48 protein-coding genes and 1 pseudogene (2 of these 49 running past the window's edge) are annotated in these 57,671 nt (G+C 35.0%); 45 read left to right on the forward strand and 4 right to left on the reverse strand.

The features are described 5' to 3' along the window. The 10 genes from AC6FXG_RS05460 to AC6FXG_RS05505 form a co-directional block, all read left to right on the forward strand. Positions 1-698, forward strand: the 3' portion of a protein-coding gene (locus AC6FXG_RS05460; protein ID WP_500571851.1) for an ISL3 family transposase. Its footprint begins 484 nt before the window's first position; only the last 698 of its 1,182 coding nucleotides appear in the window; its start codon lies beyond the left edge, outside the window; the stop codon is at positions 696-698. Positions 699-1,003: 305 nt separating this feature from the next. After that, complete coding sequence (locus AC6FXG_RS05465; RefSeq protein ID WP_500571852.1) at positions 1,004-2,563, forward strand: ABC transporter ATP-binding protein; 1,560 nt, start codon at positions 1,004-1,006, stop codon at positions 2,561-2,563. Between the two features lie 33 nt (positions 2,564-2,596). Continuing rightward, complete coding sequence (locus AC6FXG_RS05470; protein WP_500571853.1) at positions 2,597-4,171, forward strand: ATP-binding cassette domain-containing protein; 1,575 nt, start codon at positions 2,597-2,599, stop codon at positions 4,169-4,171. Between the two features lie 176 nt (positions 4,172-4,347). Beyond that, complete coding sequence (locus tag AC6FXG_RS05475; RefSeq protein WP_500571854.1) at positions 4,348-4,719, forward strand: DUF3139 domain-containing protein; 372 nt, start codon at positions 4,348-4,350, stop codon at positions 4,717-4,719. A 20-nt stretch (positions 4,720-4,739) separates the two neighbouring features. After that, positions 4,740-4,958: a BCCT family transporter gene (locus AC6FXG_RS05480; protein WP_500571939.1), complete on the forward strand. Its 219-nt coding sequence runs from the start codon at positions 4,740-4,742 to the stop codon at positions 4,956-4,958. Positions 4,959-5,236: 278 nt separating this feature from the next. Next, positions 5,237-5,614, forward strand: a complete 378-nt coding sequence (locus tag AC6FXG_RS05485) for a YbaN family protein (RefSeq protein ID WP_500571855.1) — start codon at positions 5,237-5,239, stop codon at positions 5,612-5,614. Beyond that, positions 5,604-7,307, forward strand: a complete 1,704-nt coding sequence (locus AC6FXG_RS05490; RefSeq protein ID WP_500571856.1) for an ABC transporter ATP-binding protein/permease — start codon at positions 5,604-5,606, stop codon at positions 7,305-7,307. Before AC6FXG_RS05485 ends, AC6FXG_RS05490 begins: the two co-directional genes overlap by 11 nt. Beyond that, positions 7,304-8,962, forward strand: a complete 1,659-nt coding sequence (locus tag AC6FXG_RS05495) for an ABC transporter ATP-binding protein (RefSeq protein ID WP_500571857.1) — start codon at positions 7,304-7,306, stop codon at positions 8,960-8,962. Before AC6FXG_RS05490 ends, AC6FXG_RS05495 begins: the two co-directional genes overlap by 4 nt. 216 nt (positions 8,963-9,178) lie before the next feature. Then, on the forward strand, positions 9,179-9,403 hold the full coding sequence (locus tag AC6FXG_RS05500) for a BCCT family transporter (RefSeq protein ID WP_500571858.1): 225 nt from the start codon (positions 9,179-9,181) through the stop codon (positions 9,401-9,403). 324 nt (positions 9,404-9,727) lie between these two features. After that, positions 9,728-10,390: a nitroreductase family protein gene (locus tag AC6FXG_RS05505; RefSeq protein WP_500571940.1), complete on the forward strand. Its 663-nt coding sequence runs from the start codon at positions 9,728-9,730 to the stop codon at positions 10,388-10,390. A 63-nt stretch (positions 10,391-10,453) separates the two neighbouring features. Here AC6FXG_RS05505 and AC6FXG_RS05510 read toward each other — a convergent pair whose 3' ends face one another. Next, positions 10,454-11,368 (reverse strand): alpha/beta fold hydrolase, encoded by a 915-nt coding sequence (locus AC6FXG_RS05510; RefSeq protein ID WP_500571859.1) that lies wholly within the window; start codon positions 11,366-11,368, stop codon positions 10,454-10,456. 665 nt (positions 11,369-12,033) lie between these two features. Here AC6FXG_RS05510 and AC6FXG_RS05515 point away from each other — a divergent pair. From AC6FXG_RS05515 to AC6FXG_RS05555, 9 genes are all read left to right on the forward strand, one after another. Then, complete coding sequence (locus AC6FXG_RS05515) at positions 12,034-13,023, forward strand: chromosome partitioning protein ParB (protein ID WP_500571860.1); 990 nt, start codon at positions 12,034-12,036, stop codon at positions 13,021-13,023. Positions 13,024-13,025: 2 nt separating this feature from the next. Then, positions 13,026-15,686 carry an SNF2-related protein gene (locus AC6FXG_RS05520; protein WP_500571861.1) on the forward strand — a complete coding sequence of 887 codons (2,661 nt, stop codon included), beginning with the start codon at positions 13,026-13,028 and terminating at the stop codon, positions 15,684-15,686. Continuing rightward, the gene (gene dcm / locus AC6FXG_RS05525; RefSeq protein WP_500571862.1) at positions 15,679-16,923 is read left to right on the forward strand and encodes a DNA (cytosine-5-)-methyltransferase; all 1,245 of its coding nucleotides are present in this window, start codon (positions 15,679-15,681) and stop codon (positions 16,921-16,923) included. Before AC6FXG_RS05520 ends, dcm begins: the two co-directional genes overlap by 8 nt. A gap of 169 nt (positions 16,924-17,092) precedes the next feature. Next, positions 17,093-17,749 carry a YdjY domain-containing protein gene (locus AC6FXG_RS05530; protein ID WP_500571863.1) on the forward strand — a complete coding sequence of 219 codons (657 nt, stop codon included), beginning with the start codon at positions 17,093-17,095 and terminating at the stop codon, positions 17,747-17,749. Then, the gene (locus AC6FXG_RS05535; RefSeq protein WP_500571864.1) at positions 17,733-18,116 is read left to right on the forward strand and encodes a hypothetical protein; all 384 of its coding nucleotides are present in this window, start codon (positions 17,733-17,735) and stop codon (positions 18,114-18,116) included. The genes AC6FXG_RS05530 and AC6FXG_RS05535 overlap by 17 nt, the downstream gene beginning before the upstream one ends. A gap of 66 nt (positions 18,117-18,182) precedes the next feature. Beyond that, positions 18,183-18,722 (forward strand): isochorismatase family protein, encoded by a 540-nt coding sequence (locus tag AC6FXG_RS05540; protein WP_500571865.1) that lies wholly within the window; start codon positions 18,183-18,185, stop codon positions 18,720-18,722. Positions 18,723-18,732: 10 nt separating this feature from the next. After that, positions 18,733-20,559 (forward strand): LTA synthase family protein, encoded by a 1,827-nt coding sequence (locus tag AC6FXG_RS05545; protein WP_500571866.1) that lies wholly within the window; start codon positions 18,733-18,735, stop codon positions 20,557-20,559. A 106-nt stretch (positions 20,560-20,665) separates the two neighbouring features. Further along, positions 20,666-21,751 carry a peptide-methionine (R)-S-oxide reductase MsrB gene (gene msrB, locus AC6FXG_RS05550; protein WP_500571867.1) on the forward strand — a complete coding sequence of 362 codons (1,086 nt, stop codon included), beginning with the start codon at positions 20,666-20,668 and terminating at the stop codon, positions 21,749-21,751. Between the two features lie 628 nt (positions 21,752-22,379). After that, complete coding sequence (locus tag AC6FXG_RS05555) at positions 22,380-23,834, forward strand: DUF438 domain-containing protein (protein ID WP_500571868.1); 1,455 nt, start codon at positions 22,380-22,382, stop codon at positions 23,832-23,834. A gap of 116 nt (positions 23,835-23,950) precedes the next feature. Here the strand turns inward: AC6FXG_RS05555 and AC6FXG_RS05560 are convergent, their stop codons facing one another. After that, entirely contained in the window at positions 23,951-24,610 is a 660-nt protein-coding gene (locus AC6FXG_RS05560; RefSeq protein WP_500571869.1) for a Crp/Fnr family transcriptional regulator, read from the reverse strand. A gap of 271 nt (positions 24,611-24,881) precedes the next feature. On the opposite strand from AC6FXG_RS05560, the gene AC6FXG_RS05565 reads away from it, so the two are divergent. Then, positions 24,882-25,241 (forward strand): DUF488 domain-containing protein, encoded by a 360-nt coding sequence (locus tag AC6FXG_RS05565; RefSeq protein ID WP_500571870.1) that lies wholly within the window; start codon positions 24,882-24,884, stop codon positions 25,239-25,241. A 174-nt stretch (positions 25,242-25,415) separates the two neighbouring features. Here AC6FXG_RS05565 and AC6FXG_RS05570 read toward each other — a convergent pair whose 3' ends face one another. Continuing rightward, positions 25,416-26,030, reverse strand: a complete 615-nt coding sequence (locus AC6FXG_RS05570; RefSeq protein ID WP_500571871.1) for a TetR/AcrR family transcriptional regulator — start codon at positions 26,028-26,030, stop codon at positions 25,416-25,418. Positions 26,031-26,208: 178 nt separating this feature from the next. Here AC6FXG_RS05570 and AC6FXG_RS05575 point away from each other — a divergent pair, with 178 nt between their 5' ends. The 25 genes from AC6FXG_RS05575 to AC6FXG_RS05695 all read left to right on the forward strand — a co-directional run bounded on the left by AC6FXG_RS05575 (position 26,209) and on the right by AC6FXG_RS05695 (position 56,742). Then, on the forward strand, positions 26,209-27,600 hold the full coding sequence (locus tag AC6FXG_RS05575) for a radical SAM/SPASM domain-containing protein (RefSeq protein ID WP_500571872.1): 1,392 nt from the start codon (positions 26,209-26,211) through the stop codon (positions 27,598-27,600). Between the two features lie 500 nt (positions 27,601-28,100). Then, positions 28,101-29,063, forward strand: a complete 963-nt coding sequence (locus AC6FXG_RS05580) for an ABC transporter permease (RefSeq protein ID WP_500571873.1) — start codon at positions 28,101-28,103, stop codon at positions 29,061-29,063. Further along, positions 29,060-29,863 (forward strand): ABC transporter permease, encoded by an 804-nt coding sequence (locus AC6FXG_RS05585; protein WP_075574756.1) that lies wholly within the window; start codon positions 29,060-29,062, stop codon positions 29,861-29,863. The genes AC6FXG_RS05580 and AC6FXG_RS05585 overlap by 4 nt, the downstream gene beginning before the upstream one ends. A gap of 1 nt (position 29,864) precedes the next feature. Then, the gene (locus AC6FXG_RS05590) at positions 29,865-30,815 is read left to right on the forward strand and encodes an ABC transporter ATP-binding protein (RefSeq protein WP_500571874.1); all 951 of its coding nucleotides are present in this window, start codon (positions 29,865-29,867) and stop codon (positions 30,813-30,815) included. Beyond that, positions 30,812-31,777, forward strand: coding sequence for an ABC transporter ATP-binding protein (locus AC6FXG_RS05595; RefSeq protein ID WP_500571875.1), 966 nt, complete (start codon positions 30,812-30,814; stop codon positions 31,775-31,777). Before AC6FXG_RS05590 ends, AC6FXG_RS05595 begins: the two co-directional genes overlap by 4 nt. 24 nt (positions 31,778-31,801) lie before the next feature. After that, positions 31,802-33,472, forward strand: a complete 1,671-nt coding sequence (locus tag AC6FXG_RS05600) for an ABC transporter substrate-binding protein (protein ID WP_500571876.1) — start codon at positions 31,802-31,804, stop codon at positions 33,470-33,472. Between the two features lie 133 nt (positions 33,473-33,605). After that, on the forward strand, positions 33,606-37,145 hold the full coding sequence (locus AC6FXG_RS05605) for an Ig-like domain-containing protein (protein ID WP_500571877.1): 3,540 nt from the start codon (positions 33,606-33,608) through the stop codon (positions 37,143-37,145). Further along, positions 37,146-39,653: a leucine-rich repeat domain-containing protein gene (locus AC6FXG_RS05610; protein ID WP_500571878.1), complete on the forward strand. Its 2,508-nt coding sequence runs from the start codon at positions 37,146-37,148 to the stop codon at positions 39,651-39,653. Positions 39,654-39,662: 9 nt separating this feature from the next. Further along, a complete protein-coding gene (locus AC6FXG_RS05615) occupies positions 39,663-43,262 on the forward strand; it encodes a S8 family serine peptidase (protein WP_500571879.1) in 3,600 nt (1,199 codons plus the stop codon). A gap of 350 nt (positions 43,263-43,612) precedes the next feature. Beyond that, positions 43,613-43,762: a 50S ribosomal protein L33 gene (gene rpmG / locus AC6FXG_RS05620; protein WP_075574760.1), complete on the forward strand. Its 150-nt coding sequence runs from the start codon at positions 43,613-43,615 to the stop codon at positions 43,760-43,762. A gap of 14 nt (positions 43,763-43,776) precedes the next feature. Then, entirely contained in the window at positions 43,777-43,983 is a 207-nt protein-coding gene (gene secE, locus AC6FXG_RS05625) for a preprotein translocase subunit SecE (RefSeq protein WP_500571880.1), read from the forward strand. A gap of 1 nt (position 43,984) precedes the next feature. Continuing rightward, positions 43,985-44,536 (forward strand): transcription termination/antitermination protein NusG, encoded by a 552-nt coding sequence (gene nusG, locus AC6FXG_RS05630; RefSeq protein ID WP_500571881.1) that lies wholly within the window; start codon positions 43,985-43,987, stop codon positions 44,534-44,536. A 60-nt stretch (positions 44,537-44,596) separates the two neighbouring features. After that, entirely contained in the window at positions 44,597-45,022 is a 426-nt protein-coding gene (gene rplK / locus AC6FXG_RS05635; protein WP_500571882.1) for a 50S ribosomal protein L11, read from the forward strand. Between the two features lie 15 nt (positions 45,023-45,037). Continuing rightward, positions 45,038-45,736, forward strand: coding sequence for a 50S ribosomal protein L1 (rplA, locus tag AC6FXG_RS05640; protein WP_500571883.1), 699 nt, complete (start codon positions 45,038-45,040; stop codon positions 45,734-45,736). A gap of 357 nt (positions 45,737-46,093) precedes the next feature. Next, entirely contained in the window at positions 46,094-46,564 is a 471-nt protein-coding gene (locus tag AC6FXG_RS05645) for a CtsR family transcriptional regulator (RefSeq protein WP_500571884.1), read from the forward strand. Then, complete coding sequence (locus AC6FXG_RS05650; RefSeq protein ID WP_500571885.1) at positions 46,557-47,000, forward strand: UvrB/UvrC motif-containing protein; 444 nt, start codon at positions 46,557-46,559, stop codon at positions 46,998-47,000. The genes AC6FXG_RS05645 and AC6FXG_RS05650 overlap by 8 nt, the downstream gene beginning before the upstream one ends. Further along, positions 46,997-47,935, forward strand: coding sequence for an ATP--guanido phosphotransferase (locus AC6FXG_RS05655; RefSeq protein WP_500571886.1), 939 nt, complete (start codon positions 46,997-46,999; stop codon positions 47,933-47,935). Before AC6FXG_RS05650 ends, AC6FXG_RS05655 begins: the two co-directional genes overlap by 4 nt. 12 nt (positions 47,936-47,947) lie before the next feature. After that, positions 47,948-50,344 (forward strand): ATP-dependent Clp protease ATP-binding subunit, encoded by a 2,397-nt coding sequence (locus AC6FXG_RS05660; RefSeq protein ID WP_500571887.1) that lies wholly within the window; start codon positions 47,948-47,950, stop codon positions 50,342-50,344. Continuing rightward, positions 50,316-51,674, forward strand: coding sequence for a DNA repair protein RadA (locus tag AC6FXG_RS05665; protein ID WP_500571888.1), 1,359 nt, complete (start codon positions 50,316-50,318; stop codon positions 51,672-51,674). Before AC6FXG_RS05660 ends, AC6FXG_RS05665 begins: the two co-directional genes overlap by 29 nt. Before the next feature lie 280 nt (positions 51,675-51,954). Then, a complete protein-coding gene (locus tag AC6FXG_RS05670; RefSeq protein ID WP_075574769.1) occupies positions 51,955-53,103 on the forward strand; it encodes a CD0519/CD1768 family membrane protein in 1,149 nt (382 codons plus the stop codon). An 8-nt stretch (positions 53,104-53,111) separates the two neighbouring features. Next, a complete protein-coding gene (locus AC6FXG_RS05675; protein WP_075574770.1) occupies positions 53,112-53,519 on the forward strand; it encodes an NUDIX hydrolase in 408 nt (135 codons plus the stop codon). Continuing rightward, a complete protein-coding gene (whiA, locus tag AC6FXG_RS05680) occupies positions 53,512-54,342 on the forward strand; it encodes a DNA-binding protein WhiA (RefSeq protein WP_500571889.1) in 831 nt (276 codons plus the stop codon). Before AC6FXG_RS05675 ends, whiA begins: the two co-directional genes overlap by 8 nt. 9 nt (positions 54,343-54,351) lie before the next feature. Then, positions 54,352-54,744 carry a GrdX family protein gene (locus tag AC6FXG_RS05685; RefSeq protein WP_500571890.1) on the forward strand — a complete coding sequence of 131 codons (393 nt, stop codon included), beginning with the start codon at positions 54,352-54,354 and terminating at the stop codon, positions 54,742-54,744. Continuing rightward, entirely contained in the window at positions 54,744-55,874 is a 1,131-nt protein-coding gene (locus AC6FXG_RS05690; RefSeq protein ID WP_500571891.1) for a class I SAM-dependent RNA methyltransferase, read from the forward strand. The genes AC6FXG_RS05685 and AC6FXG_RS05690 overlap by 1 nt, the downstream gene beginning before the upstream one ends. Positions 55,875-55,899: 25 nt before the next feature. Then, on the forward strand, positions 55,900-56,742 hold the full coding sequence (locus AC6FXG_RS05695; protein WP_500571892.1) for a metallophosphoesterase: 843 nt from the start codon (positions 55,900-55,902) through the stop codon (positions 56,740-56,742). Between the two features lie 145 nt (positions 56,743-56,887). Here the strand turns inward: AC6FXG_RS05695 and AC6FXG_RS05700 are convergent. Continuing rightward, a pseudogene (locus AC6FXG_RS05700) lies at positions 56,888-57,671 on the reverse strand (aminopeptidase); it runs 583 nt beyond the window's last position.

The raw sequence follows: 57,671 nt of genomic DNA on the forward strand, positions 1-57,671 counted from the left end.
ACAAATACCACCTATACATCTTAGACGGAAATAACCATAAACTAATAGACATAGTAAAATCCAGAACCAATAAAAACCTAAACAGCTACTTCCGGTCAATAGATAAAGAAGAAAGAGACCAAGTAAAATACTATGTAACAGACATGTACAAACCATATAAAACCGTCAAAGAAACCTACTTTCCAAAATCCATACACATCATAGATAAATACCACTTCATAAGACAAGTAACATGGGCCATGGAGAACACAAGAAAAAAAGCACAAAAAGACAAGACAAAAAACTTAAGAATCTACATGAAAAGAAGCAAAAGCCTCTTAACAAAACCCGCAAGCAAATTAAAAAACCATGAAGTAAATGAAGTAGCCACAATGCTGGAGTTAAACGAAGAACTTAAACAAGCCTACAAACTAAAAGAACTATTCTATGAATACGTCTTAACACAAACCAATAAAGAAGATGCAAAAAGATGCCTAAAAGAATGGATACGAAGAGCTGGAACATCTGGGCTAAAAGAATACAAAGACTGTATAAGATGTTTTACAAATTGGTTTGAGGAAATAGCAAACTTATTTGATCACCCGTATACCAATGGACCATTAGAAGGTTTTCACACGAAGATAAAAACATTAAAAAGAAACTCATTTGGCCTAAGAAACTTTGAAATATTTAGGAAAAGAATATTTGCCATATCCTAAAAAAATTTCAAAACCTCTAGGGGTTTTGTTTGCTATGCAATAAAACAGAGAAAAACATAAAGATTTAGTTGTTAATATGTATAGGGAAGTAAAATATACTTTAAGTGCATAAAATACAAGAAAGGGAGACTTATTTTTCAATAATTCTCTCCAACATTTGACATAGAGCCAAAAAATCTGCCGTCTTTTTTGTAATGAATGTGCAAGTAGAAAGTTTATACAAGATAATGTTTTTATGATATAATAAAATAAATGTTAGTGATATAAAATATTTAAGTGAGATCACTAATCGATAGGAGCGAATTATGATTAGAGAAAAGTACAAAAAGAATTTTTCTAAAATTTTATTATTATTTATAACAGGGATAATAGTGGGGAGCCTCAGCATTTTCCCCATGGTTTTTATTCAGAAGGTAATCGACTACCTAACAATAGGCAATCAAAGCGAATTTATTAAATACATAATCCTGTATTCGCTGGTCTATATTTTGGTCAATATCTTTAAGATTGCCCTTGTTAATTTTGGTTCAAAATTTGAGCTCAACCTAAATAGAGAAATAAGAGACGAGATTGTTGAAAATATCCTGAGCACAAAGATTGGTCTCTTGGAAAAAGCTGGCCACTCAAATGTTTTTAATGTTATAATTGACGATTTAAAAGCCCTTGATGACAAGCTCATCCCCTTGGTTTTTGACCTAGGCTTTTCAATATCAAGTTTTGTCATCGGGTCAATCATAATAATAAAATACGACTACATTATGCTCTTTGCAATGATTGCCATTTCTGCTATCTCAACTCTTGTTATTCAAAAGATTTTAAATAAATCCGAAAGGGCATCTGAGAGGAGCCAAATTCAAAGGCTAAATGTTATAAATAAGTTTTTTGACATAATTATAGGTGCTAGGGACATTAAGTTATTTAACAAAGAAGATGTTTTTGCTAGCGACTTCCACCAAGAAAATCACGAGCTAAATACCTTGGATAAAAAAATCGTAAATATAAAAAACCTTTCCCAAGCCCTGGTCAGTTTGCTATTTAATTTAATTATGGCAACTTTGATTTTGATTGGCGGCCTCCGTGTTAGTCAGGGTAGTCTGTCGGTTGGTGCATTGATCGCAATTATCTTGTATGCATCGATGATTACCGATCCAATTTTTAATATAATAGAAAATCAAAAGGAAATATCCGCCTTCAAAAATTCGGTCAAGAGGATTGATGAGACCTTCAAAAGAATAGAAAAGGAAGATGTAAATTTAATCGAAGATTTTAAGACTATTGAATTTAAAGATGTTTCTTTAAACTACGGAGACAATCAGATTTTAAAAGATTTTAACTTGGTCATAAATAAGGGTGATAAATTAAAAATAAATGGAAGAACTGGGTCAGGTAAATCTAGTCTGGCAAAACTGATTACCAATATGTACAAGCCGACCTCTGGTAAGATATATGTTGACGGCAAGGAAAATCAGACTATATCACTGTCAGCAGTTTTTCAAGAAAATAAATTGTTTAATATGTCTATCATTGACAACATAACTTTTAAGTCGAAAGTTGACGAGGACAAGCTAAATCAAATAATTAAAATTTGCAGGCTAGAAGAAGTCCTTGAAAAATATTCTGAAAACAAGATTGGTTTTGATTCCAGTACCTTATCGGGTGGTGAACGAACGAGAGTGCTCTTAGCAAGAGCTCTTTACAAGGATTGCCAGCTCTATATCTTCGATGAAATAAGCACAGGCCTCGACGAAAGCCTCTTCTACGAGATTTTTGATGACCTCATGAACTACCTAGAAACAAAGACAGTTATCAGCATCGACCATAAAAATATTAGCGAAAATTACTTCACAAAAAGTGTTTTTATGTAGGTTAAGGAGAATTTTGTTATAACAAGGGAGATTATGGACAGTATTAGAAAGTATCTTTATAAAAACAAGACAAAAACACTAATTGTCTTTTTGCTGCAAATTTTGATGTGGGGTATGCAGGTCATAGTCCAGTTTTTTGCGATAAAAACATTTGATGGTGCTATCAAGCTAGACATGCATCTCTTTTTGAAGTGGATCATTATTTCCTTTATGGGATGGCTGGGATATTTTTTAATTTGCATGCTTGAGTCGTATTGTCGTGCAAGGGCGATAAAGGCAATGAATACTGACCTTAGAGATGATTTTTACCAGGCTATATACCAGGGTGATACAAGAAACTTCGAAGGAGAAAAAAGATCCGAATACATTTCCTATATAACAAAAAACATTGACGAGATTTCAGATTTGGCCTGGCAAAGTGTATTTAACTTAGTTGGTCGAGCCGCACAGATAATTTGGAGCTTGGCGGCACTTTTATATTTGGATTTTTACTTGTTTTTATTTGCAATTTTTTCAAGCCTTTTAATGTGGTTTATGCCGAAAATTTTTGAAAAACGTATAGAAAAAATTGGAGAAGAAAATCTCCAGGCCCAAGCTGAGGCCATGAAGAAATTTAAAGACCTTATGTATGGCGTACACATTTTAAAAATTCTATCGGCAGATAAGTGGTATGTTAAAAAGGGCAGGGAAACAAGTCAGATAAGCGAAGAAGCCAGGTGCAGAAAATCTTATATGACAGAGATTTTGGAGTGCACCATGGGAATTGTGAGCGTTTCCATGCAGATTTTGGCGGAAGTCTTGGTCGTTATCTTGGCCCTTTACGGCAGAATTGGAGTCGCAGTCCTTGCAGGCGCGGCAAACCTTATAGGCGGAGTGACAAATGGCCTATCAAATCTTGCTAATGCAAAGATGCTCATCATGCAGTCCAAACCCTATTTTAATATTTTTGAATCAAGTGAGACTGAAAAAATTTGTAGAGAAACATTTAATGAAAGCCTGGCACTTAAAAATATTTCCTACTCCTATTACGATAGGGAAATTTTAAAAAATTTAAATATGTACTTTAAAAAGAATGGCAAGTATGCGATTGTCGGCAAGTCGGGACGAGGAAAATCGACTATTTTAAAGATTATTATGGGGATAATCAAAGATTATGAAGGAGATGTCCTTTATGATGGAATAATTCGTCAAAGAGCACTCGACACAAATATGTCTTATATTTCTCAGGATGTATATCTTTTTAATGCGACTATAAAAGAAAACATTTGTCTGGGCATAGATTTTTCAGACAAGGCAATTAATGAGGCTATTATAAAAAGCTCTTTGTATAATGATATTAAGAACTTTACTGACGGCATAGACACCCTTGTTGGAGAAAACGGCGCAAATATTTCTGGTGGAGAGAAACAAAGGATTGCCCTTGCAAGAAGCCTGATAAATGGTAAGGAAATAATTTTAATAGACGAGGGGACAAGTTCTCTAGACAGGGAAAACCGAAGGTTAATTGAAGAAAATTTACTCAAAGATAAAAATCTAACCATTATTATGGTCAGCCACAATCTGGATGAGAAAAGTAAAAAGCTATTCGATAAAATTTATGAAATATAAAGATTATAGGCGGCAGAAAATCTGCTGCCTTTTTTGTAATGAATGTGCAAGTAGAAAGCTTATACAGGATAGTAATTTTGTAGTATAATAAAATCAATGTTATAGGTATAAAATATTAGCGAAAATTACTTTATAAAAAGTGTTTTTATGTAGATTAGAATTTTAAAGGAGAAAATATGAATAAAAAGAAGTTTTTATTATTCTTAGGAATTATTGTTGGAGTTATACTTTTGTACCAGTATCCAATCCAAAGATTATTGGCGGAGAAAAAGTTTAACGAGTATATAAGGGCCCAGGGTGTGGATGAAAATAATATTGCCAGCAAAGAAGCTTTTAAGAATTGGAAGGATGGAGGCTACTTAATCAGGGTGACATATAGTGATGACCCAAATTATTTGTATTATTATAAATACAAACCATCAACTCATAATAGGAATGAATCTATTAAGGTTAATAGGATGAGATTAGAAGTAACAGACATTAAAAATTCTATGGTCTTAGATCCGCCCTATGATGGCAAGTGTAAGTATCCGCCCTTAGATGAATAAAGTTCGATAAAAACAAGCGACTGAGTAGACAAGGAAACCTAAACCCAGATGTACAAACCAAAATTATCTGGGGAATAATACAATCAGCACTTGCTTTTGCATTAATGCTGGCAGGCGGATTAAAAGTATTACAAATAGCCTCAATAACTGCTGCTTTCCCATTTGGAATAGTAATGGTATTTGCAATGGTCTCCTTCTCAAAGGCCTTAAAAGAAGATGAAGTAGTTAAAGACGCATAACTCACCTTAAAAATAAAGAAAGATTCATTCTCCCTCTTTTTTCGAATGAAAATGTGAATACTCCCTTAAATCCGAAAGAGAAATAAGGGGGCATTTATTGGCTCTTTGTCAATAGTTGTGGTACTTTATTCACGCAACTTTTAGTATAGAGCCTTCTTTTTTGTGTCTCAAAATGAATTCCCTAATTAATAACTGATATCAAAACTCTTTACAAGGAGGGATTTATATGTTAATATAAGCGTAAAACTGATAATAATTATCAATGAAGAGAGGCGCAAATGAAGTATATATTTATAGTCTTAGGCTTTTTATTTTTAGGCATAGGCATAGTGGGAATTTACATGCCACTTTTGCCGGCAACCCCCTTCTTACTTTTGGCGACAGCTTGCTTTGCAAAGGGCTCGGAAAAATTTCACAAATGGTTTACATCTACAAAGATTTACAAGAATAACATTGAGCCTATTAAAGATAACAAGGGTCTTACAATGAAGAAGAAAATAAAAATTTTGGCGATGATTACATTTTTTATTGCCATTTCATTTTATTTTGTAAAAATATCACACGCACGCATTTGTTTAATCTTAGTCTTAATTTTCCACTATATATACTTCTTTTTTAAAATTAAAACAGTGAAGGAGATAGAAAATGCTGAATAAAAATTTGTTAAAGGAACTAGGCAGAGAAAAACATTCCCTCTTAGTTTTAATTGGCCTGAAGGTTTTGGAATTATTTACAAATATCTGTTTAATATTTTCCGTGGGCAATTTTTTAAATCAAATTGTCAAAGGGGAGTACGGGGTCAGGGCTTTTTTGTTACAACTTATTGCAATTATTTTAATAAAAATTGTGATTATAAAGTTTAACTTTTTTATTTCACACAAAATTTCCAACAGAATTAAAAAATCACTGCGTCAAAGACTTTTTAGAAAGGTCTACGGTTTTAAAATGGAATACGGTGAAAAAATTTCCATATCGGAGATGATTAATCTAAGTGTTGAGGGTATTGAGCAGCTTAACATTTTTTACGGCGAGCTTCTGCCTCAACTTGTTTTCTCTCTCTTGGGACCTGTGCTTTTATTTATAATTATGTCATTTGTAAATATTAAAATCGCAGTAACAGGCCTTGTGTTTTTGCCCTTTATTCCAATTGCCATTATGATGGTGCAACAACTTGCCAAGCGTGTTGTGAAATCATATTGGAAGTCTTATGCCGACTTGGGAGAGGTCTTTATCGACTTCTTATACGGGCTTACTACGTTAAAAATTTTTAATGCCGACGGCAAGTACAACGACAAGTTAAACGACATGGCTGAGGAATTTAGAGTAAAGACTATGAAGCTTCTCATGGTTCAGCTTAACAACATAACTGTTATGGACCTTGTATCATATACGGGAAGTGCCACAATTATTTACATGTGTTTAAAATATTTTGCCGCAGGAGAGATATCCGTATTTACGGGATTTGTCTTTATCCTATTGTCACAGGAGTTTTTCAATCCCTTGAGAAGATTGGGAGCACTGTTTCACGTTGCCATGAACGGCATCTCTGCCGCTACAACTTTGTTTGAAGTGCTTGACATGGAAGATCACAAGGACGGCAGTTGCGTAATAGATGAAGGTGAAGTTGAAATCACTCTTAAAAATTTGGACTTTTCCTATGACAAGGAACCGATTTTAGAAAATATTAATTTGTCTTGTAAAGAAAACAGTATCACCTGTCTGGTAGGCAAGAGTGGCTCGGGAAAATCCACAGTTGCAAAATTAATTTGCGGCATGTTAAGAGACGACGGCTCTATCTATTACAACGGCAAAAACCACATTAAGACGGACAGCATTATCGAAAACATTTGTATGGTGGACAACAACCCCTTTATTTTCAGCAACACTTTAAGATACAATTTGGCATTTGCAAGTCCGGGAGCAAGTGACGAAGAGCTTAACGAAAAGCTTAAAGTCGTAGGCCTTTATGACTACTTTAAAAATCAAAAGGGCCTGGACACAGTAATAGAAAGTGAAGGAAGCAACTTGTCTGGCGGACAGAAGCAGAGAATATCCATTGCAAGGACTCTGCTTAGAAAGCCTAAGGTCTTAATCCTTGACGAGGCAATTTCAAATATAGACATTGAGTCGGAGGAAATTATTTTAAATATTTTGTCGAAGCTTAAAAATGATATGACAATAATTTTAATAACACACAGACTTAGAAATACGGAAATCGCCGACTATATATACTTTTTAAAGGACAAAAAAGTCATAGAAGAAGGAAGCTTTGAAGAGATGAAGGAAAAGAAAAACTTCAGCGAGCTTTACAATTCGCAAATGGACTTGGAAATGTGGGGTGTGGCATGAGAAATTTTAGAGACATAAGAGAATTACTTAAGGACCTTTTAAATCTTGTAAAGCCCCTTAGACTGCAAATGTTTTTTGCCATCTTCTTCGGACTCTCAGGTCATGTATTCGCCACATTAATCCCCGGTCTCGGCGCCTATTATTTCGGCAAAATATATATTGGAGACATAGTAAATTTAAAAAAAGTATTAATAATACTTTTGGCCCTTGCCGTACTGAGGTCCTTATTTAAATACACGGAGCAACTTTTCAACCACTATGTGGCATTTAAGACCTTGGCAATAATAAGGGACCTGGTCTTTAAAAGTTTGAGAAGACTTTGCCCGGCAAAGATGGACACGAAAAACAAAGGACAGCTCATTTCCATAATAACGGCGGATATAGAACTCCTTGAAGTATTTTACGCACACACAATCTCACCTGTGTTAATAGCCTTCTTCCACACACTGATATTTTTTGTAATATTACTTAAAATACATTGGCAATACGCCCTGGTATTACTTGTGTTTCACATAGTAATGGGAGTAGTCGTTCCTATAATTACACAAAAAATCGGGGAGAGCCTTGGTGATAATCAAAGGGAAGATCTCTCCAACCTAAACCTATCCATCTTGGAAAGTTTAAAAGGGATAAAAGAAGTAATTAACTTCTCAATGGAAAAAGAGAGAATGGAAGAGTTAAACAAACTCACCAAGGACTTAAACTCATCCTCCAAAAAACTGTCCCGCAACATGGGAAATAACTTTGCAAGCTCATCTACAATAATATTAATAGCAAATATAGTATTTATAATAATAGGAGCTAAACTATACAACCAAAACCAAGTTAACTTTTTAAACTTAATATTTCCAATAGCAATATTCATCTCCTCCTTCGGCCCCACATCGGCACTGGCATCTCTGGGCAACAACTTAGTCCTTACCTTTGCCTGCGGCAAGAGAGTAATGGGCATACTAAGAGAAGAACCGGCAGTAGAAGAAGTGGAAAATAACAACACAGTAAGCTACGAAAGATTGGAAGTAAAAGACTTGGAATTTTCCTACGACGACACAGAGCTTCTGAAAGACTTTAACATGTCTTGTAAATTAAACGAAGTAGTGGGCCTTGAAGGTAAGAGCGGCTGCGGAAAATCGACGGTCCTAAAGCTCATTATGAGATTTTTTGATCCCCAAAGAGGCAAAATATTATTAAACGGCGAAGACATAAGAGATATAGACAGCAAAAATTTACGTGACAACATATCCTATGCGGCACAGGAAAGTCATTTATTTAAAGGCACAATAAAAGAAAACCTATTGGTGGCAAATGAAAGTGCAAGTGAAACTGACTTGGTAGAAGCGGCACGTAAAGCAAACATCTATGACTTTATCATGACCTTGGACCAAGGTTTTGACACGGAGATAGTGAAGGACAAGGCTTTACTTTCCACAGGTCAGATACAAAGACTTGCCCTGGCACGAATGTTTTTAAGAAAATCCAAACTCTATATATTAGACGAACCTACAGCCAACATCGACGCTTATAACGAAGGAATAATATTAAAGTCCCTTTACGAAGAAAAAGAAGACAAGACAATAATCATTTCCTCCCACAGAAAGAGCACCCTTAGAATTTGCGACAATGTAATAAATATGCAAAGGAGTATTAATTCATAATGACTGGAATGAATCTAATAAAAATATAAATTGAGTATCTGTTATTTTTAGAAAGCAATCCGAAAAAAGAACTATAACCGATACCGCAAATATTTTGAATGCTCAAAGGTAAATGCCAAAAAATAATGGACAAAATGGTGGTGTTGGGATATCTATCTCACAATATACTAAGTTAGTGAAAACAGTGAAAATTATTTTGTAGAAAACTCCATGGCCATGATGAGTAGACAAGGAAACCTAAACCCAGACGTACAAACCAAAATTATCTGGGGCATAATCCAATCAGCACTTGCTTTTGCATTAATGCTGGCAGGCGGACTAAAAGTATTACAAACAGCATCAATAGCTGCCGCCTTCCCATTTGCAATAGTAATGGTATTTGCAATGGTCTCCTTCTCAAAGGCCTTAAAAGAGGATAAAGTAGTAATTAAAGAAGCATAATTCACCTTAAATATAAAAAAATTTATTCTCCCTCTTTTTTCGAATGAAATGTAAATGCCCCCTTAAATCCGAAGATGAAATAAGGGGGCATTTATTATATCTGTAATTGCATAATTTTTCAGCATCTGCAGTTATTAAGTATTTCTTAATAACTGTTTTTTAATCTCTTTTGACTTAACTGGAATTTTGTTTTTGAATTAAAGAATAAATATTTAATGTAAGTTTTTTGAACTATTAGGAATTTCCTAAGACTTGCTTTCTCTTGAACTATTAAGGAATCCTTAAGAGTTGATTACTTATTTTACATTTTCAAAATATATTTTCATCCCTTTGGGGTATAAGGATGGCAGGAGGGAAGTGTATATGAAAAATAATAATTTTGAAGACGTAGTATTTAACAGGCACTCGGTAAAGGAATTTAAAGACACCAAGATTGATAGAGAAGAGATGATGGAAATTTTAAGAGAGGCAACCCTGGCCCCATCATCTGTAAACTTACAACCATGGAGATTTGTAATAGTTGAATCAGACGAAGGCAAGGACAAACTCCGCCCACTGATCAAATTTAATGTAAGGCAAAACGACACATCAGCTGCCATGATTTTGATCTTTGGGGATATGAAATGCTATGAAAAGGCGGATGAAATTTACAGCATGGCCGTTGAAAAAGGTTATATGCCAGAAGATGTTAAGAAACAACTCATGGACCTCTTTGTCCCAGCCTACAAGTCATTTTCAAAACAAAAAATGAACGACGTAGTAAAGATTGACGCCAGTCTAATGGCCATGCAACTAATGCTGGTTGCCCGCGCCCACGGCTACGATACAAATGCCATAGGAGGCTTTGAAGAAGATAAACTCGCTGCGGCCTTTGACTTGGACCCAGAAAGATACGTCCCAGTCATGATCCTCGCCATAGGCGAATCCGACTACGACCACCACGAATCAGTCAGACTCGATGTCGCAGAGATTACAAAATTTGCATAAAAACATAAAAATAAAACTGGATCCGTGTGGTCCAGTTTTTTTATACATAATTTATTAATAATACTATTTCTCCAAAAATTCTAGCGCGTCTGCGTAGACAGTTTCTTTGTCTGTTTCACAGAGGATTTCGTGTTTCATATGGTTGTAGGTCTTGGAGGAGATGTTTTGGTAGCCAAGTTTTTTTAAAAAATTCAGGCTGGACTCAACTCCTTTTTGGCCCTTGGTTATAATGTCATCTTCGCCGACCATGTTATAGATTTCTAGGCCTGGATTTTGGCATTTGTACTTGGATTTTTTGCCGAGCATTTTATTTAATTCAATCAGGGCTCTTGAATAGCCGAGCCTAAATTTAAAAATTCTAAGCGGATCATTTTCTTTGTAGGAAATATTGTCCTCATTGTAGCTAATAAAATCTAAGCTCTTTGCGCCAACAACACCATCGATCAGCATGCTCTCAGACCTTTCGCCCAAGTAAAAGCAAAGAATATTTGCAAAAAACACGCCAAGCCAAGCAAATTTATTTACAGGTACAGTCCCCATGACAATCAGCTTATCTAAAAGATTATCATTGTCTCTTAAAAACAATCTGGTAATCATAGAACCCATAGAGTGGCCCAGCATACAATATTTTAAATAAGGATAGGCCTCCTGCATATAGCGAGCGATCATGATCTCATCATCCACAAGCTCTTGGCCGCGGATCATATAGCCGTTGGGATAAGCAGTCGAAATGGATTTGCCGTGGCCCCGGTGGTCGTCCATGACAACCATGTAGCCGTTTTTATTTAAAAATCTGGCGAAGTCTATGTAATTGCCAGTGTGCTCAGCCACTCCGTGAACAAGTTGCACAATGCCCTTGGGATTATCGCAAGACAAAAGCCTAACAAAAAAATCAAAACCATCAGTGTTGGTCAAATAAAACTCTTCGTAATGGTCATCTTTTTTAATAGAATACCTCTTAAAAAACTTGGACCCCATATCCAAAGACCTGTACTGGCATCCCTTGGCCCAATAATAAAACTGAGGGACAAATAAAATTAAAAAATAATTGCAAGTGCAATATACGTAAAAACCTCCTAAAAAATTAAATAAAACTAAATATATATAAACTTACCCCGAATGTGGAGACAATTATCAGGGACAAAGACGAGAGAAGTGGATAAGGAGGGAATAAAAAGGCACAATAAATCTTAAAAATGAATTACAAAAGAGAGAAATATTATTGTTTTTATGTTATAATCAAAGCAAGATTAAGTTTTGGAGTTGATTGAGTTAAAAATAACATTGTTGTTGTATTTAATAATACATATTGTCAACGAGAAATTTACAAGATTATACAAAACGATAGAAAAATCATAAGGAAGGATAGGTGTAAAGAATATGAGCTTACTCGAAAAGGCAGCTGGCAATCAGTTAAAAGAAACAGGTGAAAAGAAAAATTATCAGTACCGGGTCAACAAAACAATACTTTCACTGTTTATGCGATTCCATTAAGTCTCTTATACTATAATGATCAAAATGGACGTATAAATACGCTGTACAAAAAATACAGTTCTACACATGGACTCCTTAAACCAGAAGTAGGAGACTCGGAGTATAATAAGATTTTCGAGCAATTTATTTATGAATCTAATGTACAAGCAATGAAAGATACAAAGCAATCTATTATTGAAAAAATGCAGCAAGAACCAGGTGTAGTCCTTCCAGATGGTCGCGTTATTGATGGCAATAGAAGATTTACTGCTTTGAGAATGATTGAAAAAGAAACAGGCATATCCCAAACTTTCAATGCAGTTATTTTACCATTGAATGCAAAATTAAAATCAGATGAAAAAATAATAAAGGAGCTAGAGTTAGATCTTCAGTTAGGTCGTGAAGAAAGGGTTAGTTATGACCCAATTGATCGTATTTTTGATGTTTATAATACAATTAAAGTTGAAAAACTAATGACTATTGAAGAATATAAGAAAGCTTCTGGTGCGAAAAGTACCAAAGGGATTAATAGAGATATAAGATTGGCAGAACTCGTTATTAAATTTATAGAGATAGTATCCCCAGGTGGAAATCCGATAGACAAGTTTTATTTAGCTAGAGACTTGAAATTGGATGGTCCTATTGAGGAAATTGAAAGCACAATAACTAATTTAAAATCTAAGAATAAAGAATCTATAAAAGAAGCTGTACTAGTGCATTTAATATCTTCTAAAGTAGTTGATAATCAGAATGATTCAACTCGTGTAATGAGGGATTTAAAAAAGAATATATTACAAAATAACGATAGATTGCAATATTTTTTAGATTCTGCTGATGAAAAGGTTGATGTAGTTATGGATGCATTTGAAGACAATCCAATTACTTCATCTTATGAACTCAGGACTGTAATTGAAGAAAATAATGTAGTGAAAGAAAATGTTGAGAGTCTAATAAAATCAACAAATAGACTCATAAATAAAGGTAGAATTGAGAATGAAAGAACCAAACCTTTAATAGAATTGGAAAATATCAGAGACTCATTGCTAGATATAGATGCAGAAGACTTTTCAGAAATGACCCCAGATGAGAATATTAGTGCTAAAAGTATTATCAGTGAGATTAATGATATTTTATTTAGATTAAAAAAGGATATACAGTAATTATGGCATTCTCAAGCGAGATAAAGAATAAAATTAAACCAGAATATTCTTATCGTATTGTTGAAGAATTTTATCGCCCATTATTAAGAGAGGCAGATTTATATCAACGTGTTTCCGGTTATTTTAATACAGCTGGTCTGGACTTATATTCAGAAAGTTTAGAAGAACTAGCTAAAAATGGCGGCAATCTGGAATATATTATTTCAAAAGAAATAAGCAAGGAAGATTACGATAGGATAAAAGCAGGTTATGATTTACTTGAAAAAATTAAGCCATTAAAACTAGCAGAGAGAAATGAACGACTTACATCTAAAACACAACAGCAACTTGGGAATTTAGCTTTTATGATTGCCATGGGAAAGGCACGTATTAAGATAGCTTTAACCAAAAAGGGAATATTTCATGACAAATTTGGAATAATATCATCGGGAAATGAAAAAGTATTTTTTAATGGATCAGTTAATGAAACTAAAAGTGGTATGAATGTAAATTATGAGAGCATAAGCGTTGATACCTCCTGGGATTCAAGTAAAAATGTTCAATTAAGAATGGAGTCTAATCAAGAAAGATTTGAAAGACTATGGAATGATGAAGAAGAAGGAGTAAAAGTCGTAGAAGTTTCAGAAATAGCATACGAAGAAATCGCTAAATATCAATCACAATCAAACATACCAGAAATAAATCAAATTGATGATAAAGATAATGCATTTAATCAATATGATAATTCAATTATCTTTAAATTTATAGATGGGACTATAATTAGAATTGACAATAGTGAAGAAGAGTTATCTTTAAATGATCGCAAATTAAGACCTGGTAGTGATATTTCTATATTTTTTGATGATGATTATAAGACTATAAAAGCATCTACAACGTATAAGGATATAGAAAGAATTATTGATGTTACAAAACAAAGGGCTTCAAGGAAAGATATACCTGTCATTGTAACCGAGGCAGTTATGGAATATATTAGACAATCTAGGTATTCCATAGAAAAATATAAAATAATGGGAGATGTTTACAAAGGAGATTTAAAAGATTTTCCAATCGATAAAAAAAATTATTACGAAGAGTTTTCTGAAATTATTCAGTCAGAGGTAAGTAGACCTTTTTATGAGCTTCATTTAAGATCATCATATTTTATGTATGAAATGTCACGAGCTGCAAACTTTTCCGTTCCTGGAGCGGGAAAAACTGCTATGGTTCTTGGAGTATTTGCATATTTGAATAGGGTAGAGACAAATGAAAGTGAAAGAATTGATAGGATATTAGTAGTATCTCCTTTGAATGCTTTTGATAGCTGGAAAAGAGAGTTTAGAATGGTTTTTGGTAATAAAAAGCCACTTAAATCAATCGATTCACAAACATCATCAGATTTTGCTTATGATTTGTCTATTAATTGGGGAGTTAGTAATCTTATTTTAGTTAATTATGAATCATTGCCAAAATATCTTAAAAAAATAAATCAGAACATTGATATTAATACAATGTTAGTATTTGATGAGGTACACAGGATTAAAAATCCAGAAGGTGTTAGGGCAAAAAAGGCTCTACAACTATCAATAAAACCTAAATTTAAATATGTTTTATCGGGAACTCCAATTCCTAATAGCTATGTAGATATATATAACTTCCTTCATATACTGTATGCAAATGAGTATAATTCATATTTTGGATGGGATACTGATTTATTATCTAATCCAAACATAAGGCAAATTAAAGATATTAATACTAAGTTATATCCATTTTTTTGGAGGACAAATAAAAAAGATTTGAACGTCCCACTTGTAGATGATGATTATCTTGAAATAGTGCCTCCAAGTTCAGAACAATTGGACTTGGCAGAGTATATATATTCAGTTGAAAAATCGAGCTTGGCACGGCTTGTTAGATTGATTCAAGCATCAACAAATCCATCTCTTTTATCTAAAGAAATTAGCTACAACGATTTAATGTCATGCGATGATGATGGAGAGATATATACGATATCAAAGAATAAATTTGAAGACTTGTTAAATGAAAACGGACAAGAAAGTACAAAAAATTTATATGCTGATATTGATATCGATAACATAGAATCGCCTAAATTTAATAGAGGGATTGAGTTAGTCCAAAAACTTGTTTCTGAAGGGAAAAAAGTTTTAGTTTGGGGAGTTTTTGTTGACACTCTTTACAAAATAACGCAATCTTTGGAATCTAAAGGGATAAAAGTGAATTTAGTATACGGTGGAACTGATAAATCTAAGAGGAGTGCGTTGATTGATGAATTTAGAGATGGAGATGTTCAAGTTTTGGTAACTAATCCACAGACTTTGGGCGAATCGGTTTCCTTGCACCAAACAGTGCATGATGCTGTTTACTTTGAATATAATTTCAATTTAACATTCATGTTGCAATCGAGAGATAGAATTCATCGTTTAGGACTTACCCAAGACCAGCACACTAGATATTATTATTTACAAACGGCATCTGAAGATTTTGATAGTTTTCGTCCTGGCTTTATTGATGAGAAGATATATCATCGATTAAAAGAAAAAGAGAAAATTATGTATGGTGCTATTGATGATAAAACATTATCTATAGAGTACAGTGAAGATGAAATACTTGAGGCAATAAAAATTATTGATGAAGAAAGGGAAAGAATAAATAGAAAACATGAGTGAACAAAAAATAAAAGTTGTTGATTTGTTTGCAGGTGTAGGAGGATTTCATCTTGGGTTGACGAGGGCGAGTGAACAATATGAAGTAGTTTGGGCAAACCAGTTTGAACCTTCTAGAAAGAATCAATTTGCTTACAATATCTATAAAAATAACTTTCCTGAAACACCAATTAGTAATGAAGATATAAATAATGTTGATAAAGACATGATTCCAGACATGGACCTTTTGGTTGCAGGATTCCCTTGTCAAGATTATTCTGTTGCGACTGCCGGAGCTAAAGGAATTGTAGGGAAAAAAGGTGTTCTTTGGTGGCAAATTCGAGAAGTAATACTAAGTAAGAAGCCGAGGTATTTACTTTTTGAAAATGTAGATAGACTCCTAGCTTCACCAGGGGTAAAAACCAAACAACCTGGTCGTGACTTTGGTATAATATTGAGAACATTATCAGATTTAGGCTATGGTGTTTCTTGGAAAATGATTAATGCTGCGGATTATGGCTATCCACAACGCAGAAGGAGAACATATATATTCGGATTTAGAAAAGACAGTGATTTCTATAATCGTGTCTCAAACATAAAAGAAGAAGAACGTGAGATTAGTAATTTCATAACTAACATGGCTCCATTTTCAAATACTATGTTGAATGAATCTATACTTGATGTTTATAAAGTTGACTTAAATTTAATTGAATCTTTAAACGAGTTTTCAACCGATTTTCGTGTAAAAAAAGGATTTAGAAAAACAGGATTTATGATAGATGGCGAGGCCTTTATGGCAGATTACATTCCAAAACATAGATCAGAGTTCACACTTGGAGAATTGATAATACCTAATATAGAAAATGAACAACTTTATTTAACAGATGAAAAAATTCAAAAATTTATGGAACTAAAAAAGGGATTTCAGACAGTAAAAACTTCTCGTACAGGACATAAATATAAATATGGAATGGGTGGAATGGAATTTCCAGACTCTTTGTCTAAACCAGCTAGAACTATAGTTACATCTGAATCTAGTGTATCAAGAATGAGTCATGTGGTAAGGGATCCTGGGAATAATCGCCTAAGAGTTCTTTCACCTGTAGAAGCTGAGAGGATTAACACTTTCCCTGATGGATGGACTGAATTAGAAGGAGTAGTTAATTCGAATAGATTTTTTACAATGGGGAACGCATTAGTGGTAGATTTAATAAAAGAAATTGGAGTGCAAATGCTAGATATAATAAATAATGATATTTAATGTTTCGATTCAGCAAATAAAAATGGGGCCCCGGCCTTATTTTTTGTTATAAAATTAATCTATAGCTTTTCTTTCCTTATGAAACTTTTCTATAATGCCTCTAAAGTATCGTTTTTTATTTGAATTTGTTATCCCAAAATGCTAAAATAAATTTGTTTAAGGAGGTATTATGAATAAGAAATTTATAATCATCGTTGCCCTTATAATGGCTTTTGCCTTTGTAGGTTGCAACAAGAAGACAGAAGTTAAAGACGACGTTGAATTATTTGGTCTTTCAAAGACCAACAATATGGTTGTTGACAAGGAAGCAAAAACTATTAAGATTTTTGCTTTAGCAAATGGTAAGTATTTGACAGAAAGCACCAGACACGGTGTTGTTTCAGATGGCGGCAAATTCGCTGACAAGGCTGTATTTAGATCATTTGTTAAACCAGCTGATTTCCACCAAGCTTTGCTTGATATCGGAGCTGTTGCTGGTAACAATATGAACAAGGACAATGCTGAAACTACTCTTACAGAAGGTTCAGATTTGAAATTGACCTTTACATGGAAGGACCAAGAATCTGGTAAAGATATTAACGATGTTATCAAGGATTCAAATGGAAATCCAATTCAAATTAGATTCTCAGGTAACCTTGACAACGCTAACGAAAAGAAAACAGGTTGCATTACATGCCTAGACTCATGTTTAGTTGGTATTACAAGTAATGCTCCATATCCATACGGCTCAGTTGAAAAGGCTAAGACAGTTGAATTCAACGGCAATATGGATAACTTCCCACTAGATGGTGAACCTGTAGTTATAACTTATGAAATTGTTGAATAATTTATCAAATTTATATTTAAAACTAACGACAGGCCTCTTAGCAGGCCTGTTGCTTTCTGCTATTGGTAGTTTAAGCACTTGGCTGGACATGAGGATCCATGCATATTTAACTGTGGCGATAACCGCACTTGTGGTTTGTGCTGTCCTTGTGTTTTTTAATAATAAAACTGTTAAAATATTTTTTATATCAGAGGCATTAGCTATAATGTTTGCCTTGATTGCAGGCAAGTTTGTTCGTTACATTTATGACATGCGGGAAGTTTTGGGCAGAGATGTTTCGATAAAAACCACAGGCATTGTCTTGGCGATTTTACTAATAGCAGCGAACATAATAGGAATAATTAGATGGAGAAAGGGCGTCGAATGATGCCTTTTTTTATTTGCTCTTGAAGGATGGATAAATTTGTTGTATGATTGTGAAAAGGAGGTTTTTATGTTTCATTTAAATGCAGAGGATTCTTTATTTTTATTTGTAGATTTTCAAGAGCGTTTGATGCCGGCTATGGCAGAAAGTGACCTGGTGGTTGCGAATTCCATCAAGGCTATGGATTTTTGCAAGCTTATGGACATAGATTATTTATTTACTACTCAGTACAAGAGGGGGCTGGGTGATCTCATTGATGGCTTCAAGGCTTATTCAGATGAGGCAATGGATAAGACTGAATTTTCTTGTTATGCAAATGCTGATATTAAAAATGCAATTAATGGGAAAAACAAGAAAAATATTATTATCTTGGGTCAAGAGACTCATGTTTGCGTTTTTCAAACTGCTCGCGATTTGCTTGAGGCAGGCTACAATGTATTTTTGATGGAGGACGCCATTACTTCTAGAGTTTTATTCAATAAGGAAAGCGGGCTTAGGACTTTGAGATATATGGGGGCAAATATGGTTAATCTGGAGCTGGTTATCTTTGATATTCTCCATGATTCCAAAAACCCGGCCTTTAAAGAGGCTCAAGCTTTGATTAAATAGGAGATTTAGAGTGGATGATTTTTTAAAGAAGATTTTTAACAAGCGGAGGGTCTATGATATTTTGCTCATAGCTCTTTTGTCTTTTGTTTTAACTTTGGCGAGTTTTTTATTTATAGACCAGGTTGTGGATTTTTCAATTCCTTTTAAGTTATTGAAATCTCCAATTATTTTGCTGATGAATTTTATTCCTATTTTTATTTTGATGGTTCTTATGTATTTTGTCTTTGCCAGTGTAGGCGGGGCCTTTCTTTCGGTTGGGGCCATAATTTTTATTATGGGTATTGCCAACCAAAATAAACTTTTTTATAGGGATGACAATTTACGGATTACCGATATTGTTTTAGTGAGAGAAGCTTTTGGCATGTTAAATACAGGTCTTAAGGTTAAATTTCACAAGCTCTATGTGGTCTTTCCGATTTTTATAAGTGGCCTGGGGCTTTTGCTTTTAAAAGTAGATAAGTTTAGATTGGACAAAAAATCTAGGTGGATTGGAATTATTGTGACTTTGGCCATAGGATTTTTGTCTTTAAATACTTTTATGACCAAGTGGGATACCTACTGGAATAATTCCATGGGACTTTATCACCCGTATATTGAGGTGGAGAGAGCCAAGGACCGGGGTATGGTCTATACTTTCTTTTATCATTACAGGGATTTTTTCTATGAGAAGCCCGATGGCTATGACGAAAAAGAAGTCGAGAAAAAATTGGCGGCTTACAAGGAGTCATTGCCTGGGAAAGAGGACCAAGTGGATATATTTTTAATCTTGGGAGAATCCTTTGCTGATTTGGAAGAAAAGGGCGCCAAGGTTGACCCGAGTGTTTACGAATCTTTTAGGAAAATTCAAAATCAGTCCATAAGTGGGCTTATACAAAATTACACTTACGGAGGCGGGACCATAGAGGCCGAGAGATATATGTACCAGGGGGCAAATAGTTTTCCACCTTATATTAAAAATATTAACACCTTTGTTTGGTTTTTGAAATCACAGGGCTATGCGACCAAGTCTATGCATCCCTTTACAGGAGCTTTTTATAACAGGTTAAATACTAATGGGTTTTTGGGTTTTGATGAATTTCTTTGTTCGGAAAATTATTTTGACCAATTTTTTATAAACAAGGATGGGGATTATTTTCCAGATAAATTATTATTCCCCTTAGTTTTGGAAGATTATTTAAATAGGGATAAGGAGAAGAGATATTTTAATTCTATTATCACTATGCAAAACCACACTCCTTATAGTTCTGAGGATAAAAAGCTTGGCGAGTTTTTGGACCGGGCAAGTTTTACAGGGACGGACGAGGAATACAATATGGCAAATAATTATCTCTACGGGGTCAAGGACACAGCTGACCAGCTTTTGAATTTTATAGAAAATTTAAATGATGAAGATTCTCCGGTCTTGGTGGTTTTTTATGGAGACCATTTGGCCAGGCTTGGCGAGGACGGGTCCGTTTATGAAAAAATGGGCGTGGATATTGGTTTTGATTCGGCTGAGGGCTGGCTCAGACATTATACAACGCCTTATATCATTTGGGCCAATTCAGCTGCCAGAGAAAAATTGGGCAAGGATTTTGTAGGGAAGAATCCAACTATGAGCAATTATTATTTGTTTGCTTATGCCTTAAATGAACTCGGTTTCAAGACGCCTTTTATTCAATATGTGAATGAAAGAAGGCAAGATTATCCAATCGACGCCTCTTCATATATGAGTGAAAATGGCGAGTTCACTTCAGATCCCAGTCAAAAAGCTTTGGATGACAAGGCCTTAAATAAGATGATCCAATATTATATGCTCAGCAATTTTTCTTATGAGGATTTGATGGGAGTTAAATAAATTTTTTAAATGGGGCTAGGGCCTCATTTTTATTTGCAAATATATTTTTTCTTTTTATTAAGTGATCTTATTTTGAGGGTATAAATCAGTAAAGGAGCTTTATACTATGAAAAATAAATTTATTTTATTAATTTTAGCCCTGGCGATTTTATTTGTTTCTTGCACGGGAAATCCGACAGAAAGACAAGAAAAAATTGCTGGTACAAAAACAGAATCAAAAGGTACAAAAGAGGATATAAATCCTGATGACTTGTCTACAATTTATTTTGCTGGCGGATGTTTCTGGGGCCTTGAGGCTTATATGGAAAAGCTGTACGGTGTTTACGATGCTGTGAGCGGCTATGCAAACGGCAAGACTGTAGATCCAACTTACAAGGAAGTGTCTACTGGAGAAACTGGCCACGCCGAAACCGTAAAGGTTTCCTACGATCCAAACAAAATTTCTTTGGATAAACTTATCCGCTATCTCTTGATGGTAATTGATCCGACGTCTGTTGATAAACAGGGTAATGACATCGGCAGCCAATATAGGACTGGTATTTATTATCTAGATGAAAATGACAGGCAGGTTATTGAGGACAGGCTCAAGAAAGAACAAGACAAATATGACAAAAAGATTGTAGTCGAGGTCGAAAAATTGGATAATTTTTATGAAGCTGAGGACTACCACCAAGATTATCTGGATAAAAATCCTGGCGGCTACTGCCACATAGACTTGTCAAAGGCCGACCAAGTTTTAATTGACGAAGACGATTACAAAAAGCCATCAGATGATCAAATAAAAAATACCTTGACCGATGAAGAGTTCAAGGTCACCCAAGAAAGTGCAACTGAGCCGGCTTTTAATAATGAGTTTTGGGATAATTACCAAAAGGGAATTTATGTCGACATTGTAACGGGCGAGCCACTTTTTTCATCCGTGGATAAGTTTGATTCGGGTTGCGGCTGGCCATCATTTTCAAAGCCAATTTCAGAAGATGTTTTAAAATATAATACTGATACTTCTTTCAATATGACAAGGACAGAAGTAAAAAGCAGGTCGGGTGAGTCACACTTGGGCCACGTTTTCAAAGACGGTCCCAAGGACAAGGGCGGCCTCCGTTATTGCATCAACAGTGCCTCTCTTAGATTTATTCCCTATGAGGATATGGACAAGGAAGGCTATGGATATTTAAAACACTTAGTTGAATAAAAAAAGTTGTGGCTAATTTAATTAAGAAATATAAGGGAGCTAGCTTTTTATTTTTATGTATTTATAGTTTTTATTAGGTTTGATAAAGAAAGTCGTCCAATTTTGGAGCTTTTAAAAGCGTATAATAAGCATAATATATTATAATCAAAGTTTAATTAGCTGTTTAAGCAGGATATAATTAGCTGTATAAGCAGGATATAATTATCTGGAATTTAGAGTATATTTCTAATCCTAGGAAAAATTTCTATCTATGTTGTTATAACAACATAGATTATTGCTGATTGGGTGTATAATTAAATAGAAAACTGAATTTGAAACTGAAATTAAAAATCAGCTTGAAGTAGTTTTGAAATTTTCACCAGAGATTTTATGATGCGTTATGTTTGCAGGCATAATTTGATTTATACAAAATCAAAAATGACTTTTAAAAATATAATACAAAGTAGAGCGTGTTTTTATATAAATTCTTATGATTAATTATTTGTGCAAACATAATTTAAATAATGTATGAAATGCAACAGAGTCTGTTTTTATATCAGACAGCTATTATTTATTATTGATGGGGAGAAAAAATTTAGAAAAATATAGATTAAAAAAATAAAAAAATAAAATTTTTAAGGAGGTAAAGATGAAGTATATTGATTTAAATAAGAGTGTTTATGATCTTGTCGGAGAATATCCAGAGCTGATAGATATTATGAGTGAGCTGGGTTTTACTGAGATTAAAAAGCCTGCCATGTTAAAATCTGTGGGCAGGTTCATGACCATACCTAAGGGGGCCAAGGCCAAGGGGATTGATATGATTGATATTATCCTCGCTTTAAAAAATAATGGCTTTATCTTTGATGGGTTAAGTGCTGATGAAGGTCCTGGAGTTAAGCCTAGTCAACAATTAGGAATACAAGCAGACGAAGCAAATAAAGACGATGAGGCTGCAAGGAGAAAAGAGCTAATAAAATCTTATCTTTTAAGGCTGGAAGATGAGAGTCAATTGGAGGATGTGAGGGCAGACTTTGTGAAAAACTTTGAATCTGTAGATGCAGCTGAGATTATGGCCGCAGAAGAAGAACTTATCAAAGAGGGAATGCCCGTAAATAAGATTAAAAAACTTTGCGATATACACTCTTCGCTCTTCCATGGAATGAGTGCTGAGGAGATTCATGGGGCAGGTGCTAATGGTATTAGCCTAGAAGATAAAAGGGCCAATAAAAAAGAATTTGCGGCCTTTTATAAAACTATTGTTGGCCACCCTATTTCTACTTTTTCAAAAGAAAACGAATGTGCGGCCAAGGTCATTGAAGATTTTCTGGCTGATCCTAGGCCAGAAGTCTTGGCGGACTTATCCGATTTATCTATCCATTATGCCAAGAAGGGCGATTTGATTTATCCGCTTTTAAATGTTAAGTATGGGATGTTTGGTCCATCAAATGTTATGTGGACGGTGGATGATGAAATTAGGGATGGCCTTAGAGAGCTTAGAAAATCCTATGATGAGGCCAAAGCTATAGAGGTGGTAAATAGGGCTAAGGAAATGATTTATAAGGAAGAAAATATTTTATTCCCACTTTGTGCAGCTAATTTTACTGATGAAGATTGGAATGGAATTTATTTTGATTCCAAGGATTATGACATGGCCTTTGGCATTGATGACACTTGGGAGGGAGCTGTTAAGTCTGAACAAGGAGATATTGATTTTGAAGCCGAAGTCAAGATGCCAGGTGGAGTCTTGAAGGTAAAAGAGTTAATCGCTCTTTTAAATACCCTGCCACTTGAAATAACATTTGTCGATGCAAATGATATAAATAAATTCTTTAACGAAGTTCCTAAAGTATTTAAGCGGCCGGCAATGGCTTTGGGTAGGGATGTTTTCTCCTGCCATCCGCCAAAAATTGAGCCAATGGTGCGTGCAATTATTGACGACTTCAAATCGGGTGCTCGTGACAAGGTTGAGGTCTATATGAATAAAAAAGAAGGAGACTTCCTGGTAACTTACCTGGCCCTTAGGGACAGAGAGGGAACTTATTTGGGCACTATGGAGTTAGTGCAAAATATGGATGGAATCAAAAAACACCTGGGCCTTTAGCTATACAGGCTAAAGATCTTGTAAAAGTGAGAAAATAATTTTAAAATAAAAATCCCCTTTATGCACTGGGTCTTAAGTCCATTTTTAGATTTAAGGGTCAGTACAAAGGGGATTTTTTATATTTTTTTTAATTCAAAAGAATTTTTATAAAAGTCCAAGAGGCCGTCTGCTCTCATTTTGCTGAGTTCATTTGATAGGGCAGATCGGTCTAAATTTAAATAGTCTGCCAGTTCTTGTCGATTGAAGGGTATGGAAAAGTGGTTGCTATTATTTATTGTCGCTTGCTCTGATAAGTAGGAGCTGACTCGGTCTCTAATCGACTTTGAACTGGTGTGAATCATCCGACTGGAGAAGAGTAAATTTTTTCTGGCGGCAATTCTTATTAAATTTAAGATAAGCTCATTGTGGTAAGGACAAGAATTTTGGCAAGTTGTTACAAGGGCTGAGAAATCGAAGAAAATAACTTCTGTATTTTTTGCAGCAATTACATCACAAAGGAGTTCTTTGCCAGGGAGGGCTGCATAATTTTCTCCGAAGATTTCTCCGGCTTTGACGTGGCCAAAGATTTGTCCATGTCCCCAGTAGGAAACCACAGAAATATTTACACCGCCTTTTATAACCATTCCAATCTTGTTGGTGGTCTGGCCTGTGTGGAGGATAATTTCATTTTTCTGGTAGGTCTTTTCCTCTGGACTTAGGCAGGGGAGGACTTTTTTTATATCATCTTCACTTAGTCCTTTAAATAAATTTGTCTCAGATAAAAATTTATAATCCATTTTTCTCCTTTCGTTGTTATGACAACATACTTTATAATTTAGTTTTATTATAATACATATAGGCTAAGATTTAAAGGAATTTTGTTTTTGATAAAATATTTTGGCAAATAATCTGGGTATTATAATTTTTAACAAGAAAGTTTTTAAAGTTTAGAATATTTAAGAAATTGTTAATAGGAAAGCATTAAAATTATAAAATTAGCAATTTAACTAATACAATAATAAATCATTTTAAATAAGTTAGGACCTATATAGATTAGGAGATGATAATATGGCTGGAAAATTACTAATGATAAGGGCCTATGACATAGACGATACCTGCCAAGGCAGGAGAATTTTGGTCGACAGGCTCTGGCCCAGGGGAATTAAAAAAGAAAGTTTAGAGCCCTTTGAATGGGCAAAAGAAATAACGCCTTCTACACAAATCAGAAAATTTTTTGCTCACAAGGCAGAAAACTTTGAAAAATTTTCCGAACTTTATATGGAAGAGCTAGAGGGAAATCCTGAAGCGGCAAAATTTAAAATCCATGTAAAAGATCTCTTAAAGGAAGATGATGTGATATTGATTTATGCAGCCAAGGATCCACAAATCAATCATGTCCAGGTTTTGAAAAAATTTTTGCAAGAGTAATTTAATAGGAATCATAAATTACTAATAACTTATTAGTTGCTTTGATAAAAAATGGGGCTCTGGCCTCATTTTTTTATGTAATATATTTTTTAATTAATATGTATTTAAATCAATTAAGAATATTTAAAAAAGCTATCCCCGTGTGCTCGCATCAGAACACTGGGTGATAGCTTTTTATTTTTCTGCCTTAATGGAATTTTTAACCATAAGTTTGATTGTTTCAAATAAATATGGTTTGTATTCTTCGATTGTAACTGGAACTCCATCTAAGATTACATTGTAGCAGGTGGAATTTACCAGTTCAAATATGGTGAAGAGGAGGAGGCGGATGTCTTTGAGGACAACGTTTTCCTTCTTTTCAATTAAATTTATGATTTGGCTAAGGGGGTTTACATTATTTTGATCTAAGTAATGTGAAGATATGAAGCCCCAACTTAGGTATTTTGAAATAAATTTCAAGAGGGCGGGGTCTTCGATAAATATTTCAATTATATAATCGACAATATACAAAATTCTTTCGGAATAATCGAGCTTGAGTTGGCTTGATTCTATATGGGTGTCTAGGCTTTCGACGGCACGGGTTAAAATCCAAGCGGATTTTTCGGCTATCAGAGCTTCCTTGATATCCTGTTTGCTTTTAAAATATAAATAAAAAGTTCCCTTGCCAACTGAAGCTGTGTCGGTTATTTTTTGTATGGTCGTATTTTCAATTCCAATGGTCGTAAACAAGTCATAGCTTGCTTTTAAAAGCTCTTGTCTCTTGTCAATTCTTTCGATTTTGTTTTTCATTTTTTACCTCTATTAATATTTTAACATTAATTTAATAAAAATCAACAGGAAAAAGTTGACCAATGGTCAGAAATGTGATATTATATAAACAAAGATAGATATATATCTCTACAGCCATCTATAAATACATTTACATAAATTATAGATTGACTAGTAAATTATTATAAGGGAGGATTTTATGAACTTAAAAGATGCAGCAGAAAAAAAGGCAGTAGAAACTTTTGTAAATCATGAATTAAAGAAATTAGAAAAGGAACCAGTAGAAACTTTTAAAAATCTAATGGGCTATGCAAAAAAATTAAAAGTATTTGAAGACGAAACTTTTGACAAGGCAATCAGGGTTGCCGACGATCCAAACAACGGTTGGACCAAATACGGAATCGACATTGCACAAAATATCGACAGAAATATTCTCTACAAGACCATTATGAACTTTGGTTATGAGGCTTCACTTTACGGATCAAAGGTCAGAGAAAAACACAGACAAGAACTGGGCACTAATTTGCCTTGGACAATTTTATTTGACCCGACCAGTGCTTGCAATCTTCACTGCATTGGTTGCTGGGCAGCCGAATATGGTAACAAGCTCAACTTGACCTTTGAAGAAATGGATAGCATTGTTACACAAGGTAAGGAACTGGGAATTTATTTTTATCTGGTAACAGGCGGTGAACCTTTGGTAAGAAAGGCAGATATGCTCAAGCTTGCCGAAAAGCACAACGATTGCTGCTTCCACATTTTCACCAACGGTACTTTGATTGACAGGGAATTTTGCAAGGAAGTAAAGAGACTTGGCAACATGAACTTTGCAGTCAGCCTTGAAGGTTACGAAGATGAAAATGACTTCAGACGCGGCGAAGGCGTTTACAAAAAAGTTATCGATGCCATGAAGATTATGAAAGAGGAAGGATTATTGTTTGGAAATGCTGTTTGCTACACCAGCAAAAACATTGATACAGTTACAAGCGATGAATTTTTGAAACTACTTATCGACAATGGATCAAAACTCATTTGGTACTTCCACTATATGCCAGTTGGTAAGGACGCAGTTGTCGAACTTATGCCAAATCCTGAACAAAGAAAATACATGGTCGAAAGAATTGACCAATTGAGGAGCAAGGATGCAGATCCTGCAATTGTGGCTTTTGACTTCCAAAACGATGGCAGACTCATCAACGGATGTATAGCAGGCGGCAAGGATTACATGCATATTAACGCAAACGGCGACGTTGAACCATGTGTATTTATCCACTATTCAAGTGCAAATATCAGAGACGTTTCCATCAAGGACGCTTTGGCCCAACCACTCTTTATGGCCTACAAGGAAAATCAACCATTTAATGAAAACCACTTTAGACCATGCCCAATGCTAGAAAATCCTGATCTCTTACGCAAGATGGTCAAGGAAACCGGGGCCAAGTCAACAGACTTGATTGAATCCGAAGACGTTGAACACCTATGCGGCAAGTGTGATATGTATGCAGAACACTGGAAGGATACAGCTGACGAACTCTGGGCTAAGGAAAAGGCCAAGAAAGAAGGTAAGGAAAAAGTAACAGCAGGTAAGTAAATTTATTTGTATTATTGCCTCCTAGTTAAAAGATAGCAAAATATTGCTGGCAAAAATAAAATACACGAGTCGAAAAATTTCTATTAATATATAACTCCATGAAGACAATAAAAAGAGTTGTGGCAAAGGAGTGTACTGCCCCCTTAAATCCGGACACGGAAATAAGGGAGCAGTACATAAAGGCCACAACTTTTTTGTTGGGTTTTTAAAATATTTTTTCAAATGTGAGAATGAAAACTTTATATTATAAAGGGAGTTTAATTTAAAAATGCTATGTAAGTAAAGGCTAGTGAAGCTTTTCGAAGAGTTTATTAAGAAATAATTTATCTGGTTAAAATCTAGTTACAATACAATGAAATAATAGAAATTTCGCCACATTTTTAATTTTATATGTTATAATTGTTATTGAGTTAATTTATAGGGCCTATAAGAACTCACATGAATTAATGCGTATGTGCACTGTCGTGGGATTAAGGGCCACTTACTTATGAGGAGTTGTAATGGGAAAGTATGTTTTTAAAAAAGTATTATTGGGCTTGATGACAATTTTCTTTTCTTTTGTGATGACTTTTTTCTTGATCAGGTTGGCACCTGGCACACCTATGATGGTCATTGCTAACAAAGAAAATCCAAATCCTGAGCAAATTGAATACTTAAAAGAAAAATATAACTTGGACAAACCAGTTGCTGTTCAATTTACTACTTATGTAAAAAATGCTGCAAAGGGTGATTTTGGTTTTTCATACAAGAGCAACCTACCTGTTTTTGAGGTTATAAAGAGGAGAATTGGGCCTACTCTATTACTTACTTTGATGGCAACTTTTATTTCCATTGGCCTGGGGATTCTTTTTGGAATAATTGCCAGCCGGAACTTAAATGGTTTCGTAGATAAATTGTTTAATCATATTTCTTATTTTTTTGACGCTATACCGAGCTTCTGGCTGGGTTTAATACTTATATATGTTTTTGCGGGCAGACTGAGGTGGTTTCCGACATCAGGACTTTATAATTTACGTGAATCTTACACTGGTTTTAAAAAGTTTTTGGACCTCATGCATCACATGGCTTTGCCGATTTTGACAATCGTTTTGATTCAAACACCTATTTTTTATAGAATTGTGCGCTCATCAATCGCAAATGTTATGAATCAAAATTTTATAAAGACCTTTAGGGCTGTTGGCCTTAGTGAAAGAGAAATTTTTAACAAATATATTCTGAAAAATGCTTTGATCCCACTGGTTACAGTTGTGGGTATGAGTTTTGCCTTTGCAATTAGCGGGGCGGCCCTGGTAGAAATTGTCTTTGGCTGGCCGGGCATGGGTAGGCTTATAATCGAATCAATTAACTCCAGGGAATACATGGTTTTAAATGCAGTATACTTGGTAATTTCTGTTTCAATTGTATTTTTCTCAATATTGACTGATATTGTTTATGGTATTTTAGATCCGAGGATTAGAGTATGAGAGAAGTTTTTGAAAAAACCGAATTTAAAATTGGATTAACACTTTTGATTTTATTAATAATATTCTCAATCGTTGGTCCTCATCTAACTTCTTATGCACCGACAGACCTTACAGACAATTTGCTCACGCCGCCATCCAAGGACCACATCTTTGGCACGGACGACTTGGGCAGGGATGTTTTTGCCAGCGTTTCAAACGGGATTAAGACTTCCCTTATTGTGGGAATTTTGGCAGCTTTTATTTCTAATACCATCGGTGTTTTTATTGGCGCCATGATTGGCTACTATGGTGGAACCTTGGACAAGGTTGTTATGGAAATTATAAACGTTATGCTTATGGTTCCTACATTTTTTCTAATTATAATTATTGCCTCTATCTATGGTTCGTCTTTTACAAATATTATTTTGGTAATCGCACTAACTGGATGGATGGGGACAGCTCGTGTTATGCGTGGGGCTACAATGAGCCTTAAGGAAAGAAATTTTGTAAAGGCAGCCCAAGTTATTGGAGAGAGTGACGCCTATATTATTACAAATCATATTTTGCCTCACGGTATAAATTCAATTATTGCAGACGCGACTCTGTCGATTTCTTCAGCCATATTATATGAGGCCAGTCTTTCATTTTTGGGGCTGGGAGATATCACAAGAGTTTCTCTGGGCAAGATTATCTACAACGGGAAAAACTTTTTGATTTCCGGCTGGTGGATATCGCTTTTTGCAGGTTTGTTTTTAATTCTAATTGTCTACGCCTTCCACATGATTGCGGAAGCTATTAACAAGACCATGATGGAGGTATAAGATGATTGAGATTAAAGATTTAAATATTGTTTACAAAAACAAGGACAAGATCGTTCGCGCAGTCACAGATGCTAATTTGACTTTAAATGAAAATGAATCTGTGGGCATAGTTGGCGAATCAGGATCGGGCAAATCGACTTTGGCTCACGCTATCTTGCAAATTTTACCTGAAGGTACAAGAGTTGACGGAAATATTTTTTATAGGGGAGTGGACTTATTAAAATTATCTCCCAAGGAATTTAAAAAATACCGTTGGCAAAAAATAGCTATGGTCTTCCAAGCTTCTATGGATTTTTTAAGTCCTGTGCATAAAATTGGAGTCCAACTTACATCTATTTTAAATAACTTTGGATCATACAAAAAGTCTGAGGCAAAAAAAGTAATCGTGGATGCTTTAAATATGGTGAACTTGCCAGATTATATTTATGATAAATATCCGCATGAACTTTCGGGCGGTATGATGCAAAGGGTGGCAATTGCCACTGCATTTTTGCTTAAGCCTGAGCTGGTAATTATGGACGAGGCTACAACTGCTTTGGATATTGTAACTGAGCGGCAGATTATGGATGAGATTTTAGAATTGGAAGCTCAGACAAATATAACACGCCTGATGATAACTCATGACGTTTCCCTGGTGGCTAGCTCTGTTAAAAGAGTTGTGGTCATGTACGGGGGCAGGATTGTGGAAGTGGGGGATGTGATGGATGTATTTACAAAACCTTTCCATCCTTACACGGAATTATTATTAAATTCTTATCCAGATATGTACAAGGACAAGGAAAAGCTAATGAGTATACCAGGAACCATTGTAGACTTATCCAAAGAATATATGGGGTGCATCTTTAAAGATAGGTGTCCATACAGGAGCGAAATTTGCGATAAGGAAACTCCAAAGGTAGAGGTATTTGGATCAAGGCAAGTGGCTTGCTTTAACAAGAGGAATTTTGAATGAACATACTTGAAGTAAGAGATTTAAAAAAACATTATAAGACCAAGGATGGGATTTTAAAGGCCCTTGATGGGGTGAGCTTTGACTTGGATGAGTCCGAGGTCATCGGCATTGTCGGTGAGTCAGGCTCGGGCAAGAGCACGCTTGCTAAATGTGTTATTGGATTGGAGGAGCCCACATCTGGTCGGGTAAAATTTTTGGGCAGAGATCAAGAGGAATTTTTAAAGAAGGATAAGTTATCATTTAGGCGGAATGCTCAAATGATTTTCCAAAATCCCTTTGATGTTTTTAATCCCAAGAAAAAATTAAAAGCAACCCTGATGAATACCTTGAAGGTTCACAATATTTTAAAGACCAAGGAAGAGCGTTATGAATTTATAGTTGAGAGTTTAAAGGAGATTGGTTTTCCAAATGCAGAAGAGTATTTAAATCGTTATCCTGTTGAGCTTTCGGGCGGACAACTTCAAAGGATATCAATCCTTAGGTCACTTTTTTTAAATCCCAGACTAATAATTGCCGACGAACCTGTCAGTATGCTGGACGCGTCCATTAGGGCAGATATTTTAAATATGCTAATGGACATAAAGAAAAATGATAGTACAGGATTTTTATATATTAGTCACGACATACCAACTACTCAGTTTATTGCAGATAAAATATTTGTAATGTACTTGGGCAAAATCGTTGAGTATGCACCAACGGATGAAATTATCAACAATCCCAAGCACCCTTACACAAAGGCTCTTATATCTCACGTGGGCACAGTAGATCCACGGATAGAAATAAATAGAATAAAAATAAAGGGAGAAATCCCAAAACCGATTAATCTTGACCAAGGCTGCAGCTTTAAAAAACGCTGCTACAATCGCACAGATGTTTGCAATTGTCAAAGTCCAGAGCTCAAGAAAATCGCTGAAGATCATTATATTAGCTGTTTTAACCCAATAAACAGTTCATATAAATAATTTATTTTCAAATTAGGAGGAAATATGAAAAGACAATCAAAAGCAATAATATTTTTACTTATTGCCCTGCTATCTTTGACATCACTATTTGCTTGCAAAAACGATGCACCAAAGACTGATGAAACAAAACCAGCAGAAACAGAAACAAAGACAGAAGAAAAGACAGAAACAACAGAAGACAAGAAAGAAGAAGAAAAGGTAGAAAATACCGATGGTCCAGTAGAAGGCGGCACATTTATCGTTAGTCTTGGTAAGGAACCAAGCCAATTCAACCCATGTGCAACAGCTGACAACGCTGCTTACCAAATTATTCAAAACACTTTTAACAAACTTTTAAAGATTAATGGTAATGGGGAAATCATAAACGATCTTGCAGAATCTTATGAATATGAAGACGAAGGCAAGACTTTGATCTTCCACCTACACAAAGATGTTAAATGGCACGACGGCGAAGATTTTTCAGCCGAAGACGTAAAGTGGACCTTTGATGAAATCATGGACAAAAAGGGTTTCGCATCAAGCTCACTCTCATCTGTTGAAAGCGTAGAAGTTAAAGATAAAGATACAGTTGTATTCCACCTAAGCCAACCAGATTCAGGTCTACTTGGATACATTGCATGGATGGGAACATACATTATGCCTAAGCACATCTACGAAGGCACAGACTGGTTAACAAATGATGCTAATTACAATCCAATTGGAACTGGTCCATTTAAATTTGTTGAAATGGTTGAAGGCGAATCAATCACTCTAGAAAAGAATCCAGATTTCTTTGGAGAAGGACCTTATGTTGACAAGCTAATCTTTAAGATTATTCCAGACGGAAACACAGCTTACCAAGCTTGGTTAAACGATGAAATCGACCAAACTCTAGCAGGTGTACCAGCAACAGAAATTGAAAAGCTCAAAAAAGACGACAGATTTAGATTTGTTCCAAAATCATGGCCAAACAAATCCTACCTCTGCTTCAACATGGAAAGTGGAATCTTCACAGATAAAAACTTAAGAGAAGCTGTACTTTATGGTATTGACCGTGAAGACATCTTCAAGAGAGTTCTAAAAGAACAAGGCACAATTTCAGAATACTTTATCGCTCCAGAATATGCATGGGCAATTAACAAAGACGTAAAGAGCCCTGAAAGAGACCTTGCAAAAGCACAAGAATTAATTGAAGCTGCAGGTTACACAAAAGACGCAGATGGATATTATTTTGAAACAACAATCGATACCTTCCCTGGTTGGGATGATTTCGTAGTTGTTCTAACAGAACAATTCAAAGAAATGGGCATCAAATTAAACCACAACTCAATGGACGACCCAACTTATGATGAAAAAGTTCTAGAAAGAAAAGACTTTGACTTCACAGTTTTAGGTGGCTATATGGGACCAGACATCTCAGCAATGGGAATTAGATTTGTAACAGGCGGCCCAATGAACTATGGAAACTATTCAAACCCAGAACTCGATAAGGAATTCGAACTTGCAAATATTGCAACAGAATACGAAGACAGGGCAGTTCACTACAGAAGAATCCAAGAAATTCTATACGAAGATCTTCCAGTAGTTTACTTCTCAAACAAGGGCGTTGAATACCCAATCAAAAACTATGTAAAGGGATCACCAGCAGATGAAGCTACACCATACACAACAGAAGCAGAATTCTCAAGAGTATGGATCGATCCATCACTAAAATAATAATTAAATAGATATTGTAAGCCGAGGGAAAATGCTAAACCTCGGCTTAATTTCTATTCTTTATTTTTAAGAATTTAATTTTATTAAGCAAACATTAAATAAAAAGACTATATTATATTTTAGGAGGAAAAAAGTGAAAAAACGATTCCTAAGTATTTTATTATCAATATTACTTGCGTTCTGCTTTGTAACAAATACATATGCGGATAATTTTATTGATACTAACAAACACTGGGCACAGGCTTACATTGACTGGTGCCAAGAAAAAGGATATGTAAATGGCTATACGGATAATAGTTTTAAGCCAAATAATTTTATTATAAGATCAGAGTTTTCTAAAATAATTTCTAATTATTTAGGATTAAATGATGATTATGAAAGTAGGTTTATAGACGTAAATAAAGATGATTGGTTTTATAAACAAGTTACAAATCTTGATTACCTGAGTGCTTATGATATCCAAGGGGATTTATTTGAACCCAATAAAAAAGTTACCAGGGAAGAAGCTTTTTATATTATAGCAAGGGCATTAGGTATAAAGGGAGATGCTAATTTAATAGAATCCTATAATGATTACAAGGACGTAAATTATAAAGTTGAAGTTGCGGGACTAATAAGCTATGGCATAATTAATGGATGTGATGGAAATACTTTAAAACCAGGCGCATTTATTACAAGAGCTGAAATTTGTAAAATTATTTACTGCCTTGAACTTAATAAATATAAATACATCTCCGACAAGCAAGAAGAAAAAAACATTGAAAAAGCAGATAATAAGACAAATGATAAGGAAACTACAAAAGATAATTTAAACAAAGATAAGAGATATAAAAAACCTATTAATTATGGGATTAATCATGATTATGAGAAACCTATAATTACTAGAAAATACAAAATTTCATTTGAATTTATATCTGCAAGTTCAAATAAATCATTGCCTGAAGAAATTCTTATAAGAACGCCAAACGCAGTAAATGTTAATGAAGGTGAGTTTTATAATCCACCCGTTGTTGAGAACAATTATCAAACTAGTGAAGGTAAATGGATATTTAAGGGCTGGGCACCAGAAAAAATTTATGGAGTTTATGCTAATACAAATTTCGTAGGTATATGGGAATTCAAAAAAGCAGAAGCCAGCAAACACAAAATAGAGATAAATTTACCTAAAGGTAGGGAATCTGAAATAAAAGTTGAAGTTATTTCTGGTGATGAAGATGGCGATCTTATGGTTGAGGAAGGAAAAAAGGTTAAGTTAAAGTTTGATTTTCCATCTGAAAAAGAATACGAAGTATATTTTAATGGGAAACCTATCTCTTTAGATCAAGATAATACCTTTAGCTTTACAATGACTAATAATGGAGCTACTTTTGACATTAAGGATACAACTCCACATTCTGAAGGTTATAAATTAATTACCGATAAAGAAAAAATTGAAGAATCTAAAAATTCATACATTAAAATAAATACAGAAATATCAAAAGATAACAAGGCTTTAAAAGGGAAATCAATTAATTATAAATTATATAATTTGTTAACAAATGAAATTTTACACCTGGATTCAGAAGTGTCAAATTCAGCTGGAGAAAATGATTATTACTTTGCCTTGCCAGATTTCACTGAACCTGGACAATATATTTTGGCTATTAAAGCAGAAATGCCAGAGAATAATTACAAAGAAATTTCCGTTACTATAAAAGATGAAAATTTAAAAATCAAATCTCTTGAAAAATTAAATGATATTGAGGTATTTGAAGGTGATGAGCTAGTTCTTCCAAATTACGTCACAGCAACATATATAAATGATTTTAAGAGAAGGGTTAAAATTGAATGGGATATCCCAGACAATATAAATGAAATCGGTGAACATGAATTAATTGGCAAAGTAGAAGATTATGATGAGAAAGTAAAACTAAAAGTTATTGTAAAAGAGAAACCTGTTGTAATTACAAGTATTGAATTAATCGATACAATTAATTTGGAACTGGGAGAAGAATTAAAACTACCAAAAAAAGCTGTCGTAAATTTATCCAATGGTCAAAGAGAAGAAAGAGATATAACTTGGGAAGAAAATAATATTAACACCAATAAAATTGGTGAATATAAAGTATTTGGTAAAGTAGAAGGCTACGACAAAAAAATAGAATTAAAAGTTATTGTTTCAGAAAAACTTGATCTCATAATTAGCATGTATATAGCTGAAGGCCCTGGTAAAGATAGTATAGTTTATGATCAAAAAGAAGTAGAAGAGGTAATTACTACTAAGAAAAAAGGAGATTATACTGCAGATTATCGCATAATTGTAAATGGAATTGACGTGGATTTAATCGAGGAAACCAGTGTTGTGTCCGGTAAAGATTCTATATTTACTATTACTAGGAGACCTGATTATGAAGAAGCTGGATTTACTAATGCAAATGTTAGGATTTTTGGTAATGTAAAAAGTGCAGGTAAGGCGGACGCTATTATTACTGTTAAATTAAAAGACGGTAGGAAAGTAGAAAAAAGGATTCCATTTACTTTTGGAGCCCCAAAATCCAATCCGCTCTTTGCCATCAACCCTGATGATAAAGAGTTTAATATCGGCGAAGAAGTTAAGTTACCAGAGACTGTTCAAATAATGAATGCAGATGGTAAGAAAAACTGGACTAGTGTTAATTGGAATACAAACAATATTGATTTCAATGAAGAAAAAACTTATAGAATCGAAGGAACTGTTGGTGGACTTGATGAAAAAGTTTTTATAAACGTTAATATGAAAAAGGGAAAGGATGTAGTTTTAAAATTTAACTATGAAAGTTTTACCGTATACAAGGATGAAATTATTCCCGAAAATGGAGAAATAGAATTTAATATTGATGGAATTACTCTAGATGATATAAAAGATTATGAAATAAAAACTGATAATCCTAATATTGTAATAATAACTAGCCAAACAAAAAATGGATTAAAAATAAGTGCAAAAGCTAAGGCAGTAGGAGTGGGTCAAGCAAATATTATTGGGTATGTAAGGACAATTGACAACAAAACCAGTGAAATAAAGATTCCTGTAACTGTTAATAAAGCAAAAGAACCAGAGGTAAAATTTGAGGATTACACTTACACTCTTACTTGTGAGGATATGTCAGAAGAAATGTGGATGCCATATTCTGTTTTAAGATTAACCACTGATCCAGCTCTGCCAAAGGCATATTATTTTAAAGTTACTTTGCCAGATAATACTAAATCGTTCAGTCCTGCAAAAATAAATTCAACAGAAACTGCAGATGTAATGAAAACAAAAAAAGATTTGATAGGCAAGGAGCTAACAATATCTATTTATGAAAGTGCAAGCTCAAGCGAAGTTCTATATAGTTTTAAATATGTCTTAAAAGATGAAAAAGAAAATCCTGGGACTTCTGACTACACATACACTGTAGAGGCTGAATATGATGGTTATATGGGATACTATGTGTTTGTAAAATCAAATCGTACGGAGAGCCTGTATTTCAATATATTTAAGGGTGATAGTGCTATTTTATACGATCAGGAACCAATGATAAACTCAGAAGAGGATATGGGCTACGTATTTGGTGACTTGGACTTAAACTATGAATATACCATAGTTCTTTATAGTGATAAAGGAAGAACTGTTGAAGTAGACAGGTTCAAAGCAAAGATTGTAGAGAGGAATTAGATGATGAAGAAATTATTAAGAGTAATATTTGCAATATTAGTTCTTTCATCTTCTGTTTTTGCAAAGGAAGATGTTTATATTAATCTGGAAAGCAAAGAACTGATTACTACGAATCATCTGCACGAAACAAATATTAACTTAAAGAATCTGAGTGAAGATTCAAAGATAAATATTCGTTTTGATGTGGTAGATAAAGATGGGAAGATAGTAAATCAAACATCATATATAAGGGAGATTAGTAAAGAAGAAAGCCTTAGCCTTAAATCTTTAAACAAAATAACTAAAGATGCTTATTATATGAATATATATGTAGAAAAAAATGGCGAGGTTACTTCAAACACACTAAGAGTCCCTATTAAGGATAGGGACATAAATGCTCTTATTTTAAATATTGAACCGATAGAAAAATCTATTACAAATGAAGAAGAGTTTGAATTACCAAAACAAGCAAAAGCTTTTCTGTCAAATGGCGAATTAATTTTTGTAGATGTTGATTGGCAATTAGATGGAATAGATATTACAAAGCCAAGAGCTCATACAATATATGGGCTTGTAAAAGGTACAGATAAAAAAGCCAAGCTCATTTTAAATGTGAAAGAGATTGGAAAAATTACAGGAGTAAAGCCAGTAGTAATTAATAAAATCAATGAAGAGCCAATTGCTTTGCCTAAATATGTAATGGTTGAGTACTCTGATGGCCGTAGTAAAAAAGCTAAAGTAACTTGGGAATCATTTGATGCAAACAAGCTAACGGTTGGAGAAAATTATTTTACTGGAATAGTTGATGGCACAGACCTTAAAGCTAATCTTAAAATAATAGTAGAAAGAATTAATACAAGTGATCAGATAAGTTTTAAGAATAAAGAACTTGAAAACCTGATAAAAAAGAAAGCAGGACTTGAAAAGTTAACTCTAGAAAATTTATCAGCAATAGAAAAGCTTTCTTTTCAGTATCTGGAGTTTAGAAATACTGACTTAAGTGAGCTTAGATATTTAAAAAATTTGAAGGTATTAGATTTAAGCTTTTATTTTTCAAAAATAAATCTAGATGATATTTCTGATTTAAAAAATTTAGAAGAGCTTAATTTATATTCTGCTCAAATCAGTAGCCTAAATGGTATAGAGGGTTTAGTTAATTTAAAAACATTAAATCTTATAACATGTTCACAGATAAAAGATTTAACCCCTGTTTCTCGCTTTGAAAAATTAGAAAATATATATATTTCGGGTACTGCTGTTAAAAACATTGAAGCACTTGATATTCCAACTTTAAGAAATGTTGAACTTGGCAAAATAGATATTGGAGACTACAGTCCACTTCTTGGGATTGAGAATTTAAAAGTTGATGTTGCGATTGAAAAAGAAGTTCTTGTTGATGGCATTCTAAAAAAAGATGTTAAGATAGGAGAAAAGTACTATCTTCCATACAAGGCTGAAATAAATGGTAAGATTACTAGAATCAATTGGGATGAAAAGGTTTTTGAAGGCAATGAAGATAAAACGGTAGAAGGAATTACCGAAGATGGAAAAAGAGTAAAGGCATTTATAAGCTTAAACAAAAATTTTGAAGATAGAGTTATAAGTTTCCCAGACAAAGCTTTGGAAAAAGCAGTCAGAAATGCAATTGATAAATATAAAGGTGATATTTATCTGTCAGATGTAATTAATCTAAAAGAGCTGGAAGCACTTGCGCTAGGGATTACAAATTTAGATGGTATAGAAAACCTTGAAGGCTTAGAGAAATTGTCCTTGTGGGCCAACCATATTGAGTCTCATCAACTTGCAAAACTAAAAGGTCTTAAGAATTTGAAGTATTTAGATATTTCAAATAATTATTTAACGGATATTCCACTTGGTACATTTGTAAAAATGAATAATTTAATTGAGCTAGTCCTTGATGAGAATAAAATTTCATTTATTGACGAAAATGCTTTTGATGGTTTAAACAATCTTGAAAACTTGTTGATAGAAGAAAATAAAATCTCAAATATCAACTTTGTAAAAAATTTGACCTCACTAAAGTTTTTGTTCTTAAGATACAATAATATAAGTGATATAAGTCCTGTGAAGAATTTGGTAAATGTAACTAGCTTGTGGTTAACAAGTAATAACATTTCAGATATTAGTCCAGTGGCAAATATGAAGGATTTAGATTGGTTTAATATAAAAGATAATAAAGTTTCTGATCTCAGTCCTTTGAGCGGAAAAGCAAATTTATATAGAATTGATTTTTCAAATAACAATGTAAAAGATATATCAATGTTTAGCGATAATCTAAAGATGGAATGGTTTGCTGCGGATAACAATAAAATAGAATCTGTTGAGCCATTAAGAAAGCTTACAAATCTGACATCTTTGCAGTTGAAAAACAATGAAATAAGATCATGTGAGCCATTAAAAGATTTGGTTAATCTAAGAATTCTATATCTTTCAGGAAATAAAATTACAGATTTTAGCCCTGTATGGCATTATGCTAAAGATATTAAAGCTAAAGATTTTATTAACTAGGAGGGTACAATGAATAAAAATAAAATTTTATCAGTAGTCCTATCTTTACTATTTCTCTTGACATCATTACCAGGTATAAATGCTAAGGGAGAGCCCATTGATAAGGTCTCTCTTCTTCAAGATATGTTGAATGAAGCACCTAAAGAAGTTTTAGAAATTCATGATGAGAACATGACTAATGGAGAGTCGGCTGACGAAGAAATTGAGATAATGATAACAATCAAAGCTCCTTGTTATTTAGACCTAGCTAATGAAGATTACATGGATGAGAATATAAAAAACAGGGTCTTAGATTCTCAGAAAGGCATTATTAAAAATATAAAATCAATTAATGAGGCTGCGAAAATTAAGAATAGATATTACTATGCTACTAATGGTCTTAGTGTAATTACTAAGAGAAAATATGTGAAAAAAATAGCATTAATTGATGGAGTAAAAGAAGCCAAAGAAGCAGTTATTTATACAAAGCAAATGTCAGGTATTAGCAGCGAGCTAGGGATGGCTGAGATTTATAGAGACCTGGGACTGAAAGGTGAAAAAATAGTTGTTGCTGTTTTAGATAGTGGTATTGATGCTTCACATAAAGATATGAGATTAAGTCCAGGCAGTGAAAAGTTTTCTAAGAATGAAATTGAAAAATTAAAAAAGGAAAATAAAATTTCCTATGGTTTATACTCTAGTGACAAAGTTCCTTTTGCCTACAATTATGCTGACGGAAACAATCAAGTCAAAGAAGCATTCTCTACCTCACCAGGTTATAGTCATGGCATGCATGTTGCAGGCATTATAGGTGCAAATTGTGCAAGTGAGGAAGAAATAAAAAACAAAAAAGGAATAAGGGGTATTGCTCCTGAAGTTCAATTGTATAATATGAAAATATTTTCAAATGATCCTAACAAAGGAGCTAGTGAAGGAGATATTGTTCAAGCAATTGAGGATGCGATAAAATTAAAGGCTGATGTAATAAATATGAGCTTAGGTATGTCTGCTGGTTTTACCAATCCTAGTGACCTTCAACAAGAAGCAATTAAAAAAGCTAGAGAACAAAATGTAATTGTTGTCACAGCTGGTGGAAATGCTGCCTTTAGCACTTATCCTAATGAGGATAATCGGTCTATTGATAACGGAACGGTAGCAACTCCAGGATTATCTCTAGATTCGATTCAAGTTGCAAGTTTTGACAATAAAAAGAAAACAGTTGATGTATTTAACACTACAGTTGAAGGACAAGATAAAAAGATTCAGTTTTTTAAATCAGACTCTGATCCAATTTTGATGAATAATTATGATGGGATAGTAGATTGCAACTTAGGCAGGCAACAAGATATAGAAAACCTTGATTTAAAGAACAAAATTGCCATAATAAAAAGAGGAGAAATTGAGTTTAAGGATAAAAAACTCAATGTTCAAAATAAAGGTGCAATTGGCGCTATTATTTTTAACAAGGATGGTGATGATGAACTTTTGCAAAATATATCTACAGATCCTAAGGTAAGCATACCAACAATTTTTATTTCTAATAGCTCCGGTAAGTATATCATTGATAATATTGAAAAAATAAATATTAAATTTTCAGATAGTCTTGAAGACATGGAATTTTCAGATGACAACTATTTATCTAATTTCTCCTCTTGGGGGCCAACTCCAGATTTAGAGATGAAGCCAGATTTATCTTCTATTGGTGGCAGTGTATTTTCAACTGTGAATGATAATAAATATAAGAACATGAGTGGCACGTCGATGGCGGCTCCTGTTGTATCTGGCTTGACTGCTCTTATGATTGAAAAATACAAAGACATAGGACTAGACAACTATCAAAACTATATTAAAACAGCTTTAATGAATACGGCTGATATTAAGTATCAAAATGGTATTTATGTTGATGTAAGAAAACAAGGAGCAGGATTTGTAAATATAAATAAAGCTTTAGCTGCGGATGTATTCTTCACTTGTAAGGGTCTTCCTAATATTACTTTAAAGGAAATAAATAGCAATAAAGACTTAATTATTAAAATAAAAAGTATTTCAGACGAGAAAAAGGACTTCAAGGTCAGTTTTGTAGGTAATGGCTTGTCTTACAATGGGCCTGATTCAATAAGTATAAATCCGAATGCGGAAAATGAAATGAGCGTAAGCTTTTCACCTACAGGAGAGAAAAATAGGTTTGTAGATGGTTATTTGACTTTTGAAGATGACCAAAAGAAATACAGCCTACCAGTATTAGGGTTTTATGGAGACTTCTCTAGTCTGCCAATGTTTGATAATAAACAAAATAACAATCCAATCTTTAAAGAAACGGGTTTATACTCTTCTATAAGCGAAGGATATTTTAAAAAGCTTATGCCACTTGAAGGCATTATTGATGAGAGCTTGTATGCAATGAATCCACAGGATGCAAATGCCTATAATAATGTTTTAGTAAAATTTACTTTGCTTAGAAATGCTAAATATTTAAAAATAAATATTGAAGATGTAGATGGAAACGAAATAAAAATAATAGATGAACGTGAAAATTTAAGTAAAGATGTAAAAATTGATCAAGAAGTCATGGCTAAAGTCAATTTTTATTGGCAATGGAGTGGGGGAATATATGATAAAAAGCTTGGAGTTAAAAAACCGATTGATGAAGGCCAATATTATATAAATGTTTATGCTAAACCTGACTTTACAGGTGCCAACATGCAAAAACTTAGCTTTCCAATAAAGATTGATAAAACATCTCCGAAGGTTGAAGTGGCAGATTTATTTTTTATAGATAGTCCTGAATTCGAATTAAATATTAAAGCGAAAGATGAAGGTATCGTTGACTCTAAAATAAACACATTCTTATTTTTATTAAATGGTAAAAAATATGAAGAAGATGGTGAATTTATTTTTAAAATATCTAATGAAAACGATTATTATAAAAAGAAGTTTGTATTAAATCACTCTCTTAACACAATTGATATTGGAGTAACTGACCATGCTCGCAATATGGCGTACGCACAAACTAGAATAATTGCTAGAGATTTATCTAAAATAAAAGTAGAACCTAAAAAAATAACCTATGATAATAAAACACCATTTATTATTCAATATGACATCGATGATAGCAGTGTTATAAATTATGAGATTTGTTTGGATTCATGGGACAATGTAATTGAAAATACTGATAAAAAGGAATTTATTTTTGATAAAATGGTACAAAATCAAAGCCATAAGATTATTATAAAAGCGCTTGATAAAGATGGAAACATTGTTGATGCAACCTATATAGATATGGATGTAGACAATAGTACGAGCTCTGGTAGCGAAGATTCCATAAATTTAGATTATTTAACCAATAAATACTCATTTAAAAATGGGGATTTATTTGAAGGTAAAATCAAAGTTAAAAACGAGCAGTCAAAGGAAGAAAAAATAACTCTAATAGTTTCATTATATGATCAGCAAAACAAATTTATAAATTCAGCTGTGGCTGAAAAAGTTTTAAAATCAAATGAAGAATCGATTCTATCTGCAAAGATAAAAGTGCCGATGGAGGGAGATTATAAGATTAAAATACTTGTTTGGAAAGGTCTTGATGAAATGGAAACAATGATTCTACCAGTTATAGTTAATCAGAGGTAACCATCTTATAATTAATTTAAATAAAAGTGGCAAGATTGTGCTGCCCCATTATATCCGTGTCCGGGTTTGTGAGTGCATATCAATCTTGCCACTTTTTGTTTGCCTCTCTATATATTTTCTGCGATTGAAAAAATATTTAACATGTAATTTTTAATTGTTCATAATTTTAAAAAATTTTTTTTCGCCTGCATTTTTATATTTAATTTTTCATTGCATAAAATATTTTTAATAAAATAAGAAAAACTTTTGAAAAATAGCCTTTTTGCGTTGACAATCAGAAATATTTAATGTATAATTAGGTGTAATTGTTTTGCCCCCAAGTGTGCGGGCATTAAACGGGAGGTGGAAAGATGAGAGACATGATTACTTTGGAATGCACTGAATGCAAACAAAGAAATTACAGAACTTCCAAGAACAAGACTCACACAACTGATAGAGTTGAGCTCAAGAAATACTGCAAGTTCTGTCAAAAGCACACCGTTCACAAGGAAACCAAGTAGAAAGGAATTTTAAAATGGCAAACGAAAATGCAAATAAGAAAGGTAAGTTAGCGACTTATTTAAGAGGCGTTCGCCTTGAAACAAAAAAAGTTGCATGGCCTACAAAAAAAGAACTATTTAACTATACTCTTACAGTGCTTGTATTTAGCGTTTTGTTTAGTATCTTAGTTTATCTACTAGACCTTGGAATTGGTTACGTCTACAGTTTGATTTTAAAGTAGGATGACTGAGTTGTTAGGCAATAACGAAGAGAGAAGAAAAGACGCTAAATGGTATGTGGTTCACACATACAGCGGACACGAAAACAAAGTTAAGGCGACTATCGAACAAATGGTTGCTAGCAGAGGTTACAAGGATAATATTTTTGAGGTAATAGTTCCGATGGAATCTTATCAAGACAAAAACAACCCTGGCAAATTAAAGACCAGAAAGTCTTTCCCAGGCTATGTGCTTGTCAACATGATAAATGACACCGAGAGCTGGTTTTTAGTGCGTAACACTAGAGGAGTTACCGGCTTTGTTGGACCTTCGGGTGACCCAGTTCCTTTGACTGATCGCGAGCTAAAGAGTTTAGGTATGACTGATGAAATTCCTAAAAAACCGGTCGATGTTGAAATTGGAGACAGAGTTTTAGTTATGACTGGTCCTTTTAAGGATAAGGTAGTCGAAGTTAAAGAAGTTAAAAAAGAAGAGAGAATATTAAAAGTATTAGTAGACATGTTCGGTCAAGAAAATATAGTTGATATTGACTATGACCAAGTTGAAAAAATCTAATTAATTTGAAAGTGTGGCAGATACTCTCCTATCGGACCACAATATACTAAGGAGGAAATTATGGCTAAGAAAGTTTTAGCATTAGTTAAATTGCAAATTCCAGCAGGTAAGGCAACTCCTGCACCACCAGTAGGTACAGCTCTTGGACCTCACGGTGTTAACATTGTGCAATTTACAAAAGAATTTAACGCAAAGACAGCTGACCAAGCAGGTTTAATTATCCCTGTTGTACTCACTGTTTACCAAGACAGATCATTCACATTTATTACAAAGACCCCACCAGCAGCAGTTCTAATTAAGAAAGCTCTTAAAATTGAATCTGCATCAGGCGAACCAAACAAGAAAAAAGTTGGTAAGTTAACAAAGGCTCAATTAAAAGAAATTGCTGAAATCAAGATGCCAGACTTAAACGCTGCATCAATTGAATCAGCTATGAGACTTGTTGCAGGTACTGCAAGAAGCATGGGCGTAGAAGTAGAACAATAGTAGGGGGTTAATATAATGAGAAGAGGAAAAAAATATCAAGAAGCTGCTAAGCAATTTGATAGATTTGAGCTTTATGATGCAAATAAAGCTATTCAAAATGTATTAAAGGGTTCAACAGCAAAATTTGACGAAACAATTGAATTACACGCAAGACTTGGTGTTGACGGCAGACACGCTGACCAACAAGTTCGTGGTGCTATCGTTCTGCCACACGGAACAGGACAAGAAGTTCGCGTACTTGTAATTGCAAAGGGCGACAAGGAAAAAGAAGCTCAAGAAGCTGGAGCAGATTTTGTTGGCGCTGAAGATATGATTGAAAAAATCCAAAATGAAAACTGGTTTGATTTCGATACACTTATCACAACACCAGACATGATGGGTCTTGTAGGTAGACTTGGTAAGGTTCTAGGACCTAAGGGCTTAATGCCAAACCCAAAGAGTGGTACAGTTACAATGGATGTTGCAAAGGCTGTTCACGAAGTTAAGGCTGGTAAAGTTGAATACAGACTTGACAAATCAAACATCATCCACACCATCATTGGTAAGAAGAGCTTTGGTGAGGAAAAACTTAAGGAAAACTTAGATGCAATTATGGAAGCTATCGTAAAAGCTAAACCAGCAGCTGCAAAAGGTAAGTACCTAAGATCACTCACAGTTTGCTCAACAATGGGACCTGGAGTTAAATTAGCTACAAGCCAATTTGAAAACAAATAAGATTGAAATTATTTTTGCCACCCGCAAGGGTGGCTTTTTTATTGGATAAATTCATTTTATTTTGAAAAATATTTTTGCAGGATAAATTTTTGATGCTTAGGATATTTAAAAAAATAATTTTTTTGATAAAGCGTTTGAGTTTAAGTTTGATTTGAAATTGAATTTGAAAAAAGTTTTGGATTTAAAGTTTAGTTTTACATGGAATAGATTTTTAAAATATTTTTGCGATTTGAAGTTAATTTTAACAAGAAAGAGACTTGTAAGATGTAAATTATATTTAGTAATAGGCCTTGTTTAAATAAAAATTCCTCTGGGTATTAATAGTTAAAGAAAGTCAAAGTCAAAGGAGTGATTTAATTGGCAAGGCTTACCGATATTATAGAAGATTTTTTAAAAGAGATGCTTGAAGAGAGCGGTGGATATGTAGAGGTCAGGAGAAACGCCCTGGCAGATTCATTTAAGTGCTCGCCATCTCAAATTAATTATGTTTTAGAGACTAGATTTCAGCCGCAAATGGGCTACTATATCGAAAGTAGACGCGGCGGCGGTGGATATATATCAATTGAGAAGATTAATTTAACGACCACAAGCGATTTTGAATCCATGCTTGTGGATACAATTGGTGATTCAGTTACGGCTAGTGAGGTGGACTTGATTTTGGATTCGCTCCGTGATTCGGGTATTATTACAAAAAGAGAATCCGCGATTATAGCTAGCAGTTTGAGCGACAGGAGCTTGGATGTTAGACCAGGCGAGAAGAATATGCTCCGGGCATCCATTTTGAAAAATATATTGCTGGTGCTTGCAAAGGAGAGTGAAGATGAATAATTTTTTTAATTTTAATAATTTTGAATATGATGATTTTAAAAAGCTTCCTCTTGAAGAATTAAAAGAAATGTTTAATATAGGTGAGGATTCCAATATTGATGTCAAGGTTATCTTTAACAATCAGATTATGAACCTGATTAAGGAATTGGAAAACTCCATGGAAGAGAAGGATATTAATGAGATTACCTGCCCAAACTGTGGAACCAAGCTGAGTGAATTAAAAATTACGCAAATGGCTGGCTGTGAGGTTTGCTATTCCTGCTTTAAAAATGAAATTGAAAACTTATTGAAGAGCAAAAATTTAATGCCAACTACAAGGGAAAATTCAAAGAAATCTTATCTAGATGACTTGAAGAAGGAATTGGATATAGCGATTAGAACTGAAGACTATGAGAGAGCCCAAGAAATCAAGGCCATGATGGAGAATATAGAATGATTATTAGTGGTTACAATGTAGACCTGATTCGCAATGTGTCGGGTTATAAGTATGTAGAGAAGATGAATTGGAACGAGCGGTCTGACCTTAGGGATAAGATTATAAGCGCAGCTGGTGCGGTGGAAGTTCCTCTAAAATACATTCCTTCCTATAGGAATATGCAGGATGAGATTAATTTTATCCAAGAGATGAATCTCTTGTCCATGAATATTACAGAAGAGACTGATCCATCAATTCTCTATAATGAAGAGGAAAATATTTTTATTATTATTAATGATGTTGACCACATTCTGATGAGCGCCAAGGCAGATTCTTGGGACACTGCTTATCAGAAGCTAAAGCCTATTGAAAAGAATTTATCAAGTAATTTTACCTTTCAAAAGGACAGGAATTTTGGATATCTGACTGCAACTACTCCCCTTTGTGGCAATGGTTTGGTTTTTGATGTCCTCTTGCACCTGCCGGCTATGATGAACAAGAACAGGATTTTGACCCTGATAAAGAAGATAATGAAGATGCCAGGGGCTATGTTATTGCCATTTAACAGTGGGTCAAGGCCATCTGCATTTTTTGTCCTCAGAATGATTTCCAAGGGCAATATTGAAAAAGAATTAAATTTTATGAAAAATATTGCAGAAGAGCTTTGCATTATGGAAACCGCAGAGAGGGAAGACCTAAAAGGAGACGAGGAATTTATTTCCTATATCAAGGATAGAATTGATAAGTATAAGGCCATGGAAGCTGTGAGCTTTGTAGACTTTCTCAGAGTTGTGGACGACATAACTATTTACAAGGAAGCCATTGGCGAGAGAATTGAAGCGGAAAAAATTAATTCTCTCCTGGTAAACACCCAGCCCGAACATTTAAAGACCAAGGGCATCATGAATGAAGAACTAGAAAAATACTATTACAAAAAGATTTTTGAACTATTATAAGAAGGTGAGACAGTGTTTGATTTAACAAATTTTGATCAAGATGCCAAAAGTATAATCCAGCTTGCCCATGAGGAAGCGGAGAGCCTGGGGGCAAAAAACCTGGGCAGTGAGCACATTGTGCTCGCACTTTTAAAATATAATTCAGAAGTTAAGCAGGCCTTTGCCCAATACGGGATGACTTACAGGCGTTTTAGGCAGGCCCTCTATGACTTGGTTGGTCAGGGAGACTACACAAAGCCTGAAGGCTATGCCCAAGGGGCCAGAAATATTTTAATGTTTGAAGCCAAGAAACGTGCAGAATATTTTGCCTTGGACGATGTAAGTCCAGAAGTTCTTGCTATTTGTGCCATTAGCGACAAGTATGATATGACGGAGATGGTAATAGATACTCTGGGCTTTGATGAAAATGCTTTTATCAGGTCCATTGTTTCTGAAGATGACGATGATTTTTCTGATGATGAATCAATTGAAGAGTATACGATAAATTTAAACGACAGATACAAGGCTGGCAAGATTGATCCTGTTATTGGCAGGGAAGAAGAAATTGAGCGGATGATTCAAATTCTATCTCGTAGGACCAAGAACAATCCAACTTTAATCGGTGAGCCTGGCGTTGGTAAGACGGCCATTGTTTATGGCTTGGCTGAACGCATTGAAAAAGGCGAAGTGCCTTATTATTTGGCTGACAAAAATGTCTATATGGTCGATATGACATCACTTGTTGCAGGGACCAAGTACAGGGGCGATTTTGAAAGCAGGATAAAGAAGCTTTTGGAACGCGCAAGCAAGGACAAGTCCATGATTTTATTTATAGATGAAATTCACAATATTGTCGGAGCTGGTGGCAGTGAAGGGTCTTTGGATGCGTCAAATATCCTAAAGCCTTATTTGGCTCGTGGCGACATTCAAATTATCGGTGCAACTACTTTTGACGAATATAAAAAATATATAGAAAAGGATTCAGCCCTTGAGCGCAGGCTGCAAACAATTATTGTTGAAGAGCCAAGCGTTGAGGAGTCAATTGAAATTCTCCGCGGCATCAAGGAAGATTTTGAACGCTATCACAATGTAAAAATTACCGATGAAGCCCTTGTAAAATCTGTAACCCTGTCCAAGAGATATCTTAGCGAAAGATTTTTGCCAGACAAGGCCATCGACGTAATGGACGAGGCTATGAGTAAGGCCAGGACCAAGGTAAAGGTCAAGGATGATATGGATATTCTAAAGGAAAATCTTTTGAGAATCCAAGATGAAAAGATGAAGGCCATTGGCGATGAAGATTTTATCAAGGCCGCTAAGCTAAGAGACGAAGAAAAAATTATCGAGGCGCGGATTGGTGACAGTCCAAGGCCAGTTGAAAACACAAAAAATATCGTGGACACACCTATGATTGAGACCATTGTAAGCAGGTGGTCAAAGGTTCCTGTAAGCGATATGACCTCAACTGAACTTGAAAAGCTCAGGTCTTTTAAAGACAATCTTAAAGCAAAAGTCATTGGCCAAGATCCAGCAATTGATGTAATAGATAAGGCCATAAAACGGTCTAAGGCAGGACTTAAAAATCCAAACCGTCCAATAGCATCCATGCTTTTTGTTGGGCCAACTGGAGTTGGTAAAACCTATTTGGCAAAGAGGGTCTCCTATGAACTCTTTGGTGACGAAAACGCCATGACAGTTATAGATATGAGTGAATATATGGAAAGGCACTCGGTTTCTAAACTAATTGGATCGCCTCCGGGCTATGTAGGATTTGAAGAAGGTGGTCAGCTCACAGAAAATGTTAGGAGGAAGCCTTATCAAGTTATTTTGTTTGACGAAATTGAAAAGGCCCACCCAGATGTCTTCAATGCCCTTCTACAAATTCTAGAAGAAGGCAGGCTATCAGACAGCAAGGGCAAGGAAGTTAATTTTAAAAACACAGTTATAATTATGACTTCAAATGCCGGCACCAGCCAACTTGAAAAACAAAATTCAATCGGATTTATGGAAGGGGCCTCTTCCGAATTTGAATCCATCAAGGGCAAGGTTAACAAAGCTTTAAAAGATACATTTAGGCCAGAATTTTTAAATAGAATTGATGAGATAGTTGTCTTTGATAGGATTTCAAAGGACAATGTTAAAAAGATTGCCCGTCTGGAAATCGAAGATATCAAATCTCGTGTGAGTGATAAATACAAGGTGGATGTTACAGACGCCTTTGTCGATCATATTGCTGAGGTCGGTTACTCAGATGTCTTTGGCGTAAGGCCACTTAAACGGGCTCTTACAACTGCACTTGAAGATAATTTGAGCGAAAAAATAATTGAAGGCGATGTTATGGAAGGCGATAAGATCCTCGTAGATTATGAGGACGGGCAAGTTAAAATAAAAAGGATAAAGGATGAAGAGAAACAATCTGTACAAGTGTGAGAACTGCGGCTATGAGTCCGCAGGATATTTAGGCAAGTGCCCTGAGTGTGGGTCATGGGGATCTTTGGTTGAAGTTGGTAATAGCCAGCCCGTTCACGAAAAATCCACAACCCACCAGGCGACTGTTCAAAAGCTAAAAGAAATTGAAAGCGTTAATAGTGATCGCGTGATCTCTAATATCAAGGAGCTGGACAGGGTAATGGGAGGCGGAATCGTTAGGGACTCCGTGACTATTGTTACAGCTAGACCTGGCGCCGGCAAATCTACCCTGCTTCTGCAACTTTCCAATGCTTTGGTTGAAGAGGGTTACAAAGTTTTGTACGCCAGCGGCGAAGAGTCGGGCAGTCAAATTAAAAAACGGGCCGAACGCGTTATAGAAAATATTGGCGAAAACCTTTATATAATGGCGACTAATTCTTTGGACGCTGTTGTGGCCAAGGCCGAAGACTTAGATGTGGACGCTTTGATTGTCGACTCCATCCAGACTTTTGTTTTGGACGAATATTTGCCAAGCCGTGCAGGCAGTCCAACTCAAAGTTTGGAGTGCGCCTACAAGTGTGTTGAGCTTGCTAAGAATACAGAAAAACCCAAGATGGTTTTCTTGGTTGGGCAGATGAATAAGGCCGACGAACTTCAAGGCTTACGGAGCATCGAGCACTTGGTAGATACGGTTTTATATATAGAAGGTGAGGCTGGAGACCCACTTAGGACTTTGATGGCGACTAAAAATCGTTACGGGTCAACAGGGGAAATAGGATTTTTCTACATGGAAGAAACTGGTATGAAGTCCATAGATAATCCAAGTGAATACTTTATGACCACACGTGAAGAGGCAGTCAAGGGATCGAGCCTAGGCGTTATTAAAGAAGGTACCAGGGCCATTGTAATGGAAGTTGAAAGTCTGATGAATAAAACTTTCACTCCATATCCGTCGCGGATAACGGATTCTATCAAAAAAGATTCATTAAATATTATGATTTCGATTTTAGAAGACAAGATGAAGCTAAAACTTTTTGATATGAATGTGGTTTTAAAAGCGGTTGGTGGCTTAAAAACCTTTGATCCAGGTATAAACTTTGCCATTATAATGAGTCTGGCATCCAGCTATTACAATAAGCCTATTAAAAAAGATGTGGTCTTTATTGGCGATGTGTCTTTAACAGGCGAGGTTAGAAAGACCGAAGGCTTACAGACAAAAATTAATGAGGCGGACAGACTTGGCTTTAGCGAAATTGCAATTCCAAAAACATCTGCCAAGATCAAGGCCAAGAATGCAAAGATTGTAGAATTTAAAAATATAAATGAGGCTATAAATTATTATTTATCTTAAAAAAATTTTACAGATGACCGGCCGATTATCTTTAAAAATAGAATGCTAAAATTTTTTGCAAATGAATGGATGGAAATTTTTAAAAACAAAATGCTAAAATTTTTTGTAAATGAGCGGCTGGAGGTTTTTAAAAATATATTGCAAAAGTATTTTATAGATGGATGGCTTTAAAAAAATAAAAGATTTTAACCAAGAGAACTTTGCGGATGCAGGGTTCTTTTTTATTTGATTGTTTACTTATTTTAATATTAATGATAAAATAATGTCATGAGGTGAAGTTATGGATGAGAAACATAAATTAGTTCCTGCTGTGGGCAGGGAAGTTATTATTTTTATAGTTATTTTTACAACTATATTTGGTTTGATTGGTCACAAGATGGGTGTAATCAATATGATAAACACCATTATGCAATCATCTTATGCCATGATTATGGACGTTTGTTTTTACATTATGGGCGTTGCAGTTATAGCAGGTGCCTTGTCAGGGATACTGGGAGAGTTTGGGGTAATCGCCCTTATTGATAAACTCTTATCTAAGCTGATGGGCCCACTTTACGATTTGCCGGGAGCCGCCAGCCTTGGTGTACTTACCTGTTATATGTCGGACAACCCTGCCATATTATCTTTGGCCAAAGACCAAAACTTTGTCAGATATTTTAAAAATTACCAGCTACCAGCCCTTACAAATATAGGAACTTCCTTTGGTATGGGTTTAATTATCACATCAACTATGATGGGGCTGAAGATTGATGGATCTATAAAAGCAGCTTTGGTTGGAAATTTGGGAGCAATTATTGGCTCCATTGTGAGTGTTCGCATTATGATGCGTTTTACCAAAGCTTATTATGGAACAGAAGATTCATCCTTGGACTTCAAAGAACTTGAAAATAGAAAGCTAAGAGTAGTTAGAGAAGGCAGCGTTGGAGGTAGGGCTATAAACTCTCTCCTCGAAGGGGGAAAAAATGGTGTAGACATGGGTCTAACTATTATTCCTGGTGTTGTAGTTATCTGTTCACTGGTACTCTTGCTTACAAACGGTCCTGGACCAGAAGGTTATACTGGGGCGGCCAATGAAGGCGTGGCTTTTTTGCCATGGCTGGGAGAAAAACTTTCCTTTATTTTGAGTCCGCTATTTGGTTTTCAAAATCCATCCAGTATTGCTGTGCCTATTACTGCTCTTGGAAGCGCTGGTGCTGCTATGGGACTTGTGCCAGGCCTTATTGAATCCGGTTCAATTACTGCTAATGAAATAGCAGTTTTCACCGCAATTTGCATGTGTTGGAGTGGATATTTATCAACCCACGTTGCAATGATGGATTCACTGGGAGCTAAAGAACTTACGGGTAAGGCGATTATGTCTCACACTATTGGTGGAATTTGCGCAGGTATCGCTGCGAATTTATTGTATAAATTATTTATGTTATTTTAGGGAGTGTTATGGTTATTTCTTGCGGAGGAGTTGTTATTAATAAGAATAATGAACTCTTGATTTTACAAAAGAAAAACGGCTACTATTGCCTGCCAAAGGGTAGAGTAGAGGAAGGCGAGTCCTGGGAAACGACTGCTTTGCGAGAAGTAAAAGAGGAGACCAACATTGACGCAAGGATTATCAAGTATATAGATACGGTCTATTACAAGATGAATGTTGGCAAGGGCAAGTCCTATCCCAAAAAGGTCAAATGGTATTTGATGGAGGCGACCAGCTTTGATGCCAAACCTCAAAGGAAAGAGGGCTTTGTCCATACGGAATTTATTTCAATGGATGAGGCCAAAAAGCTCTTGGCTTATGAAAACGAAAGGTATATTGTTAGAAAGGCTTTTAAAACTTTAGAGAAAAATGGCTAACTTTACACAGACTGTTAAAAATGAATTATTTACTTATGAGTCTAATAGAAGCGACGAGGACCTGTGCGAGCTAATGGGTTATTTGGCTAGCAAAAATGCCATGGCCCAAAAATCTATCGAGGGCAAATGTGACGAGGAGTATTTGAATCGTATAAAAAAATTTTCTTCGCCAGATGATTTTAAAATAAAGATTGGAGGACCAAGAAAAAACCATGTTTATATTGACTCAATCTTTAAGCTTGGAGATTTTATAAAAAATTCTGACAATCAATTAAAAAGGGCCTTTGTAAGGGGGGCTTTTATTGCCAATGGTTCAGTCAGCGATCCAGATAAGAGCTACCATTTGGAAATTGAATTTAAATATTTAAATGAGGCAGAGTTGGGTCAAGAGCTCATAGAGAGCCTGGGTATAAAATGTGGTTTCACCTTGAGACGAAACAATATAATTCTTTATATAAAAGAGAGAAATGCCATCTCGGATATGCTGACTTTAATGGGGGCTGTGCAAAGCACTTTGGTATTTGAAGACAGCCTGATTTTAAATGCTACCAGAAATGATGTGAATCGTCGGGTAAATTGCGAATCGGCCAACATGACCAAAACTATAGCCGCAGGTTTAAAGCAAATCGAGGCAATAGAGAAGCTCCAAGAAATGGGAGCCTTTGAAGACCTGGATAAAAATTTGTATGATGTCGGGCTTTTGAGACTGGCAAATCCTGATGCCAGTTTGAACGAACTTTCTATACTTATGGGCGGTAGGCTGACAAAGTCGGGTATCAACCATAGACTTAAAAAAATTATAGATCTTGCAGATAAATTATAAGGAGGATTTATGAAAAGTAAAAATATAATTGTCACCAACAATCCTTATGTGCGTGACAAATTTGAAAATGAATTTAATCTTGTTTACATTGATGATAACAAAACTTATATGGAGGTTCTAACAACCATTAGAGACATGGTTCACAAGGGCTACAAGCTTTTGACCCATCCACTTAGCGGTTCGGTTAAGCCAAATGAAACTCCATACAAATCTGTTATGCTTGAAGAGGGCTCAAAGCTCGATTCGGATAGCCTGATGATAATTGAAGGGGCCATTCAAACCATGAAAAAATTTCAAAATAACGAAGCAACACCTAACTGGCCAGAGAGCGTCCACGATGACTTTAGAGTTGTCGACCTATCGCTAATGGAAAATACAGTTTATAGATTGGGGCATTTTTAATGCGCGGACAAATTGTAGATATCTCAACCGATGGCAGGGGTGTAATTAGAGACGGTAAAACAGTTTTTGTAAAAGATGCTCTACCAGGAGATTTGGTGGAGTATTTTTTAGTTAATGAAAAGAAAAATTATGACGAGGCTGAGGTAAAAAAATTTATCCAGTATTCTGATAGGAGAAAATTTACTAAAAATCCACTGGGCTCAGCTTATCCCCTTTATCCTCTTGACGAAGACTATCAGCTAGAATTAAAAAAGAATATGGTGGATTTTAATATCAAGAGAAAAGTTGGTCTAGACATAGATGTAAAAGCTGTGGCTAGCGATGATTACAAGCTAAATAAAATCCGCCTCCATGTTGACGGAGACAAAATCGGTTTGCATTCCAGAGGGACCAACGATATTTACCTGCCAGACCTAGAAATATTGTTTGGCCACAAAGACTTTATAGAAACTCTGCCAAAATTTTTAAAAAACGCGACCTATGTTAGCCTAAGGCAGGCGGACAATGGATTATTTTTGGCGACTGACGGCGAGTATTTTGGAGAGAAAATAGATGGGGTTGAAGATATCAATGGCCACAGGGGGACCTTGCCTATATTAGAAATTGAAGGCATCAGATACGCCCATGATATAGATGGATTTTTTCAAAACTCCAAGTCAGGAGCATCCCACGCTTTAAAAATAATCGGCAATCAGGAAAGGGGAGAAGTCCTAGATTTGTACTGTGGAGTTGGCTTTATTTCCCTTTACGTGGGCAAAAACGCTAAGTCTTTAACGGGCGTGGAAATAAATTCATCCGCCATCAACCACGCCAAGGACAACACTAAGTTAAATGATATAAAAAATACAAAATTTATCTGCAAGGACACAGCCGATTATATGCGGACAAACAAAAAAGAATATGACACAATAATTATCGACCCACCAAGGTCCGGCCTCCACAAGGATGTAATTGCAGGAATCAACAAAACATGCAAAAAAGAACTCATCTATATGAGCTGCGACCTGGGAACATTTACTAGAGACCTAAAAATCCTAAAAGACACTTTCGATATCGAAGAAATATATGTAATCGATATGTTTAAAGGCACAAGTGGTGTAGAGTGCATAGCTAAGATGACAAGGAAATAATTAATTTATAATAAACGGAGATTTGATGAAGAAGAATAAAAAGAAAGTATATTTACGTATTTTTGGTATCATTTTATTAATAATATTTTTGTTTGCGGCTTTTGATGTAGGTTTAAAGACGGTTCATTACGTAATCGAGTCGGACAAGATTCATTCGCCTCTTAGGCTTGCCCTGGTGACTGACTTGCATTCCTGCAAGTATGGGGAAGGTCAAAAGACTTTGATAAATGCTGTGGATAAGGAAGAGCCTGATATTGTTCTTTTGGGTGGGGATATTTTTGATGATGAGATTCCCGATGACAATACAAAGATATTTTTGCAGGCCATTTCAAATAAGTATCCGATTTACTATGTAACTGGCAACCACGAGTACTGGTCCAGACGGGTGGATGGAATGTTGGATTGGCTTAGAGAGAATAATATTGAAGTTTTGGATGGAAAGACTAGTAAAATAAATATTAATGGTCAGACAATTTCTTTGTCAGGAGTTGACGATCCTGATGTGAAAAGATTTACAGACAAGGAAAAAGATTTCTACGACCAGCTGGAGGAAGTTGGTAAAAATAAAAACGATGGACTTTTTACGATTTTGCTTGCCCATCGACCAGCCTTTGTAGACGAGTATTTAAAATATAATTTTGATTTAATTCTCTGCGGCCACGCCCACGGAGGCCAGTGGAGGATTCCATATATTTTAAACGGAGTCTTCGCCCCTGATGAAGGTTGGCTGCCATCATACGCTGGAGGCTTGTATAATTTTGATCACAGCCAGATGATCGTCAGTCGAGGACTCGCCAGAGAGTCCACTCGCGTGCCCAGGATTTTTAACAGACCAGAGCTAGTAATAATTGATATAAAGACAAAATAAATTTAGATGGTGAGATTAATTTTGCACCGTCTTTTTGTTTGAAGAGATATTTGAATTTTAATTTAAAACAAAGTGATAAATAATGGCAAGAAAAAATAGCTATAAGCGTTTTGCTCATAGCTATTTTAATTTTATTTTTAAATTTTTATCTATCCATAAATACCTTGTAGGCCTTATAGCACATGTAGGTGTCTACCTTGCTGGCTACTTCGTGTGGGGCGTGCATGCTTAGTAGTCCTGGTCCGCAGTCTACAACTTCTGCGCCGTATTTTGATAACAATAAAGCGATTGTTCCGCCGCCGCCTTGGTCAACTTTGCCAAGTTCGCCTGTTTGCCATACGATATTTCCTTCGTTGAAGATTGTTCTGACTTCTTGGAGGAATTCTGCGTTGGCGTCATTTGAGCCACCTTTTCCGCCTGAGCCTGTGTATTTTACAAGGGCGATACCGTCTCCAAGGAAGGCTGTGTTCATTTTTTCGCAAGTTTCTGCGAAGTCTCCGTCATAAGCAACGCTTACGTCTGAAGATAAAACTTTTGAATTTTTGAGTGCGCGTCTAACCTTGAGTTCGCAGTAGTTACCAAGTCTTGCAACAACTTCTGCAACTGCATTTTCAAACATATATGAAGCCATACCTGCGTTGCCCATTGAGCCGATTTCTTCTTTGTCGGCGAAGATGCAAAGGGCAGTCTTGGTTGGGTTTTCAACTTCTAGAATTGCTTGAAGGGAAGTATAGGCACAGATTCTGTCGTCGTGGCCATAGCAAGGATCATTGAGCGGTCGAGTCCCATTTCTCTAGCCTTGCCAGCTGGTACAACTTCGAGTTCTGCAACTTTGAAATCTTCTTCTTCAAAATTGTATTTGTCTTTGATTAATTTTAAAATATTTGCTTTAACAGCTTCTTTTTCGTCTTTGCCTTCAACAGGAATGT

Source organism: Ezakiella massiliensis (assembly GCF_059862345.1).

Excerpts from the sequence above, each read along its gene's own strand:
- AC6FXG_RS05540 (WP_500571865.1), top strand. The coding sequence starts at position 18,183 with ATGTTTCATTTAAATGCAGAGGATTCTTTATTTTTATTTGTAGATTTT.
- msrB (WP_500571867.1), top strand. The coding sequence starts at position 20,666 with ATGAAAAATAAATTTATTTTATTAATTTTAGCCCTGGCGATTTTATTT.
- rpmG (WP_075574760.1), top strand. The coding sequence starts at position 43,613 with ATGAGAGACATGATTACTTTGGAATGCACTGAATGCAAACAAAGAAAT.
- nusG (WP_500571881.1), top strand. The coding sequence starts at position 43,985 with ATGACTGAGTTGTTAGGCAATAACGAAGAGAGAAGAAAAGACGCTAAA.
- AC6FXG_RS05610 (WP_500571878.1), top strand. The coding sequence starts at position 37,146 with ATGATGAAGAAATTATTAAGAGTAATATTTGCAATATTAGTTCTTTCA.
- AC6FXG_RS05615 (WP_500571879.1), top strand. The coding sequence starts at position 39,663 with ATGAATAAAAATAAAATTTTATCAGTAGTCCTATCTTTACTATTTCTC.
- AC6FXG_RS05465 (WP_500571852.1), top strand. The coding sequence starts at position 1,004 with ATGATTAGAGAAAAGTACAAAAAGAATTTTTCTAAAATTTTATTATTA.
- AC6FXG_RS05495 (WP_500571857.1), top strand. The coding sequence starts at position 7,304 with ATGAGAAATTTTAGAGACATAAGAGAATTACTTAAGGACCTTTTAAAT.
- AC6FXG_RS05575 (WP_500571872.1), top strand. The coding sequence starts at position 26,209 with ATGAACTTAAAAGATGCAGCAGAAAAAAAGGCAGTAGAAACTTTTGTA.
- AC6FXG_RS05530 (WP_500571863.1), top strand. The coding sequence starts at position 17,093 with ATGAATAAGAAATTTATAATCATCGTTGCCCTTATAATGGCTTTTGCC.
- AC6FXG_RS05695 (WP_500571892.1), top strand. The coding sequence starts at position 55,900 with ATGAAGAAGAATAAAAAGAAAGTATATTTACGTATTTTTGGTATCATT.
- AC6FXG_RS05600 (WP_500571876.1), top strand. The coding sequence starts at position 31,802 with ATGAAAAGACAATCAAAAGCAATAATATTTTTACTTATTGCCCTGCTA.
- AC6FXG_RS05675 (WP_075574770.1), top strand. The coding sequence starts at position 53,112 with ATGGTTATTTCTTGCGGAGGAGTTGTTATTAATAAGAATAATGAACTC.
- AC6FXG_RS05585 (WP_075574756.1), top strand. The coding sequence starts at position 29,060 with ATGAGAGAAGTTTTTGAAAAAACCGAATTTAAAATTGGATTAACACTT.
- AC6FXG_RS05535 (WP_500571864.1), top strand. The coding sequence starts at position 17,733 with ATGAAATTGTTGAATAATTTATCAAATTTATATTTAAAACTAACGACA.
- AC6FXG_RS05565 (WP_500571870.1), top strand. The coding sequence starts at position 24,882 with ATGGCTGGAAAATTACTAATGATAAGGGCCTATGACATAGACGATACC.
- AC6FXG_RS05665 (WP_500571888.1), top strand. The coding sequence starts at position 50,316 with ATGAAGAGAAACAATCTGTACAAGTGTGAGAACTGCGGCTATGAGTCC.
- AC6FXG_RS05570 (WP_500571871.1), bottom strand. The coding sequence starts at position 26,030 with ATGAAAAACAAAATCGAAAGAATTGACAAGAGACAAGAGCTTTTAAAA.
- AC6FXG_RS05500 (WP_500571858.1), top strand. The coding sequence starts at position 9,179 with ATGATGAGTAGACAAGGAAACCTAAACCCAGACGTACAAACCAAAATT.
- AC6FXG_RS05590 (WP_500571874.1), top strand. The coding sequence starts at position 29,865 with ATGATTGAGATTAAAGATTTAAATATTGTTTACAAAAACAAGGACAAG.
- AC6FXG_RS05685 (WP_500571890.1), top strand. The coding sequence starts at position 54,352 with ATGAAAAGTAAAAATATAATTGTCACCAACAATCCTTATGTGCGTGAC.
- AC6FXG_RS05470 (WP_500571853.1), top strand. The coding sequence starts at position 2,597 with ATGGACAGTATTAGAAAGTATCTTTATAAAAACAAGACAAAAACACTA.
- dcm (WP_500571862.1), top strand. The coding sequence starts at position 15,679 with ATGAGTGAACAAAAAATAAAAGTTGTTGATTTGTTTGCAGGTGTAGGA.
- AC6FXG_RS05515 (WP_500571860.1), top strand. The coding sequence starts at position 12,034 with ATGAAAGATACAAAGCAATCTATTATTGAAAAAATGCAGCAAGAACCA.
- AC6FXG_RS05650 (WP_500571885.1), top strand. The coding sequence starts at position 46,557 with ATGAATAATTTTTTTAATTTTAATAATTTTGAATATGATGATTTTAAA.
- AC6FXG_RS05580 (WP_500571873.1), top strand. The coding sequence starts at position 28,101 with ATGGGAAAGTATGTTTTTAAAAAAGTATTATTGGGCTTGATGACAATT.
- AC6FXG_RS05595 (WP_500571875.1), top strand. The coding sequence starts at position 30,812 with ATGAACATACTTGAAGTAAGAGATTTAAAAAAACATTATAAGACCAAG.
- AC6FXG_RS05690 (WP_500571891.1), top strand. The coding sequence starts at position 54,744 with ATGCGCGGACAAATTGTAGATATCTCAACCGATGGCAGGGGTGTAATT.
- AC6FXG_RS05670 (WP_075574769.1), top strand. The coding sequence starts at position 51,955 with ATGGATGAGAAACATAAATTAGTTCCTGCTGTGGGCAGGGAAGTTATT.
- AC6FXG_RS05655 (WP_500571886.1), top strand. The coding sequence starts at position 46,997 with ATGATTATTAGTGGTTACAATGTAGACCTGATTCGCAATGTGTCGGGT.
- rplK (WP_500571882.1), top strand. The coding sequence starts at position 44,597 with ATGGCTAAGAAAGTTTTAGCATTAGTTAAATTGCAAATTCCAGCAGGT.
- AC6FXG_RS05510 (WP_500571859.1), bottom strand. The coding sequence starts at position 11,368 with ATGGGGTCCAAGTTTTTTAAGAGGTATTCTATTAAAAAAGATGACCAT.
- AC6FXG_RS05555 (WP_500571868.1), top strand. The coding sequence starts at position 22,380 with ATGAAGTATATTGATTTAAATAAGAGTGTTTATGATCTTGTCGGAGAA.
- AC6FXG_RS05475 (WP_500571854.1), top strand. The coding sequence starts at position 4,348 with ATGAATAAAAAGAAGTTTTTATTATTCTTAGGAATTATTGTTGGAGTT.
- AC6FXG_RS05520 (WP_500571861.1), top strand. The coding sequence starts at position 13,026 with ATGGCATTCTCAAGCGAGATAAAGAATAAAATTAAACCAGAATATTCT.
- AC6FXG_RS05560 (WP_500571869.1), bottom strand. The coding sequence starts at position 24,610 with ATGGATTATAAATTTTTATCTGAGACAAATTTATTTAAAGGACTAAGT.
- whiA (WP_500571889.1), top strand. The coding sequence starts at position 53,512 with ATGGCTAACTTTACACAGACTGTTAAAAATGAATTATTTACTTATGAG.
- secE (WP_500571880.1), top strand. The coding sequence starts at position 43,777 with ATGGCAAACGAAAATGCAAATAAGAAAGGTAAGTTAGCGACTTATTTA.
- AC6FXG_RS05485 (WP_500571855.1), top strand. The coding sequence starts at position 5,237 with ATGAAGTATATATTTATAGTCTTAGGCTTTTTATTTTTAGGCATAGGC.
- rplA (WP_500571883.1), top strand. The coding sequence starts at position 45,038 with ATGAGAAGAGGAAAAAAATATCAAGAAGCTGCTAAGCAATTTGATAGA.
- AC6FXG_RS05490 (WP_500571856.1), top strand. The coding sequence starts at position 5,604 with ATGCTGAATAAAAATTTGTTAAAGGAACTAGGCAGAGAAAAACATTCC.